Source organism: Micromonospora reichwaldensis (assembly GCF_031845925.1).
Classification (GTDB): domain Bacteria; phylum Actinomycetota; class Actinomycetes; order Mycobacteriales; family Micromonosporaceae; genus Micromonospora; species Micromonospora reichwaldensis.
This window is the reverse complement of the sequence record NZ_JAVRFL010000034.1, coordinates 1-56,664: the sequence shown is the minus strand read 5'-3', so window position 1 is coordinate 56,664 and position 56,664 is coordinate 1. Positions and strand designations below refer to the sequence as shown.

The 56,664-nt window shown below is 72.3% G+C and carries 57 protein-coding genes and 1 tRNA gene; 19 read left to right on the top strand and 39 right to left on the bottom strand.

The features are described from left to right. The first annotated feature begins 5 nt into the window (after positions 1-5). Positions 6-1,151, top strand: coding sequence for an IS110 family RNA-guided transposase (locus tag RM555_RS24455; RefSeq protein ID WP_311413926.1), 1,146 nt, complete (start codon positions 6-8; stop codon positions 1,149-1,151). 214 nt (positions 1,152-1,365) lie between these two features. On the opposite strand, the gene RM555_RS24450 is transcribed toward RM555_RS24455, so the two are convergent. Genes RM555_RS24450 through RM555_RS24430 form a run of 5 tightly spaced genes read right to left on the bottom strand, consistent with a single transcriptional unit; the run spans position 1,366 to position 5,270 of the window. After that, a complete protein-coding gene (locus RM555_RS24450; protein ID WP_311413925.1) occupies positions 1,366-2,598 on the bottom strand; it encodes an ArdC family protein in 1,233 nt (410 codons plus the stop codon). A gap of 1 nt (position 2,599) precedes the next feature. Further along, a complete protein-coding gene (locus RM555_RS24445; RefSeq protein WP_311413924.1) occupies positions 2,600-2,776 on the bottom strand; it encodes a hypothetical protein in 177 nt (58 codons plus the stop codon). Positions 2,777-2,832: 56 nt separating this feature from the next. Beyond that, positions 2,833-3,582 carry a hypothetical protein gene (locus RM555_RS24440; RefSeq protein ID WP_311413923.1) on the bottom strand — a complete coding sequence of 250 codons (750 nt, stop codon included), beginning with the start codon at positions 3,580-3,582 and terminating at the stop codon, positions 2,833-2,835. A gap of 27 nt (positions 3,583-3,609) precedes the next feature. After that, positions 3,610-4,680, bottom strand: a complete 1,071-nt coding sequence (locus RM555_RS24435; protein ID WP_311413922.1) for a M23 family metallopeptidase — start codon at positions 4,678-4,680, stop codon at positions 3,610-3,612. Beyond that, entirely contained in the window at positions 4,677-5,270 is a 594-nt protein-coding gene (locus RM555_RS24430) for a hypothetical protein (protein WP_311413921.1), read from the bottom strand. Before RM555_RS24430 ends, RM555_RS24435 begins: the two co-directional genes overlap by 4 nt. A gap of 172 nt (positions 5,271-5,442) precedes the next feature. Between RM555_RS24430 and RM555_RS24425 the strand changes: the two genes are divergently transcribed. The 8 genes from RM555_RS24425 (at position 5,443) to RM555_RS24390 (ending at position 14,432) form a co-directional block, all read left to right on the top strand. Next, positions 5,443-5,793 carry a hypothetical protein gene (locus tag RM555_RS24425; RefSeq protein WP_311413920.1) on the top strand — a complete coding sequence of 117 codons (351 nt, stop codon included), beginning with the start codon at positions 5,443-5,445 and terminating at the stop codon, positions 5,791-5,793. Continuing rightward, positions 5,793-6,536, top strand: a complete 744-nt coding sequence (locus RM555_RS24420) for a hypothetical protein (protein ID WP_311413919.1) — start codon at positions 5,793-5,795, stop codon at positions 6,534-6,536. Before RM555_RS24425 ends, RM555_RS24420 begins: the two co-directional genes overlap by 1 nt. Then, positions 6,533-7,864: a hypothetical protein gene (locus RM555_RS24415; RefSeq protein ID WP_311413918.1), complete on the top strand. Its 1,332-nt coding sequence runs from the start codon at positions 6,533-6,535 to the stop codon at positions 7,862-7,864. Before RM555_RS24420 ends, RM555_RS24415 begins: the two co-directional genes overlap by 4 nt. A gap of 5 nt (positions 7,865-7,869) precedes the next feature. Then, the gene (locus RM555_RS24410; RefSeq protein WP_311413917.1) at positions 7,870-9,354 is read left to right on the top strand and encodes an SCO6880 family protein; all 1,485 of its coding nucleotides are present in this window, start codon (positions 7,870-7,872) and stop codon (positions 9,352-9,354) included. A gap of 111 nt (positions 9,355-9,465) precedes the next feature. Then, positions 9,466-10,815, top strand: coding sequence for a hypothetical protein (locus RM555_RS24405; protein WP_311413916.1), 1,350 nt, complete (start codon positions 9,466-9,468; stop codon positions 10,813-10,815). Continuing rightward, entirely contained in the window at positions 10,812-12,629 is a 1,818-nt protein-coding gene (locus RM555_RS24400) for a type IV secretory system conjugative DNA transfer family protein (RefSeq protein ID WP_311413915.1), read from the top strand. The genes RM555_RS24405 and RM555_RS24400 overlap by 4 nt, the downstream gene beginning before the upstream one ends. Positions 12,630-12,712: 83 nt before the next feature. After that, positions 12,713-13,930, top strand: a complete 1,218-nt coding sequence (locus RM555_RS24395; RefSeq protein ID WP_311413914.1) for a toprim domain-containing protein — start codon at positions 12,713-12,715, stop codon at positions 13,928-13,930. 220 nt (positions 13,931-14,150) lie between these two features. Continuing rightward, positions 14,151-14,432: a hypothetical protein gene (locus tag RM555_RS24390; protein WP_311413913.1), complete on the top strand. Its 282-nt coding sequence runs from the start codon at positions 14,151-14,153 to the stop codon at positions 14,430-14,432. Positions 14,433-14,920: 488 nt separating this feature from the next. On the opposite strand, the gene RM555_RS24385 is transcribed toward RM555_RS24390, so the two are convergent. Then, a complete protein-coding gene (locus tag RM555_RS24385) occupies positions 14,921-15,595 on the bottom strand; it encodes a hypothetical protein (protein ID WP_311413912.1) in 675 nt (224 codons plus the stop codon). 139 nt (positions 15,596-15,734) lie between these two features. On the opposite strand from RM555_RS24385, the gene RM555_RS24380 reads away from it, so the two are divergent. Continuing rightward, a complete protein-coding gene (locus tag RM555_RS24380; RefSeq protein ID WP_311413911.1) occupies positions 15,735-16,367 on the top strand; it encodes a DUF7919 family protein in 633 nt (210 codons plus the stop codon). 573 nt (positions 16,368-16,940) lie between these two features. Here the strand turns inward: RM555_RS24380 and RM555_RS24375 are convergent. From RM555_RS24375 to RM555_RS24355, 5 genes are all read right to left on the bottom strand, one after another. Beyond that, the gene (locus RM555_RS24375) at positions 16,941-17,996 is read right to left on the bottom strand and encodes a cysteine hydrolase family protein (protein WP_311413910.1); all 1,056 of its coding nucleotides are present in this window, start codon (positions 17,994-17,996) and stop codon (positions 16,941-16,943) included. Positions 17,997-18,184: 188 nt separating this feature from the next. After that, a complete protein-coding gene (locus tag RM555_RS24370) occupies positions 18,185-18,697 on the bottom strand; it encodes a DUF4913 domain-containing protein (RefSeq protein WP_311413909.1) in 513 nt (170 codons plus the stop codon). Continuing rightward, complete coding sequence (locus tag RM555_RS24365; RefSeq protein WP_311413908.1) at positions 18,694-19,764, bottom strand: hypothetical protein; 1,071 nt, start codon at positions 19,762-19,764, stop codon at positions 18,694-18,696. The genes RM555_RS24370 and RM555_RS24365 overlap by 4 nt, the downstream gene beginning before the upstream one ends. Positions 19,765-19,778: 14 nt before the next feature. Continuing rightward, complete coding sequence (locus RM555_RS24360) at positions 19,779-21,221, bottom strand: relaxase/mobilization nuclease domain-containing protein (protein ID WP_311413907.1); 1,443 nt, start codon at positions 21,219-21,221, stop codon at positions 19,779-19,781. Next, the gene (locus RM555_RS24355; protein ID WP_311413906.1) at positions 21,218-21,637 is read right to left on the bottom strand and encodes a hypothetical protein; all 420 of its coding nucleotides are present in this window, start codon (positions 21,635-21,637) and stop codon (positions 21,218-21,220) included. The genes RM555_RS24360 and RM555_RS24355 overlap by 4 nt, the downstream gene beginning before the upstream one ends. Before the next feature lie 213 nt (positions 21,638-21,850). On the opposite strand from RM555_RS24355, the gene RM555_RS24350 reads away from it, so the two are divergent. Beyond that, positions 21,851-22,483, top strand: a complete 633-nt coding sequence (locus tag RM555_RS24350) for a DUF7002 family protein (RefSeq protein ID WP_311413905.1) — start codon at positions 21,851-21,853, stop codon at positions 22,481-22,483. 133 nt (positions 22,484-22,616) lie between these two features. On the opposite strand, the gene RM555_RS24345 is transcribed toward RM555_RS24350, so the two are convergent. Together RM555_RS24345 and RM555_RS24340 are read right to left on the bottom strand one after the other, a co-directional pair. Further along, positions 22,617-22,865, bottom strand: a complete 249-nt coding sequence (locus tag RM555_RS24345; RefSeq protein ID WP_311413904.1) for a hypothetical protein — start codon at positions 22,863-22,865, stop codon at positions 22,617-22,619. Further along, positions 22,865-23,113: a hypothetical protein gene (locus tag RM555_RS24340; RefSeq protein ID WP_311413903.1), complete on the bottom strand. Its 249-nt coding sequence runs from the start codon at positions 23,111-23,113 to the stop codon at positions 22,865-22,867. The genes RM555_RS24345 and RM555_RS24340 overlap by 1 nt, the downstream gene beginning before the upstream one ends. Before the next feature lie 120 nt (positions 23,114-23,233). Between RM555_RS24340 and RM555_RS24335 the strand changes: the two genes are divergently transcribed. The 5 genes from RM555_RS24335 (at position 23,234) to RM555_RS24315 (ending at position 26,063) form a co-directional block, all read left to right on the top strand. Beyond that, complete coding sequence (locus RM555_RS24335) at positions 23,234-23,812, top strand: class I SAM-dependent methyltransferase (protein ID WP_396888838.1); 579 nt, start codon at positions 23,234-23,236, stop codon at positions 23,810-23,812. Between the two features lie 309 nt (positions 23,813-24,121). After that, complete coding sequence (locus tag RM555_RS24330) at positions 24,122-24,436, top strand: hypothetical protein (protein ID WP_311413901.1); 315 nt, start codon at positions 24,122-24,124, stop codon at positions 24,434-24,436. A gap of 145 nt (positions 24,437-24,581) precedes the next feature. Beyond that, positions 24,582-24,752, top strand: a complete 171-nt coding sequence (locus tag RM555_RS24325; protein WP_311413900.1) for a hypothetical protein — start codon at positions 24,582-24,584, stop codon at positions 24,750-24,752. A gap of 307 nt (positions 24,753-25,059) precedes the next feature. Beyond that, entirely contained in the window at positions 25,060-25,410 is a 351-nt protein-coding gene (locus RM555_RS24320) for a hypothetical protein (RefSeq protein ID WP_151453107.1), read from the top strand. Continuing rightward, the gene (locus tag RM555_RS24315; RefSeq protein ID WP_311413899.1) at positions 25,410-26,063 is read left to right on the top strand and encodes a nucleotidyl transferase AbiEii/AbiGii toxin family protein; all 654 of its coding nucleotides are present in this window, start codon (positions 25,410-25,412) and stop codon (positions 26,061-26,063) included. The genes RM555_RS24320 and RM555_RS24315 overlap by 1 nt, the downstream gene beginning before the upstream one ends. Positions 26,064-26,258: 195 nt before the next feature. On the opposite strand, the gene RM555_RS24310 is transcribed toward RM555_RS24315, so the two are convergent. The 11 genes from RM555_RS24310 to ald form a co-directional block, all read right to left on the bottom strand. Then, positions 26,259-26,504, bottom strand: a complete 246-nt coding sequence (locus tag RM555_RS24310) for a helix-turn-helix domain-containing protein (protein ID WP_311413898.1) — start codon at positions 26,502-26,504, stop codon at positions 26,259-26,261. A gap of 240 nt (positions 26,505-26,744) precedes the next feature. Then, on the bottom strand, positions 26,745-27,893 hold the full coding sequence (locus RM555_RS24305; protein ID WP_311413897.1) for a tyrosine-type recombinase/integrase: 1,149 nt from the start codon (positions 27,891-27,893) through the stop codon (positions 26,745-26,747). Between the two features lie 119 nt (positions 27,894-28,012). After that, positions 28,013-28,086: transfer RNA gene (locus RM555_RS24300), tRNA-Pro, on the bottom strand. Positions 28,087-28,282: 196 nt separating this feature from the next. Continuing rightward, positions 28,283-29,686, bottom strand: coding sequence for a ribosome biogenesis GTPase Der (gene der, locus RM555_RS24295; protein ID WP_132234404.1), 1,404 nt, complete (start codon positions 29,684-29,686; stop codon positions 28,283-28,285). Beyond that, positions 29,683-30,363: a (d)CMP kinase gene (cmk, locus tag RM555_RS24290; RefSeq protein ID WP_311413896.1), complete on the bottom strand. Its 681-nt coding sequence runs from the start codon at positions 30,361-30,363 to the stop codon at positions 29,683-29,685. Before cmk ends, der begins: the two co-directional genes overlap by 4 nt. A gap of 157 nt (positions 30,364-30,520) precedes the next feature. After that, a complete protein-coding gene (locus RM555_RS24285; protein ID WP_121397673.1) occupies positions 30,521-31,291 on the bottom strand; it encodes a pseudouridine synthase in 771 nt (256 codons plus the stop codon). Beyond that, the gene (gene scpB / locus RM555_RS24280; RefSeq protein ID WP_311413895.1) at positions 31,278-32,249 is read right to left on the bottom strand and encodes an SMC-Scp complex subunit ScpB; all 972 of its coding nucleotides are present in this window, start codon (positions 32,247-32,249) and stop codon (positions 31,278-31,280) included. The genes RM555_RS24285 and scpB overlap by 14 nt, the downstream gene beginning before the upstream one ends. Continuing rightward, positions 32,246-33,379, bottom strand: coding sequence for a segregation and condensation protein A (locus RM555_RS24275; RefSeq protein WP_396888837.1), 1,134 nt, complete (start codon positions 33,377-33,379; stop codon positions 32,246-32,248). Before RM555_RS24275 ends, scpB begins: the two co-directional genes overlap by 4 nt. A 53-nt stretch (positions 33,380-33,432) precedes the next feature. Beyond that, positions 33,433-34,356, bottom strand: coding sequence for a ParA family protein (locus RM555_RS24270; RefSeq protein WP_121397670.1), 924 nt, complete (start codon positions 34,354-34,356; stop codon positions 33,433-33,435). A 424-nt stretch (positions 34,357-34,780) separates the two neighbouring features. Next, positions 34,781-35,773: a site-specific tyrosine recombinase XerD gene (locus tag RM555_RS24265; RefSeq protein ID WP_311413957.1), complete on the bottom strand. Its 993-nt coding sequence runs from the start codon at positions 35,771-35,773 to the stop codon at positions 34,781-34,783. A gap of 11 nt (positions 35,774-35,784) precedes the next feature. Next, positions 35,785-36,900, bottom strand: coding sequence for an alanine dehydrogenase (gene ald / locus RM555_RS24260; RefSeq protein ID WP_132234416.1), 1,116 nt, complete (start codon positions 36,898-36,900; stop codon positions 35,785-35,787). A 226-nt stretch (positions 36,901-37,126) separates the two neighbouring features. Between ald and RM555_RS24255 the strand changes: the two genes are divergently transcribed. After that, complete coding sequence (locus tag RM555_RS24255; protein ID WP_311413956.1) at positions 37,127-37,468, top strand: TM2 domain-containing protein; 342 nt, start codon at positions 37,127-37,129, stop codon at positions 37,466-37,468. A 64-nt stretch (positions 37,469-37,532) separates the two neighbouring features. Here the strand turns inward: RM555_RS24255 and RM555_RS24250 are convergent, their stop codons facing one another. The 13 genes from RM555_RS24250 to RM555_RS24190 all read right to left on the bottom strand — a co-directional run bounded on the left by RM555_RS24250 (position 37,533) and on the right by RM555_RS24190 (position 53,328). After that, the gene (locus RM555_RS24250; protein ID WP_311413955.1) at positions 37,533-38,138 is read right to left on the bottom strand and encodes an NUDIX hydrolase; all 606 of its coding nucleotides are present in this window, start codon (positions 38,136-38,138) and stop codon (positions 37,533-37,535) included. A gap of 109 nt (positions 38,139-38,247) precedes the next feature. Further along, entirely contained in the window at positions 38,248-39,999 is a 1,752-nt protein-coding gene (locus tag RM555_RS24245; protein ID WP_311413893.1) for a CTP synthase, read from the bottom strand. A 151-nt stretch (positions 40,000-40,150) separates the two neighbouring features. Beyond that, entirely contained in the window at positions 40,151-42,538 is a 2,388-nt protein-coding gene (locus tag RM555_RS24240) for a hypothetical protein (RefSeq protein WP_311413892.1), read from the bottom strand. Further along, positions 42,538-43,704 (bottom strand): glycosyltransferase family 4 protein, encoded by a 1,167-nt coding sequence (locus RM555_RS24235; RefSeq protein ID WP_311413891.1) that lies wholly within the window; start codon positions 43,702-43,704, stop codon positions 42,538-42,540. Before RM555_RS24235 ends, RM555_RS24240 begins: the two co-directional genes overlap by 1 nt. A 55-nt stretch (positions 43,705-43,759) precedes the next feature. Further along, positions 43,760-45,460, bottom strand: a complete 1,701-nt coding sequence (gene murJ, locus RM555_RS24230) for a murein biosynthesis integral membrane protein MurJ (protein WP_311413890.1) — start codon at positions 45,458-45,460, stop codon at positions 43,760-43,762. Between the two features lies 1 nt (position 45,461). Then, entirely contained in the window at positions 45,462-46,328 is an 867-nt protein-coding gene (locus tag RM555_RS24225) for a hypothetical protein (protein ID WP_311413889.1), read from the bottom strand. 61 nt (positions 46,329-46,389) lie between these two features. After that, a complete protein-coding gene (locus tag RM555_RS24220; protein ID WP_311413888.1) occupies positions 46,390-47,325 on the bottom strand; it encodes a copper transporter in 936 nt (311 codons plus the stop codon). A gap of 27 nt (positions 47,326-47,352) precedes the next feature. Next, a complete protein-coding gene (gene steA / locus RM555_RS24215) occupies positions 47,353-48,531 on the bottom strand; it encodes a putative cytokinetic ring protein SteA (protein ID WP_311413887.1) in 1,179 nt (392 codons plus the stop codon). Between the two features lie 119 nt (positions 48,532-48,650). Further along, positions 48,651-50,408 carry a DNA repair protein RecN gene (gene recN / locus RM555_RS24210; protein ID WP_311413886.1) on the bottom strand — a complete coding sequence of 586 codons (1,758 nt, stop codon included), beginning with the start codon at positions 50,406-50,408 and terminating at the stop codon, positions 48,651-48,653. A gap of 116 nt (positions 50,409-50,524) precedes the next feature. Continuing rightward, complete coding sequence (locus tag RM555_RS24205; protein ID WP_311413885.1) at positions 50,525-51,409, bottom strand: NAD kinase; 885 nt, start codon at positions 51,407-51,409, stop codon at positions 50,525-50,527. Positions 51,410-51,482: 73 nt separating this feature from the next. Then, positions 51,483-52,343: a TlyA family RNA methyltransferase gene (locus RM555_RS24200; protein WP_311413884.1), complete on the bottom strand. Its 861-nt coding sequence runs from the start codon at positions 52,341-52,343 to the stop codon at positions 51,483-51,485. A 21-nt stretch (positions 52,344-52,364) separates the two neighbouring features. Further along, positions 52,365-52,673 carry a hypothetical protein gene (locus RM555_RS24195; RefSeq protein WP_311413883.1) on the bottom strand — a complete coding sequence of 103 codons (309 nt, stop codon included), beginning with the start codon at positions 52,671-52,673 and terminating at the stop codon, positions 52,365-52,367. Between the two features lie 28 nt (positions 52,674-52,701). Beyond that, positions 52,702-53,328 (bottom strand): phasin family protein, encoded by a 627-nt coding sequence (locus RM555_RS24190; protein WP_311413882.1) that lies wholly within the window; start codon positions 53,326-53,328, stop codon positions 52,702-52,704. A gap of 114 nt (positions 53,329-53,442) precedes the next feature. Between RM555_RS24190 and RM555_RS24185 the strand changes: the two genes are divergently transcribed. Continuing rightward, on the top strand, positions 53,443-53,781 hold the full coding sequence (locus RM555_RS24185) for an SCP2 sterol-binding domain-containing protein (RefSeq protein WP_132234479.1): 339 nt from the start codon (positions 53,443-53,445) through the stop codon (positions 53,779-53,781). A 120-nt stretch (positions 53,782-53,901) separates the two neighbouring features. Here the strand turns inward: RM555_RS24185 and RM555_RS24180 are convergent, their stop codons facing one another. Next, positions 53,902-54,918: an HAD-IIA family hydrolase gene (locus RM555_RS24180; RefSeq protein WP_311413881.1), complete on the bottom strand. Its 1,017-nt coding sequence runs from the start codon at positions 54,916-54,918 to the stop codon at positions 53,902-53,904. Beyond that, positions 54,915-55,853: a tetratricopeptide repeat protein gene (locus RM555_RS24175; RefSeq protein WP_311413954.1), complete on the bottom strand. Its 939-nt coding sequence runs from the start codon at positions 55,851-55,853 to the stop codon at positions 54,915-54,917. Before RM555_RS24175 ends, RM555_RS24180 begins: the two co-directional genes overlap by 4 nt. A gap of 471 nt (positions 55,854-56,324) precedes the next feature. Here RM555_RS24175 and RM555_RS24170 point away from each other — a divergent pair. After that, on the top strand, positions 56,325-56,664 hold a 340-nt coding region (locus RM555_RS24170), incomplete at its 3' end, for a hypothetical protein (RefSeq protein WP_311413880.1).

Genomic DNA, 56,664 nt, shown 5'->3' with positions numbered 1-56,664 from the left:
TCGGGATGGACCCGCACAAGCGCTCGGCCACGATCGAGGTCATGGCCGGCGACGAGACCATCGTCGGCGGCGGCCGGTTCGACACCGACCGCGACGGCTACACGGCGATGAGGAAGTACGCCAGCCGATGGCCGAACCGGGTCTGGGCGATCGAGGGTTGCCAGGGCATCGGCCGGCACATCGCCAACCGGCTACTGGCCGACGGCGAGCAGGTCGTCGACGTCCCGCCGAAGCTGTCCGCCAGGGCGCGGGTGTTCGCCACCGGGCAGGGCCGCAAGACCGATGCCACCGACGCCCACTCCATCGCGCTGGTCGGCACCCGCATGGCCGGGCTGCGTCCAGTGGTCAACGATGAGCAGCTCGCCTTGCTGCGGATCTTGGTCGACCGTCGCCGGTCTTTGGGTGAGGACCACACCCGGATGGTGTCCCAGCTGTACCAACTGCTCCTCGAACTCATCCCGGGTGGGGCGAAGAAGAGCCTGTCCGCCGCACAAGCCAAAGCACTGCTGGCCACGGTCCGGCCCCGTGATGCGGTCGGCAAGGCCCGCCGGCGGGTTGCTGCGGAGCTGATCGCCGACCTCGAACGGATCTACCGACGCTCCAAGGAAGCCGACAAGGAGCTGAAGGAACTGGTCGCCTCCACCGGCACCACGTTGATGGACCTGCATGGCATCGGACCGTCCGGCGCCGCCCGGCTGCTGGTCGAAGTCAGCGACATCACCCGATTCCCGAACCGGGCCCACTTCGCCTCCTGGAACGGCACCGCCCGTATCGACGCCTCCTCCGGCGATCAGGTACGCCACCGGCTCTCCCGCGCCGGCAACCGGCAGATCAACCGGGTCCTGCACATCATGGCCACCGTCCAGCTTCGCAACCCCACCGAAGGCCGCGCCTACTTCGACCGCAAGAAGGCTGCCGGCAAGACATCGATGGAAGCGATGCGCGCCCTGAAACGACGCCTGTCCGACATCGTCTACCGATGCATGACCGACGACGCCACAGCCGCTACGGCGGCGGGCCCGGGAGGACAACGGGGAACGGCAACTGGCTCCAACGTGACCGGCTCTAATCCCCCAGCCGGCTCTTCGGAGAAGTCACTTCCCGGACCCGCCGAGACCCAGGATAGAACCCTCCTTCCGGCGGTGTCTTGACACAGAGGGGAGCCAGATCCGCGCATTGGCGTACAGCACACCAGCAGTCTTGACCCTTACGCACCGTTACTTGGCTCTCGGCGAGGCCTCCCGTGGTGGGTCCCTTTATGGCCGCCCCGGTGGAGCCCATCTCAGCCGTCATAGCCATGACGACGAATCGGTTGTGGGTCCTGAGCAAGGCGCGCACCGAGAAGTCCACCGTGGCGGAGTGGGCTCATGGTAGGCGCGTTCCTCTCCGGGCGGTGACGGCGTTGGCAGCGGCCGGGGTTGGAGCTAGGTCGTCGGCGTGCACCGTTCGGAAAAGCGGCGGAAACGCGCGCGCGGCTGCGACAAGCGGCTGGTCGATGCTGGCGGTCGCACGGCTGGCGGAGGCTTCGGCGGTGGCGCGCGCCGCTGAGGCGCGGCGTACACCGCTGGCAACTTGGGCGGCCAGCGCCGGTGCGACGGTGGCGCCGTCGGGGGTGCCGTTGATGTCGACGGCTTCGGTGATGCGGAACGCGGCGGAGACGATGCGCTGGCCGGCGGCCTGCACGATGCCCTCTGGGCTCTGGCCGGTCTGCTCGGCGGCGCGCTGTGCCCACAGCGCGACGTAGGCGAAGGTGTACGTCGAGGTGTCCAGCCCGTAGCGTTCGGCGACCAGGAACGCGACACTCTCCGCCTCGACCTCCCGCTCGCCCCGGCAGCCGCGGGTGGTGTCCCCACCGAAATCGCTCGGCGTGTGCAGGTCCACGTGACCAAGCTCGTGGATCATCGTCTTGACTGCCTGGGCGTCGTCCACGTCATCGCGGACCTTGATCAACCGGTTGGTGTAGTCGGTGAACCCGTTGGCGCCTCGGCAGTCGCCGCGCTCAACGGTGTATCCCCGTTCCTCGGCGAGCATGACCAACTGGTCGTACAACCCTGCGGGCGCCTGGCCCTCGAGGAGTTGGGGCATAACGTCAGCGAATGCAGGTCCGCCGGGCACATCGATGTCCGGACCTTCGGTCTGGCTGATGTCGAAGACGGCCACAGGCTTGAACGTGTGCAGGACTCGCGCCGACTGGGCGGCCTGCTCCGCCGCCGGCTGCTGAGGGTCCTGCTTCGTGGGCTCGCTGCGGTCCTCGGAGCTTTTCTGTGGATCGTCCGTCACGCGCTTCGTGACCGGGGCCAGGATGGCGATGCCCTTCTCACCCTTGCGCACGTGCCGACCAAATTCGGTCTTCCACCGCTTGTAGCCGGCCACCCACGTTGCGTCTGGGCGCTGCGCCATAATCAGCAGGACGTTGTTGAAGGAGTAGCCGTGGAACTTGGCGGCGAACTGAAGCCACCGGCGCCACTGATCGCTGTCCGTGATCTTGCCGACCTCCGCGACGACGCGCTCGTGGAGGTCGGCGAGCTTGGCCCGTCGTTCGGCGGCCCATTGTTCTCGCTGTTTGTCGCTTGGCGAAGTCCCTCGTCGGGTAGCCATGTCAGCGTCCCGCCGATCCGTCGTGGTGCAGGCCCATCCGGGTGGCAAGCTGGTTGATGAGCCTCTGCTGGGCGTCGAGCTGGCGCTGTTGCGCTTCGCAGGTCGCGGTGAGGTCGTCGATCTGGTCCTGCAGCGCGGTGATGGTGGCGTCTCGGTCGAGTTGCGGCTGAATACTCATCGCGGTCCCTTCAGTGGTGGTGCGTAGCGGGGCGGCGAGCCTGGGCTGGGAACTCATCAGCGGCTTCGCCGGGGCGATGCCGGTTGAGGAACGGAAGCCGCCGGACTCACGGTGGGGGCGGCGGTGTGGCTGGCCGGGAATGGCCGGAACGCGGCGGCCCCTGTGGAAGGGACCGGGAAAGATGGGAGCGTGGGTTCTTCGGGCGGGGCCTTGAGGACTCCGTCGATGACGTCGACGAGCCAGTCCACGGCGGGTCGTCCGTCGATCTGCGTCCTGCTGATCTGCTGCTCGCCGATTTTCTTGGCCAGGGCGGCGTAGATCGCTTGGCTGGTGGAGTGGCGGGCGTCCTGCCGCCCCTGCCTTTGGCCGTGGTTCCAGCCGGCGACGACGCCTGCGGCGATGGGACTCAGGTCGGGGTAGTCGGTGCGGGCGGCCAGGTGGGCGCTCTCGCGGGCACGGCCGAGGGTGTTCTGAGGGCTGGTCCGGCCGATGACGGTGGCGGCTTCTGCCACCGCCCACAGGAGGTTGCGGGCGTCGGGGTCGTCGATTCCGGTGCGAGTGAGTCGGGACATGGCGTCAAAGGCAGCGTTCTGGAAACCTTCCACGGCTCGCCGGTGGCCGGCTTCCGCGCCGCTCCGGTAGCCGGGCTTCCATGCGGCGTCGACGACGGCGCGTTCGGCGGCCGGTGACGTGGGCATCCGTCCGGTCAGTGCTTGGCTGATGGGTGCGGCCAGCTGATCCACGGACATCCCGGGCATGCGGGACTGCAGGTGGAACAGCATCGTCCAGGCTCTGATCTGGTCCATCGGGTCTCCAGTCACAGGAGGTAGGGGTCAGAAGCGGATGCCCGCGTCAGCCATGACGGCTGCCGGATCCTGGGCCGTCTGGTTGTTGATCGGCGGCGCGTTCCGGTGGATCTGGTAGTGCAGGTGTGGGCCGCTGGAGTGGCCGGTGGAACCGACGCGGCCGATCTCTTGGCCGACGGTGACGGCCTGCCCAGGGGCGACGCTCAGGGACACCAGGTGGCAGTAGGTGGTGCCCATCCCGCCGGCGTGCTGGATCTCGACGGTCAGCCCGCAGCCAGGCAGGTCGGGGTTGCCGGGGCGGTCGCAGTAGGCGCTGGTGCAATCGGCGGAGGTGACGGTGCCGGCGGCGGCTGCCAGGACCGGTGTGCCGGTGGGGGCGATCAGGTCGATCCCGCGGTGAGCGCGGTTCCCCCGGGGGGCGCCCCATCCGTCACCGACGCTGTAGCTGCCCTCGGGCAGGGGCACTCGCCACTCGCCGGTCGCGCCCCCACTGCAGCTGATGCCGAGCTGGCCGCGGACAAGCTGCACCAGGCGCTGGGCCTCGCTCTGCCACTTCGCGTACGCGTCCGGGTACCTGGAGACCTGCACCGCCTGCGCGGCCTCGGCCAGGGACATGTGCTCCCAGCCGTTGACCGTGACCAGAGCGTCGTAGAACTTCCCGGCGGCGTAGTCGGGGGTCATGCGCTGCACGACAGTGCCCCATCCGGGCCGCTGCTGGAACAGGCCCACGGAGTCGTGGTCGCGGCCGACGCCCTCGTGGGGATTGTCCAGGGACTCCGGCACCGTCGAGTTGGCAAGGTTCCGCAGTGTCGACTCCTGCATCGCCGTCGCTACGGCAACCGTCCACCCCTTCGACGGCACGTTCTTCTCGGCGCCGACCCGGACGATGGTGGCGGCGTGGCCGACCTGCGCCGGGTTCCAGGAGGCGTCCGCCGCGCTTCCGGCAGGGTTAGCTGATGGTGACGGCGGGACGACGGTGCACTGGTAGGGGGATGACGCCACCACCGCCACACCGCCGACCATGACCAGCGTGAGCGGTACGAGGAACGCGACGGCCAGGGCGGCGGCGCCCCACTTCCACGCCGTGCTGCCGTTCATTGCCGCACCGGCTGGACGTCGTAGTGCGCCACCCTCCATCCGGGCTGGCCGCTGTCTCGGGCGCGCAGGGTGCAGAACACGACGCTGTGCTCGGTCCAGCCGCGCCATCCGTCGTCGCCGACTGGTGTCGCGGTGAGTCGTATGGCCCGGTGTGCCTCGATGGTGCTGTCGTGTTGCGGGTGCATATGCGGCTGTGGACGCACGTGGACGTCGACGCGTACGCGGTGCGCGACCCACGTCTCCCATCGGCCATCGCGGTCAGCGGCAGCGCTCTGACCCGCCAGTGCCCCGGTGGCGTAGGCCGATGCGCGGGCGAAGGCGTCGCCCGGCCCGGCGTCCCGTGTGGTGTCGACCCGGTACAGGGCGGTGACGAACGCCTGGCAAACGTGCGCCGGATCGGCGTACTCGGCCTTCGAGTCACGTGGCGGCACCACGGGAGGCGCGACCGAGGGCGCGGCGGCGGTCGGCTGAGCGGCACTGTCCTGTCGGCTGGGGGCGGCGGGGCGGGTCGCACAACCAGCCACGGCTGCCACCAGCATCGCAGCGCCGAGCGCGCCGGCGGTCGGCGGCGTGATCTTCATCGAGAACATGGCGTGACGATGCCGCCCGGGTAGCGCCGTTACCGCTGCCATCGCAGGTCACGAGAGGTGGTAACGCTGCCGGCTACATCAGCGGCAACGGTCCCGTCAGCGCCACACGGCCAAGGTCATCGGCAGTCGCACCACCCGGTGCGACACCCCGACGAAGGCCTAGGAGACACCCGTGCTCGCTACCTTGCTCGCGTTCGCGGCCGACAACACCCAGGGAGCGGTCGACGTCCTGGCCGCGGCACCCTCTCCGACCGGCGCACCCAAGCCGGTCGACGTACCCAATCCGGCCCCGGTCGCACCCGAGGGCCTGCAGGCCTTCGGCGACATGTTCTTGGGCTGGATGAAGTGGGTCCTCATGATCGGCGGGGTCGCTGGCCTGTTCGCCTCCGGGATCATGATGACCGTCGGTCGGCGCAACCGGTCCTCGCTGGCCGCCGACGGCGCGGCCGGCATCCCGTGGGTCCTCGGTGGTCTCACCCTCGGCGCGATGGGCGCCCTGGTTGTCGGCGCGGTCCTGCGGTAATGACCTACGACGTCATTGACCGGGCCCGGCGTCGGACCCGGCGCTGGGTCACCGCCGTCACCCTCGCGGCCGCGACGGCGACTGCGCTCGGCGTCGCGGCCGTCGCCGGCCTGCGCGACGAACCCAACGCGGCTGCCCAGCAGGCGGGCGTCACCGCCGCCGCTCCTGTCCCCGACCCCGCTGCCCGCGCCGTGGCATTGCCCGCCGACCTCCGATGGACGCCGGTTGCCGGAATCTCCCTGCCCGTGTCCGGGCAGGCCGGTCCGCTCGACACCGGCGGCGGTGCAGCACGCCGCTTCAGCCACGACGAGGCTGGTGCGCTTCTCGCCGCGGTGCACATCACGGTGCGCTGCGCCCCGCAGCTCGGACCGGGCGTGTTCGACCAGACCCTACAGACGCAGGTCGTCGGCGCGGACGCCCCGGCGATGCGGTCGAAGGTCGGGCAGGACTACGACCACCTACGCGCCAACGCCAACGTCCCGTACGGGCAGCCGGTCGGCCGCCTGGAGGCGGTACTGCGCGGATACCAGCTGACCAGCTACAGCCCACAAGCGGCGTTGGTGCAGCTCCTCACCGAGGCCCGTGACGCGCAGGGCAACCCCCTGCTGGTCGCCACCACCGTGCAGGTGCGGTGGACCGGCACGGACTGGGCGCTCCTGGCCCCGGCCGGCGGTGACTTCAGCGCGGCGGTGTCGCGAGCGGGCAGCCCGGACGGCTTCCATCCCTTCATCCCTGGACGGTGATCATGTGCAATCCGTTCATGCCCGTGAGCTGCACGGGCGTCTTCGGTGCAAAGAGCAGCGTCAGCGAGAAGATCGGCGGCTCGGTCACCGACATGTTCCTCGGCGGGCTCGCGGGCTCGATGAACGACGCCATCAAGTGGGTCATCACCGTCATGGCGTCCTGGATCTTGGTGCCCTCCACGGATCTGTGCGCTGGCGACCCGAACGCGGCGGGCTGGCTCGCTGACTGCAACGCCGCCGGTGGGCCCGCTCAGCAGTTACGGGGCTTCCTCCTGCCGATCACGGTCCTGGTCATGGTCGGTGGCCTGATCTGGCAGGGCATCACCATGGTCATCACCCGCAAGGGCGAGCCGATGCTGCAAGCCGTACGCGGGGTGTGGACCAGCGCGCTGTGGGGCGCCATCGGCATCGGTGGAACCCACCTGGCACTCAAGGCCTCGGACTCGTACTCCCTGTGGATCCTGAACAAAGCGATCATCAACGGCTCCAACCGGCCACCCCTCGACGCGCTCAGCGCGGCACTGGGTTCCATGCTCCTACCAACTGCCGGCGTGACACCCCTGGTGACGATCTTCATCGGCGGCCTGGTCTTCTTCCTCTCCGCTGTCCAGGCCGTACTGATGATCTTCCGCGAGGGCTCGGTGGTGATCCTCGCCGGCACTCTGCAGCTGGCGGCCACCGGCTCGATCATGCGCGGCACCAGCCAGTGGCTGTCGAAGGTCACCGGCTGGGGAATCGCACTGATCGCGTTCAAGCCCGTCGCCATGACCGTGTATGCGACGGGCTACATCCTCACCGGCGGCAACGGGCGCAGCTTTCTCATGGGCCTCACGGTGCTGGTGCTCTCCGTGGTCGCGCTCCCGACGATGATGAAGTTCTTCAGCTGGACGACCGGCGCGATCGCCTCCGGCGGGGGCAGCGCCGGGATGGCCGCCGCCGGCGCTGCAGCGGGTTTGCACGCCGCGTCGTCGCTGCGCAGCGCCGGCGGGTCCAGCGCCGGCGAGCACGCCCGCTACCTCGACACGAGCCTGGGCGGTACGTCCAGCGGCAGACCGACCGGTGCCGTCCCCGTCACGCCGACGGCAATGCCCCGTGCTGGGGCGTCAAGCTCCGCCGGCGCCGCTCCCGTCAGCGGCGCCGCAGGTCGCACTGCCGCCGCAGGGCGCGCCGCCGGAGGTGGAGCGACAGCTGCCTCAGGAGTCGACGCAGCCGCGACAGGGCCGACCGCTCTCGTCGTCACGGGCGTCGCCACGGTCGCCGAAGCCGCTGGCAGCGCCGCCAAATCCGCTACCAACGCGGCCGCCTCCACTACCCAGGACAACAGGTGACCACCATGACCACTGACCAGCAGATCCGCACCTACGGTGGCTGGCGGCGCAGCCGCGGGATGGGTTTGCTCGGCCTCGGCCCGGCGCAGACCCTCAGCGTGTTCGTGGCGATCACCTCGCTGCTGATCGCCGCGTCGATCAGCATGACCGCATTGGCGTGGGTGGCCGCTCCCGCCGTCGCCACCATCGCCCTGTTACTACTGCGCTGGGACGGCGTACCGCTGGCCACCGGCATCATCCGGCGCGTCCGGTGGCTGATCGGCACCGCCCGCGGCTACACCTCCTATCGGTCCGGGGTGATGGCCTTCGGCGAGAGCGCCTGGCAGCTGCCCGGTGTCCTCGCTCCGACCACCGTGCTCATGGTCGCCGACGAGGCCGGCGGCAACTACGGCGTCGTCTACAACCGACGGCTGGGCAGCATGACGGTGACGTTGCGCTGCGCCGCCACCTCCACCTGGCTCGCCGACCCGGACGCCACCGCGTCGTGGGTCGCGAACTGGGGAGGCTGGCTTGCCAACCTCGGCTACCTACCCACGGTCCAGCACATCGCGGTGACCGTCGACACCGCACCCGACCCTGGCTCCCGGTTGTCCGACTACATCTCCGGCCGAATCGTGCCGCACGGTCCCGCCGCCGCGAGGCGGGTCCTGCAGCGCCTGGTGGAGGTGTCCCCCGCTGCCGCTGCCGACGTCGGAACCCGTGTCAGCATCACCTTCAGTCCGGCGGCGTCTCCGACAAAACCGAAGGGCGTCGAGGAGGCACTGGCGGAGATCAGCCGCTCCCTGACCGGGCTTGAGGACTCGTTGGGCACTTGCGGGCTGACGGTCCTCGGTCGGGCCACCGCCGACCAGGTCACCGCGATCGTGCGCACCGCCTACGATCCCGCCATCCGCGGTGACGTCGCTCGCCTGGGCGCGCGCGACGGCGATCTGACCCGGTGGTTGGACTGGGACTCCGCCGGCCCGGTCGCCGCCGAGGAACACGTCGACCGCTACGTCCACGACTCCGGCACATCGGTGACCTGGTCGATGCACGAGGCCCCGCGGCAGTCGGTCCACGCCGACGTCCTCGCGCGGCTGCTGGCGCCCGGCCCGTACCCGAAGCGGGTGAGCCTGATCTATCGGCCGCTGCCCGCTGGCGATGCGGCCCGTGTCGTGGAGGCGGAGGTCAACGCCGCGCAGTTCCGGCAGGCCTACCACCGGGCGCAGAAACGGGACGAGTCCGCCCGCGACCTCGCCGACCGGGAACGCGCCAACCAGACCGCCCGCGAGGAGGCGGTGGGCGCCGGGGTCGGGCTGATGTCGCTGTTCTGCACCGTCACCGTCCTCAACCCCGAGGACCTCGGCAAGGCCGTCGCCGACGTCGAGTCACGCGCCGACATCGCGAAGATCAGATTCCGTCGGATGTGGGCGAGCCAGGCGGCGGGTTTCGCCACCACGCTGCCGTGCGGTGTCTGTCCCCCGCAGCTCTCCCGCCACTGGCCCCGCTGACCACCGCCCCCACTGGAGGAAATCCCGATGGCACCGACCACCGCCGGTCTTGCCCCCGCTTGGGGAGTGCGCGCCCCGGGCGCTGGCCGCGCCAGCCACGTCGATCCCGGAATGGAATACCAGGGCACCACCGTGCAGATGGCCGGGCTGTACCCGTTCGTCGCCGGCTCAGGAGCACCGACCATCGGCACCCCGATCGGCCGACACATGCTGTGGGGCGAGGTCGTCTGCCTCGACCCCCTCGAATGGCTCCGCGCCGGCCTCATCACCAACCCCGGCATGTTCGTGCTCGGCCAGCCCGGCGTCGGCAAGAGCACCATCGTCAAGCGGCTGATCACCGGCATGACCGCCACCGGCACGCAGGCGCTCATCCTCGGCGACACCAAACCTGACTACACCCGCCTGGTCGAGCACCTCGGCGGGCAGGTCATTCGCATCGGCCGCGGTCTCGACCGCCTCAACCCCCTCGACTCCGGTCCCTTGGGTACGGCGATGAAGCGCATGGGCGCCGCGGAGACCCGGCAGCTGCGCCTGGAGATCCGCGGCCGCCGCATGTCGCTGCTGCTGGCTCTGTGCGCCCTCGTGCGGGGCAGGCAGATCGACAACCCGGAGGAGGTCGTCCTCGGGCGGGCGATCGACGTGCTCGCCGAACGGTCCGAAGCCGATCCGACCGTGCCTGACGTGCTTGCCCTCATCGAGGCCGGCAGTGACGAGCTGCGCACTGCGGCACGGGCCCGCAACGACGGGGAGTACCGCCGCCGCGTCGACGCGCTCGTGCCGACCCTCGCGCTGCTGTGCGAGGGCAGCCTCCGCGGCGTGTTCGACGGTCCCACCACCCGGCCCCTGGACCTGGACGCTCCGGCGGTCAGCGTCGACATCTCCCGTGTCGCCGCCGCCGGCGACCAGCTCGTGGCAGCCGCGATGCTGTGCGTGTGGGGCTACGGCTTCGGGATGGTGGATGCGGCCGCCGTGCTCGCCGAGCAGGCTCTCGCACCGCGCCGGCAGTACCTCGGGGTGATGGACGAGCTGTGGCGGGCCCTACGCGGCGCATCCGGGCTGGTCGAGCACGCCGACGCGCTGACCCGGCTGAACCGGCAGCGTGGCATGGCCTCGGTCATGGTCACTCACTCGCTGGCAGACCTCGATGCCCTGCCCAGCGAGGAGGACCGCGCCAAGGCGCAGGGCTTCATCGAACGGTCCGCCGTCAAGATCCTGGCCGGGTTGCCGCCCCGGGAGCTGGCCCGGGTCAACGAGGTCATCCGCCTGTCCGGGCCGGAGCGGGACCTGGTGTCGTCGTGGGCGGCGCCGGAGGCTTGGTTCGCCGGCAGCGTGCACCCGGGCCGCGGCAAGTATCTGGTCAAGACCGGTGAGCGGCCCGGCCTTCCGGTGGCGCTGTCGCTGGTCGGTGAGGAGTGGGAGCTCTACGACACCGACACCGCGATCCGGCAGGCGCAGCCGTGAGCACCCGGCCCGTCGAGCCGCGCGGCAACGCCGGTGGGCTACAGACCCCGTTCATGGTGCTCGGCCTGGCCTGGGGGGCCGTCGTCTTGGTATGGCTGTCTTGGCTCGCGGGGCGGATCGCCGCAACGGTTACCGGTAACGCGGCCGGGCCACGCTTCGGCGGCCCGTTCGTGCAGGCAGTGTTCGCTGCGGACTGGGCCACCGCGTTCCCCGGCGTGCCGCCGCCGCTGGTAGCGGTGATTTACACCGTCATCCTGGCGGTCACGGTGGCTGCGGTAACGGCAGGTTGGCTGTGGTGGCAGGGCCGCCGGCCGCCGGCGGGCGACCCGCTGCCGTCGCTGGCCTCCCCGTCGGAGGTGCGCCCGATGACGTTGCCGGAGGTCGCCCAGCGGGCGCGTCGGCTGCGACCCAGCCTCGCCCACGTGCCGGCGAAGGCGATCGAACCGGGCTCAGCGGGCCTGATGTTGGGCGGACACCGACGCCGTGGCAGCGGCGCGGCCCTGTATGCCTCCTGGGAGGACGTCCTGGTGGCGCTGATGGCGCCCCGGGCCGGCAAGACCACCGCGCTGGCGGTCCCGGCGGTGATCAACGCGCCAGGTCCGGTCATCGCTACCAGCAACAAGGCGGATCTGTGGGCAGTTACCGCCGCGCACCGCGCCGAGCACGGCAGGGTCTGGGTGTTCGACCCACAGGCCATCGCCCACGAACAGCAGAGCTGGTGGTGGAACCCGCTGGAAGCCATCGGCGGGATCGAGGACGCCCAACGACTGGCCGACCACTTCGTTCAACAGATCCGCAACGGCCGAGGCGGCGACGACTTCTGGGTCCTCGGCGCCTTGGACCTGCTGACCTCCCTGATCCTGGCGGCCGCGCTCGACGGGGGCACGCTCATATCAGTGCAACGGTGGCTTTCGGACTCCACTGCCCGGGAGCCCGGCGAGATCCTCCAGACCCACGGGTACGCGGCGTCCGCCCGTGCCTTGGCCGGCCGGCAGGCCGGCGCGCCGGAGACCCGCGAAGGCCTGTACGAGACGGCACGGACCGCAGCCGCGTGCTTGGCCAACCCACAGATCATGGCCTGGGTCACCCCGCCAAAGCATCGGGTGTTGCCGGTCCTCGACGTGCGGGCGTTCCCTGGCAGCGCAGACGCCATGTACCTGCTCAGCAAGGACGGCGCCGGTAACGCCGCCCCGCTCGTCGCAGGGCTGGCCGACCAACTGCTCCGTGAGGCGGTGCGCACCGCCGAGCTGCGCGGCGGCCGACTCGACCCGCCCCTGGTCGCGGTGCTGGACGAGGCCGCGAACATCTGCAAAATCCGCGACCTCCCTGACCTGTACTCGCACCTGGGCAGCCGGGGAGTGATCCCACTGACGATCCTGCAGTCCTACCGGCAGGGCGCCCGAGTCTGGGGCGACAAGGGCATGGACACCCTCTGGTCGGCGGCCACAGCGAAGCTCGTGGGCGCAGGCATCGACGACGCGAAATTCGCCGAGGACCTGTCCCGGCTCGTCGGCGACCATGACATCACCGTGGCCTCCCGCACCCGCGACGGTCGGGGCGGCACCTCCTGGCAGACGTCGGTACGGCGCCAGCGCATCCTCGACGCCGCCCAAATTCGCGCCATGCCCAAGGGCACCGCGCTACTGCTGGCCACCGGCATCCGGGCCGTCATGCTCGACTTGCGGCCCTGGTACACCGGGCCACTGGCCGCCGATCTCACCGCAGCGGCAACCGCCGCCGAGGCACGGATCACCGCCAACGCCAACCGGAACCACCACCCGATGACGCGTCCTGAGGAGGCGACGACATCGTGATGGCCTCCCCTGACCCAGTCCGAGCAGGAAACACCGGCCGGGAGCACGATCCCCGGCGACTCCTTGCCGCCAACGAAGCCGCGGTGGCCTGGTTCCGCGGCCAGCTCGCCGCCACCGAGGAGCCGCGCCGCTACCTGACCAGCCGCGCCCTGGGCATCCTGCTCGACAGGGAATGGCCCTGGCGGGTTGGCTACGCGCCACGGACCTGGTCTGCCTTGACCGATCACCTGAGGGGAATGGGTTTCGCTCCCGAGGACCTCGTAGTCGCGGGGCTGTCCAAGCCCACCCGCGACAACCCGGACCGGTTGATCGATGTGTTCCGGGATCGGATCGTCTTTCCTATCCGTGATCCCGACGGACACGTGGTGGCCTTTATCGGCCGTGCCAGCAACCGGTCCCTCGCCGCCGACCGGCAGCTGCCGAAGTACCTCAACACCCATGAGTCGCCCCTCTACCGCAAGGACAAGCTGCTCTTCGGCGTGGCCGAGCAGCAGGACCGCATCCGGGCCGGCTGGCGGCCCGTACTCGTCGAGGGCCCAGCGGACACGATCGCCATCTGGCTCTCGTACTCTCGCTCCGGCCTTCCCGGGGCGGTCGCGGTCGCACCGTGCGGCACGGCCTTCGGCGCAACCCAGGCCGCCATCCTCCGTTCGATGCCTGGAGGCCGCGACGCGATCGTGGTGGCCTTCGACGCCGACCCGGCCGGACGCAAGGCCGCCGACGCCGCGTTCGACCTGCTACGACAGCAGGGCGCGCAGGGCAGGCTGCTCGCCGCCGAGTTCGCGACCGGCGCCGACCCGGCCGACCTACTCATCCGGCCCAACGGTCGCGCCCAGCTGCGCGCCGCGCTGCGACACCAGACCCGGCCGCTGCTCTTCGCTGTCGTCGACCACCACCTCGACCGCCTGCTCAGCCGCAGCCCGCAGCTGCTCGACGACATCGGGGGCCGCTACGAGGCGGCGCGGATCCTCTCACCCCGAGTACTCGACGCGGCAGACCCTGGTGAGGCGTACCGGTTGGCGCAGCACATCGTCGAGATGACCCGGATCGCCGAGCGGTCCCACGAGGGTATCGGCACGGTGATGGCCTACGCCGCGGACGGTCTACTGCGCCGGATCGGTGATTTCCCCGCAGGACTCGACAGCGGTCCCGCCGACTCAAACGCTGGTCGCCCCCGCCCGAGCGCGATTCCACCGCTGCGATCCGTACCCACCGCTCCTCGGGCACCTGCCGAACCCTCTCAACCTGGGCCCGCCTATGCGAGTCAGCACGGCCCACGCCAGCAGCGCCGCCGAGCATGAATGAGGACGAGACGCGATTCAGCACGAGCGCTCTACATGCGCTGCATCCGCAGTTGCCGAACATGGCGCACCAGGACGCTCATAAGGGGCCCCACGGGGATCCGATCTCAACGAGCCGAGTCACGTCGCCTAACGGGAGGAGTGACGGGCGCCGACCGCCTGAATGCCCGCTCATGCCGATGAGCGTGCACCTCCTCGCGCTCCGCCTACAATCGCACGCATGTTCATCGAGGTCGTTGGTAACCATCAGTTGCCCGGCGACGTCGATCGCGATGACGTCGAAGACCTACTCGCAACTGCTCTACGAGCAGACGGCGAAGTGACCGGCGCGGGTAGCGGATCGGGGCGATGGCATCTCGACGTCGAGGTCTCGACCGATGCGGATCAGTTTCCACACGTGCTTCGCAGGCTGGCCACCGCGCTGGTCAACCAGGATCTTGGATGGGTGGTGCTCCGACCGGAGCACGAGGAGACGGGGAAGTCGTCTCGCGAGCTTGCCTGAGGCCGCTCATGACGTGCACCGGTCTGACACCAAGCGGTGCCACAGCAATGTATTGGAGAAGTCAGCAGCGCTCCGGCGCGGAGTCATGCGGTTCGGCCGTATCGGCCGCGCCCACATCGTCATGTTGCGTGCACTGTCATGAAGATCAGTGGCCGGTGTCCTGGTGGCGCGTGTTGCGAGCGCGGACGGCAGCCTCCAACCGTAGGCCAGTACCGACGAGGACGAGCAGCCCAGCGAGGATGAATGGACGGTTACTGGCGGTCCCGAGGGTAAGTACGGCGACGAGGAGTCCCACCGTGATGGCAGCGGTGCCGGCGTTTCGTAGCGTGATGGTGACCAACACGCCGCTGAGTGTGCCAGACACTTGTTCGTTCGTCGTCCGGCGACATCATCCGGATTTGCCGCAAGTTGCCCCGGTCTGTCCGACCGGCCGGAGAGCCGATGAGCGACCAGCGTTCTGCCGAGGAGGTCCAGGTGTGGGCTTGTCGTCACGCCGTCGCGATCGGATATCCGATCGTGGCGATGTCCTCGTGCAGCCCGACAACGGTTACTTCCGGGTTCAAGGCCTGCACAACGGCGTCAGTGAGCGGGCGGTGCGCGACGACGTGCTCGACCACCGTCGGGTCCACCTCGATCTCGTAGTAGTCCTCGGCGAACTTGACGTATCGGTCGACGATGTCGTCGAGCAGGATCTCGAGCAGGCCAGAGCCATCCGGGGCGTTGTCGTCGTATGGTCCGCGGAGCGGGGGGAACGTGATGCCTTCGCCAGCGTGCCAGCGGTCGTCACCGGAGAGCCGCCACAGTACAGCGGTGGCGACGAACTGGCCCTCCTCGTCGCCGAACGCTGGTTCCGCGATCTGCGGACGGAACACCGCCGGGATGCCGTCGAGCAGCCCGGGCCAGAGCTCGTGGTCCGGATCGCGGTAGGGCGTCATCGCCGACTCGTGGTCGAACGCGCGGATGAACGCGCCGTCGGCGGTGAACACGACCGCCCACTCGTCGCCGCTGCCGTTGTTCATCAACGCCGCCGCGTCGTCACCCCAGGAGCGGGTGTAGGCGTAGTAGGGCTCACCACCGTCGAGGATGCACTCCAGCACGGCGAGTGCCTTGCAGCGGTCCCGCAGCACGCCGATGGAAGGCAGCTTGGCGGCGATGTCGTACACAGTCACCTGGGGAACCTACGCGAGACAGCATCAACGTCGTCACGTACCTCCAGGCGTCCACGAGACCTCGGCGGCAATGCACGCTCACGGGCCGGCCGGGGATGTCGGCCCTGGTTTTTGCATGCCGGATGATCGTGGCGTGGAGTACCTCGACCTGTCGCCATACGACTACCTCGGCTTTCCGCTGCCGATGCGGACCGTCGGGTGGCTGGGGCGCCGTTACGGGGTGCAGTGCGCAAGCATGGCACCGATGGCCGGCGCCGAGCTGGAGCAGCTCAAGGCCATCTCCCGGCGGCTCGCCAGCCGCACACTCGGCTGGCACGACTGCGACTTCTGCGGAGCCTTTGAGGGTAACGGCGAGTATCACTACTACCTACCCGACGGGGAGATCTACGCCGCACCGATGATGATCCTGCATTACGTTGAAGAACACGGATACCGGCCACCCAGGGAACTGCGCGACGGCTTGCAGGCGGCCGGCCAACTGCGGTGGGACCGGCGCGCCGAGCGCTTGCACTCGGTGCTGCTGGACCAGTCGGAGGAACTGGAGTTCCGGTGCCATGCCGCGGTCGACCTCGCGAACTGGAACGACCCGCGCGCGTTGGACGCCTTGCGGCGCGCCGCGCACGATGAGGACCTGGTTGACGTTGCGGGAGACGAGATCGGCCGCTCGTTGGCAGCGTTCGTGGATCGTGGCCTCGCGAGGGATCTACTCGCCGAGGACTTGCACGACATGGTGCGGTACGGCATCGACGAAGCATCGAGCCGGTGACATCCACGGGCATCCGGATAGCCGCGATCCGCTCGTGCCGAGTTAAGTGCGCCGCTAGTTCGTCCGCCGATCACGGCTTGCGTGTCGGCCAAGATCCTCGCCGGACGAGGCGATCAAGGTAGTCGAGCAGCTTCACCTCGCTGCGAACCAGCCTCTCACGCTCGGGCGTCGGCAGATCGGCAAGCAGGTCCGGGAGACGTTCGTTCCGCGGTACGAACACCATGGCACCGGAGTAATCGCGGCAGATCGAGCACCACGCCAAGCCGACGCAGCGCTCGTAGAAGCTGTGGGAGGGCGCGTAGAAGCGGTACCTGTAGGAGTAGATCCCGCCAGCACACGCTGCGCCGTCCCCATCACGGACCCCGTGAATCGTGCTGACTTTCGACCATGCCCACCTGGCAGACCTCTGCCCCATGACCTCGATCTTCCCTGGCCGCGAGCCCCCGCCGCCATCCGGATCTGCCGCAAACTGCGCGCGTCGTGAAGCGCAGCCGGCTGACGGGTAGCGCCGCGCGGACGTGCTGGTGATAGTGAACGCGCCGGAGGAAAGGCCCTATCGCGACGACCAGTCGGTCAGAAGCTGTAGTAGGTGTAGCTATAGGGGCGGCCTCGGTCGTAGATGGCACGCAACCGTGGTTGCCTGACCTCGGGCAGTCGGGCCAGAACGCTGAGGAAGATCTGGCCGTCCGGCTCGAACCGGTGACCCGGGATCAGTGCCGGCAGGGCCTCCGGCGGGATCGGGACCGACCGCCCAACCGGCTTCGGGGTTCGATGAAACGCGAGGTACCGCCAGGCGTCCCAAGCCAGCGGGATTGGCTCCACCGGCGGGGCCACCGGCCAGAGTTCACCGGTCTGCGGATGCTCCGGGATGAGGGCAAAGTGGCCGTCGGCGTCCGGAATACCAGGCCCAGCCAGAACCAGGGTGCGCTCCGGCCTCATGTTGCCCGGGCCGACGAGACGGTTGAGAGTGGGCCGGAAGACCTCGGCGACCTGGCGATCCGGGATCACTACCGAGTCGCCGCCCGAGGCGGCCAGCAAGTGTGCCAGCGCCGATGCTGCGGCGGCCGCCCACAACGGGTGCCAGCCGCCGCCCGGTTCAGACGGTGGAATACCGGGCCGCTGGTCGATCAGGTCCACCCAGTCAAGCACCGGGTGCGGGCCGGGACCGTCCTCGAGCACGTGGGTGGCCAGCGGGTCCAGCCAGATAGCCTGCCGCAGGCCACAGTCGTCGATCCGGATGGCCACCGGCGTGCCGCAGGTGACGCAGACCATGTTGGGCTCGCCGCCATCGAGGCCACAACACGCGGAGTCGCCCACCAGCGCCGGGTCAATGACGGCACCGCGGGCATCCCCGGGGGGCAGCAACACCCGGCCGACCGGCCCGGCCGAGATGCTGAACCTCGGCGCGTACCAGCCGAGCGCCTCGGCTTCACCGGCTTCAAGTCCGGCCCACCGGCGCCATGGCGAACCGGAGGGCAGCGGATTCACCGCGAACGTGCCGGGCTCCAATGCCGAGGCGAGCGATTCCTGCCCGTTCCCGTACTTCTGGCCCGCATGGACGGGCAGCGCCACCCTCGACACCGGAACCGTCAGAGCGGTGTCGCAAATCCGGCAGCCGAAAACCGTCATGTATCCCTCGCGCGTCGACCTAAATCAATTACGAAGCGAGCTGGGCTTCGGCCATGGCGCTACCTCCGGAACGTGGACTGATCGACCATAGACGGCCGAAGACGTGCCCGGCGTCGACCGTTCGACCCCCAGTTCCGTGCCGCCAGGACGAGTGCCGAGGACCAGCGGGTAGAGGAAGGCCGCTGTGCCTACTTGGTATCCCACCAGTCCCACCACTGCTCCGGCGCTTGCTCGAAGGCAGCAACGATAGGCGCCTTGTGTCGGGCAGCGCTGCCGTCAATACCGGGGGCGCAGGAGCGGAATGGCCCGTCGGGGCCGAGCAGCACCGGCAGGTGGTGGTCCAGTTCGCGCAGCCAGCCGAGCATGCCGGTCATCTCGAGCCGGGCGTGTTCCCAGCCGTACCACAAGGCGGTCAGCCGGGTCACGGCTTCGTCGTGGCGCCACCACTGCTCGCACCAGCGCCACCGCACCAGCCCAACCTCGCCGACCGGCCGGGGAAATCCCGGCAGGAGGTAGTCGCGGACCCACTCCTCAACGGTCGCGTACACCGGTGGCTGCCCCTCCCCGCCGCTGCCCGCGCGGTCGGCGACAACCTGCTGAAGTTCGGCGACCTGCCTGGTCAACAGCGCCACTTGGGCTGCGAGGTCCTCTGTCGTCCCGTCCACCTCGCCAAAGGGACTTGAGGTTTCCACGCTGGTCATCGCGTCACCGCCCGGACCCGCTCCGGTACCACGGTCGCCGGCCGCTTGGCAGCCACGAGGGAATCCACCTTTCCGCCGACGACCAGCGGAGCGAACGTACTGCCGAGGCGGCGCTGCTGGGCCACGGCCTCGTCGTGGCTGGCCGATCCGAAATGCCCCGTGGCCACAACGAGCCCCTCGGTATGCTCGTCGACTGCGGTGCGCGGGTGATCCGGCGTCCCGGCAACGGCGCGGGCCCGCGCCCGCTCCTCGTCCGCGCTTGCCAGCAAGTCGTGTTCGGTGGCATTGGCGACCACCGGCGTCAGTGCACCTACGCCTCGGGCCTGACCCACGTACTGACGTGCCAGTCCGAGACCATCCGCCGCCGGCGCCCGGCCGCTGGCGCGCAGGTCACGCTGTAGTCGATCCAGCGCCTCAGGGCTGACATCGGCGAGCAGCCGGCCTGCTTCAGCGCGTACGGCGGCGTCCAGGTCGTTGAGCGCCTCTCCACCAGCGGGTAGCGCCTTCCCGTTCGCGCCGGCGCGCAGCTTCAGGCCCTCGCGGCCACCGTGCGGTCGCGCCGCCCTGCCGCTGGCGCCGGCTCTCATTGCCTCGGTCTCCCAGACCTCGTGCGCCGCGGCGCGGGCGGCGTCGGGAGCAGACCTTCCAGCCGCTCGCTGCCGGTCGTACGCGGCCCGCCACTGCGGGTGCAGCTCGCCCAAGCGGTCCAGTGCGAGCCCCGCGAGCTTCTGCGCGACAGGGTCACCGGCGGCGGCGTGCACCGTCGCGGTACGCCATACCTGGGCCACCTCGGTGAGGGTGGCGTCCTTCAGCCACGCGCCGTCGACCCGGCGGGCGAGTCGCTCCCGGTCGGCACGGACGGAGTCGCCGAGCCGGTCGGCGGCGCGGCTGGCCGCCTCGGCGGCCCGCTCCCGGCCGGCGGCGCGTTCCTCCTCGGCGGCCTTGCGTTGGATGCCCACTGCGGCGTAGCGGGCGACGGCTTCGCTGAGGGTGGAAACGACGCTGAAGAACTGCATCGCCTTCTGTCTGGCCTCGCCGACCGGGTCTTCGTGCTGCGGTTGCATCATTCTGGCTCCTTCCGTTACCGGGCCCGCGGTGTGCGGCGGGCACTGTCCACTGTCGGGCTGGGCGTTGCCGCCACGGTGAGCGGCGTCGTTACCGGCCGCTGCCCGCCGGCGGCGAGGGCCCGGAGTTGCTGGGCTGCGTCCCGGGCTGCCTTCGCTTGGTGCAGTCGCTGCTGAGCGGTGCGGAGGTGCTCCAGCGCGTCGGCAAGCCGGGCCATGTCGAGCACCAGCGCCATCGCGGCGACCGAGTCCTCGTCTCCGGCGATGCGGCCCATGAGCGCTACCAGCCGCGACATCGCTCGAAGCTCGTACGACAGGGACGTCGTGCGTGCGGTCCGTGCGTACATGTCGCGTGCGGCGCGGTCGAACACCTCCGCCGCCCGGTGCAACGGCCCACGCAGGCTGCCTTCCCTCGCGTACGCCAGGCTGGTGAGCACGTCGGCTGCGGCGGTAGCGGCGGCCTGGGCCGTCGCGGGATCCCCGCGGGCGCTGCGGCGGATCTCTTCCGCCGCGACCTGGGTGACGCTGGCGGCGTCGCGTAGAGCTCGGGCGCGGGCCGTGACCCGACCTCCCGACGGCAGGCCGGCGGCCGGCGGCGGGTCGCCCCACCGGCGGCGCAGCTTCGGCAGGGTCAGATCGGCGGCGAGGCGCCCACCGGAGAACCACACTGGTTGCCCGTCACCGGTGCCCGCGCCAGGCAGGGCGACGGCGTAGCCGGTGATCTCATCGGCGTTGACGGTGCTGCGACGCACTCTGATCAGCACCCCTGCCTCCGCCAGCCGGTCGAGGAACTCCAGCTCGCTGCCGGCTGCGGCGACGGCGGTGCGGACCCGCCGTCGCAACTCGTCGCGAGGGGTGTCGCTCCAGCCCTTGCGGCGGGCCTTGTTGACCTCCACCGGGTGGGGCCTTCGGTGTGCGGTGCGGTCTGCCGGGGGTACCTGCCTGCGCAGGCCGTAGCGGCGGGCGACGTTGTAGGTGGCCTTCACGCACTTGGGGTAGTCGTTGCGGGCCCAGTTTGTGCGGCCGTCTTCGCGCACGAGGGTCGCGACGATGTGGACGTGGTCGTCGTTGTGCCGCACCACGACCCACCGCAGGCCCGGGTCGTCCGCTTGCGTGGCGAGTCCCGCTTCGGTGAGCATCTCCCGGGCCATGCGCCCCCAGGTGCCGTCGGTGAGGACCCCGTCGCGGTCCTCCGGCGCCAGGCGCATCGAGCAATGCCACACCGGCTTTGCCGGCGGCCTCTTCCCGGCTCGTACCGGCTCCTCCAGGAGAGTGGTCAGCCTCCGGAAGTCCCGCTTACCCGAGGCGGTGATCTCCGGCTCCAGATCGGCCAGCTCCCCGGCACCGTCCCACGCCGCGACCAACCGCGGGTCGACGTGCTCCTCCTGCTTCCCCGGCCCGTACAGGTAGCGCAGCAACCCACCAACGCGGGCGCCGCGACGGTGGACACGCGCGATCACCGCAGCCGCCGATCGATCAGTGCCGTCACCTGGTCGAGGCGGGCGACGGCGTACGCGCACAACTGCACCGCCTCGACGGCCCAGCCGGGCAGCTGCCCGGTCGAGTTCGCGGCCGCAGCAGCCTGATTGACGTTGGAGCCGAACATGTTCACTGCGCGGCGGGCGGCGAACAGTTCCCGCTGCAACTCCCGCAGGTCACCGGTCAGGCCCGTGGCCGGCTTTCCTGCGCGCGCTGCGCCAACCACCACCCGCGCCGTGTATCCCGCTGGCGTGAGACCCGCTCGCCGGGCCGCCTCAACGACCAGCGCCTTCTCCTCGTCCGAAAGCCGAGGATAGATCCGGTGGGGCCGGCCGGGGCTGAGGTGCTCACGATGCCGAGCCTGGTCAGAGGGGCTGACATTGCCTTCGGTGCTCACGGCAACGAGCGTTACGCCTGGCCGTTAACGCCCCTGTGAGCGCAACCGTTACCAGCGCCGGCCAACGGCTGGACGCTGGGACCCGGGCGACTGGGTGGCTGCAGCATCCGCTGGCGATGGCCGATCGGCGCCAGGTCCCTTCCACCGATGAAACGGCCGGTTGGGTCGCGCCCTGAAGGCCCGTAGTCGCGGACGTCCGGCATGATGACCGTCATGGACGTCGAGGAACTGATCGCGTGCCATCCGCAGGTCTTCCACACGATGTCGGCGACCGCGTGGCCATCGGTGCAACGACACGGCCTCCTGTCCACGCAGCAACTGATCGATTTGTTCGACCTCGACGCCGCCGAGCGTGACCGACTCCTGAGCGCCCCTCGCAAGCAATCCACCGTCCTGCGCGCACCCGGCCTGCCGCCTGCCGTGATCCGCGATCAGAAGCCAATGAAATTCGTTGCGGAGAAGATTGATCCAAATTCCTCGCTGACCGAGTACCTCGCGGCTATCAACTCCCGGGTCTTCTTCTGGGCCAGCGCTGAGCGGTTGGACCGGCTGCGTCAAGCGAAGGAGTACCGCACCGAGGACCAGGTGGTCCTGCATGTCGACACCCGCGCCCTCGTCGAGCGACACGGCCCACGAATCGAACTCTGCCGGCTCAACTCCGGGGCCGTGACGCAGAAGAACCACCCCATGCGGGGGCATCGATCCTGGCTGCCGATCGCCGACTACCCCTACGCTGAGTACCGCCGCCGATACGGCCGCGATGGAGCATTGGTCGAGGTCACCGTGTTGAACGCCGTCCCTGACATCCTCGACCTGACCGACAAAATCGAAGGCACCATCGACTGAGACCCACACCCATCACGGTCACAGGACTGCATTGCGCTCCACCCGGCAGGCAGGCGCTCGTATACCTGCTCGGGATCAGCAGTCCTCGACCGATCTTGACATCCGGTCATGCCGCGAGTCGCGCGGATGGCGATCAGCCCTGCCGATGACCGATTACCATGCGATGCGCCTGGTCGCTCCCCGCCACGGCGAACGCCGCGGCGTCACGCGGCTTGATCCGGTCGACTGGTCGGCAGTCCACCACCAGGCCCCGCCCGTCGGCCAGCCGGGCGAAGTAGTCCGGCGCGTGCGAACGGCGCCGGCCGGAAGCCTCGTCGTCCCAGAACAGCCAGAACGGCTGCGACGCGATCCCGGCCACCGCCGGGTCGAAGTCGAGCAGCATCAGGTGATCGCGCTCCAGCCACGACTCGTACCCCCGACGTGAGCGCCGGTCGTCGAAGACCACCACAAGCCCGGGGAGTTGCGCTGCCGCTTGTACGACGGCAAGCCGCGTACCGGCTTGACCAGCTCGAACAGCACCCCCGCCGAGTCGATCAAGGAGGTGCGGACCTCCGATCCCTCGGCGCCGACGTAGCCGACCTCGAACTCAGCCGTCAGCGGCCCACCCAGGCCCGGCACCGCGCGCAGCACCCCGGCACCGTACCGGACGTGCCACCTCAACCCGGACGCGTACTGGGTTCGGGGCGGAACGCGGGCAGACTTTAGAGTGGCGCCGTGAGCAACCGGCCGGTCCGCGACGCCTACTCGCACATGTCCGAGCAGTACATCGCCCTGTTCGATGGTGACTGGCAGGCCCACGTGGATGACACGGCCCTTGTCCGAGACCACCTCGTCGGCTTGGACGGCGCCGTGCTCGATCTCGGTTGCGGCCCCGGGCATTGGAGCGCCTACCTGCATTCGCTCGGCGCCAACGTGACCGGCGTCGACTTGGTACCTGAGTTCATCGGCTACGCCCGGACCCACTTTCCCGGGCCGACGTTCCAGCTCGGATCAATGACGGAGCTGGACCTTCCCGACCACTCGGTGGCCGGCATCCTCTCCTGGTACTCGACCATCCACCTACCGCCATCGGAGCTGGATGCGGTACTCGCCGAGTTCCGCCGGATGCTGCCTCCTTCCGGGAACCTGGTGATCGGCTTCTTCGACAGCGACGACGATGTGGCCGCGTTCGACCACAAGGTCCACACGGCATACCGCTGGCCCGTAGACACATTCTCTGCCCGCCTGGCAAAGGCTGGTTTCACCGAACTTCAGCGCTTGCAGCAGCAGTCCCCGGACCGCCCGGACCGCAAGTACGCGGCCATTGCCGCAACAGTCGCCGCGCCGTAGTGCCCGATCGGCACACAGCTGACTGCCGGTCGAGACCAAGTACACGCACACTCATCGGGAAGCCTGTCAACTCGCCGAGAACCCGCTAACCTCGCTGAGACCGGACAGCACCGTACCGGACGTGCCACCTCAACCCGGACAGTGCCAACCTCGTGCCAAGTCATACCGGACGGTGCCAACTCAACGCGGACGGGACATGTGGGTCCGCAGCGGCCGGCGAACCGGAATGGCCCGCGACAGGGAGCAAGATATGGCCATTGGCCGCCAATCTCGACCGGGCGCGGTCGAGGGCACCCGGCGGGGTGGTGGTTGGCCCACGCGGAGCTGGACGCGGTACGCGCCATCAAGCGCAGCGGCGAGGTCGAGGACACCGTCGAGCCGTCCGTCGCTGGCGCCGGGGACGCACAGCCGATACGCGAGGTGGGGGTCGAGCCGTTCCTGATCGCCCGGCACCCGCTGACAGTGGCGCAGGTCCGGTATTGGCTGCCCGAGCACGAGGACCCGTACGCCCAGGCGGACACTTGCACGGCGCGGCTCGAAGACGACCTGCTCAAGCTGTTGCCGTTCCGGCTGCCCAGCGAGGCGCAGTGGGATACGAGGCTCGGGCCGGTACCACCACGCTGACCTTCCGCGGTGACGGGAACCCGGCGAGGACTATCTGCTCGACGACTTTGGCGACGAGACGCGGACGGCCGCCGGGGAGAACGCGTTCGGGCTGGCGGCGGTGGGATCGGCGAACGAGCTCTGCGCCGACGTGTGGATCCGCGGGTTGGCAGACGCGCGGCCACGGACCGGTGACGGGCCCCGGACCGTACGTGGCGGAGCCGCCAACGTCTACCCATGGCAGGGCTGCGACGAGTGGCTGCTGCTCTCCGCCACCCGGTACGAGCACGCCCAGTTCACGACGGTTGGTCCGGTCGCACCGCTGCCACTCGGTTGAAAGCCGTCTCAACACGGATCCGGGGGTGCTCAAGGATCAGTTCTTCCTGTTCACCGCCGCCCGCAGGCTCCGTGGCGTCGACGGGCAGCGCTGAGGGTTGATCGTGCCACGACAGCAGCGCGGCTGACCGGCCCCTCGCTGTCCCTATGGCAGAGGCTGCGCGGCCATGATTAGCGAGTCGGTGCCGTGGCGGCGGTCACGATGCCGACGAGCCGAGGCGGAGCCAATGACCGACCGCCGTTGACGGCGTTCCGGTTGGCATTGGCAGCATCACGCCTTTACCCGTTCGAGGCGCTACCCTCGACGCATGGGCGCCACTTCGACTCGTTCGGCCCGGCGGTATCTGGCCCGGCCGGGCCGTTCCGCCGTGGTCGTAGACGATCTTGCCGCCCTGCACGGACCGACCAGCGGTGTCGTGGAGCTGCCACACCGGCTGCTCTGGCGGCCAGACCGCAGCGTCAACCTGGACCAGGAATGGGCGCGCAACGCCCTGTACGAGGTCGTGCTGACCGAAGCGGTGCGGGTTGATGAACTCTGCGCCTGGCTCGACGGTCCGACCCTGATCCGGGTATGGAACGACCTCTACCTGCCGCGGGGTGTGCGCCACGCGTGGGAGGACCGGCATGCGGTGCTGCGCCAGATCTCGGCCGCAGCCTGATGCCTCACCCTGACCCAGAGCACGTCGAGGTCGCGCGGGTCGCGCTCTCCGTAGCCAAGCAGCACGGACTTGCCCTCGGCGGTGGACTGGCCTTGCTCCTGCACGGAGTCGTCGACCGGCCGACCGAGGACGTCGACGCCTTCACCGACCGCGCCGACGGAGTCGCCCCAGCGACCGAGGCCGTGGAGACGGCACTGCTCGAAGCTGGTTTCCAGGTAACACGGGTCGCCGACGACAGCGAGCTGTCGGCAATGATCTATGGCATTGACGACCACATGACGGAATGGGAGATCCAACGGGGCAACAAGGTGGTCCGGCTGAGCCTGTCCTGTCAGGCGCGACTCCATGCTCCGGTGGTGATGGATGTCGGCCCGGTCATGGACCTGGCCGACCTGCTCGCCTGGAAAGTCACCGCGCTCGTGGGACGCGCCCGCGAGCGTGACTACGTCGATGTGGCCGCAGTGCTTAACCAGTACACACCGGCCCAGCTGCTGGCCATGGCCCGCCGCGTTGACCCCGGACTTGAGGCAGAGGACGTTCCAGTGGTGGGTCGGCGCCTGGACAGGATGCCCGACGAGGCATTCGTGCCGTACCAGCTCACTCGCGCCGACGTGGTACAGCTACGGCGACGCTTTGCAGCCTGGCCCCGCTGATCGATCGGCGCACCGAGCTGCAGGAGTTCATTGGCGCTGTCCCAGCGCTCTGGACCGTAACGACTCACACGGCTGACCGACGGCGCGCCGGCTCACACCGTGCGCGCCGTCGGTCCTTTTGTTTGTCGGCGCACCAGCCCGGTCGGTCCCGGGATTCCCTGTCTCAGGCTCTGAGCCTGGCTGGCGGCAGGGCGGCTACTCGATGGCAAGCAGCTTGAGGATCGCCGGTACGGGCACGAGGTACCGCCGGCCGACGCGCAGAAGGCGTACCGGGAATTCGTTGGTCTTGGCCAGCTCGTAGGCCTTGGTACGCCCGATTCCCAGGATCGCTCCAGCGGTCTCCACGTCGGTGGTGACGCCGAGCTCCCGCACCGCCGCGATCGTCCAGACCTGGTCCAGCGCCTGGCTCGGCTTGCGTCCGCCAGTTGTGGTCGTTGACATCGTCCGCCGCCCTCCCCTGAGGTCGTGAGCACGCCGATACCGGCGTCAGCCCTCACGATGCGATCATCCGGTTACTCGGCGCGTTGCCGAGTGAGAGCAACCGCCACGGGTAACGGCAACGGCCACAGCCGCTGGCTACCGTGCCGATGCCCGAGCTGACGGTCTGGACATCGGGCTCCCTCACCGGAAACCTCGGCAGCCAGAAGTACTGCCAGTCGGGCGTGACCCAGCGTCTTCGGTCTAGCTATTCCGCGGCGACCAGGTCGCTGCGTCGCCGAGTACTGCCTCCATGAGCTCCGCGGCCTTGCGCTCGCTCTCCGGCAGCACGTGGGTGTAGACCTCACGCGTCGTCCGGCTGTCAGCGTGACCAAGCCGCCGCTGCATCACGTGCTCGGGAACACCGGCGTCAGCGCCGGTGGTAGCGGAGGTGTGCCGCGCATCGTGCAACGCGATCACGGGCACCCCCGCATCCGCGCACGCCTTCGCCCACTGGTCGGTGAAGTACTTCGGGTAGTACGGCTCCCCGTCCTCGCGGCAGAACAGGTAACCACCGTCGTGGTACAGGACGCCAGCGTCTGCCTTCTCCAGGACCTGGCGCTCCCGGTGGGCACGCAGTTCCGCAACCAGGGCCGGCCCGAGCGCTACCGCCCGCTTGCTCTTGCCCTTGGGTGCCTTCTCCACCACTCCGTTGCTGGTCGTGGTGCGTTGCCAGTGCAGCAGCAGCACTCCCCGGTCGAGATCGACGCGCGGCCACTTGAGACCAGCCAGCTCCCCACGCCTGGCACCGACGACGATCGCCAGCACCCACGCGGCACGCAGTCGGTGGTCGGCGTGGTGCTTGAGGAACTTCGCCGACTGCGCCGGCGTCCAGACGCCCTTGCGCCCCATCGTCTCCCGCTCGGCCTGCCGAGGCTGCCGTACACCCTCGACGTTGACTCCGAGGTCGCCCAGCGCCTTGCTCAGGATCCGGTGCACGATGCGGACAGTGGTCGGCGACAGCGGCCCACCATTCTTGCCGCCACTCTTCAGCAGCTTCTTGTAGAGGTCGTGGATCACCCGCTTATCGAGGGCGTAGAGCTGCCGCCCACCGATATGCGGAACCACGTAGCAGCGGATGACGTCCCGGTAGTTGCTGAGCGTCGTCTCCTGGACGTCCAGCTCGCGCTCGTTGAGCCAGCTCTCCAGCTCCGCGGCGACGCTGCCGTCCGCGCCGAGGTCTGCTCCGCCGTAGGCGGCGCGTGCCTCGTCCTCCGCCTTCAGGGCAGCGGCCTGATTGGGGAAGCCTTGCCGCTTGTGCTGCCGGCGCCGGCCGTTTGCATCCGGCGGGAGGTCGATGATGAAGAACCAGCGGGTCTGGCCGTTGGCGAGGCGGTAGCTGTAGACAGCCACGGGGCTGCACCTCCGCGGTAACGAGATCGGGGGATGCAACCCACGTTAAGCGATCTCCGTTACCGTCAGCGTTACCGCAAGATCACACATGATCTTCTATATCCGCTGGTGAATACCAGTCGGGACGGCCGGATTCGAACCGACGACCCCTTGACCCCCAGTCAAGTGCGCTACCAAGCTGCGCCACGTCCCGATGCTCTCGCGCGGATCTCCCCGCGACAGCCGGTTCAGCTTAGCGCAGGATCTTCGCGCCGTCCGCACTGGCCCCTCCCGTGCCGGAACGCGTCGTCCCGCACACATCCCCTACGCGTCCTAGGAGGATAGGGAAGTTGATGGCAGCGAAAGAGCCGGGTGGGAGCATGCTCCCACCCGGCTTCAGATCGGACGGGTCAGCCGTGCGCCTTGCCCCGGCCGCCGGGGCCGAGCTTCTTGCGGGGGCGTACGGAGATCTCGATCGGGCTGCCCTCGTAGCCGAACTCCTCGCGCAGCTTGCGCTCGACGAACCGCTGGTAGCCGGCGTCCAGCGGAGCCGTGGTGAACAGCACGAAGCGCGGCGGCGCCACGCCCGCCTGGGTGGCGAAGAGGATCTTCGGCGCCCGACCGCCCCGCACCGGGTGCGGGGTCGCCTGCACCAGCGCGGTCAGCCACGAGTTGAGCTGCGCGGTCGGTACGCGGGTCTCCCAGCTGGCCAGGGCCTTGCGCAGCGCCGGCGCGAGCTTGTCGACCGCCCGGCCGGTCTGCGCCGACAGGTTGAGCCGGATCGCCCACGGGATGCGGCGCAGCTCGCGCTCGATCTCCTTGTCCAGGTAGTACCGGCGGTCGGCGTCGACCAGGTCCCACTTGTTGAAGGCGATCACCAGCGCCCGGCCGGCCTCGGTGACCATGGACAGGATCCGCTGGTCCTGCTCGCTGATGGGCTCGCTGGAGTCCAGCAGCACCACGGCGACCTCGGCGGCCTCGATCGCCCCGGCGGTCCGCAGGCTGGCGTAGTACTCGGTGCCGCTGGCCTTGCCGACCCGCTTGCGCAGGCCCGCCGTGTCGACGAGCTGCCAGGTCTCCCCGCCGATCTCGACCAGGCTGTCGACCGGGTCCACGGTGGTGCCGGCGACCGAGTCGACGACCGCCCGCTCCTCGCCCGAGAAGCGGTTCAGCAGGCTGGACTTGCCGACGTTCGGCCGGCCGACGAGGGCCACCCGGCGCGGGCCGCGCGGGCGGTTCTCGACGATCTTCGGGGCCTCCGGCAGCGCGGCCATGATGGCGTCGAGCAGGTCGCCGGAACCACGTCCGTGCAGCGCCGACACCGGGTACGGCTCACCCAGGCCCAGCGACCACAGCGACGTGGCCTCCATCTCGATGGCGGTGTTGTCGGCCTTGTTCGCGACCAGGATCACCGGCTTGGCGCTGCGGCGCAGCATCCGTACGGCCGCCTCGTCCACGTCCGTCGAGCCGACCATCGCGTCGACCACGAACAGCACCACGTCGGCCGTGACGACCGCCGTCTCGGCCTGCGCCGCGATCGCGGCGGCCCGGTCCTTGGCGTCGGGCTCCCAGCCGCCGGTGTCCACCACGGTGAACTGCCGGCCGGCCCACTGCGCGTCGTACGGCACCCGGTCCCGGGTGACCCCGGGGACGTCCTCGACGACCGCCTGACGGCGGCCGATGATCCGGTTGACCAGGGTCGACTTGCCCACGTTGGGGCGGCCGACCACGGCCACGACCGGCTGCGGACCGGTCGGCTCCTCGGTGTCGACGTCCGGTTCCCGCAGCTCGATCCAGCCGTCGGTGTCGGTCATGCCACTCCCCGATCGGTCAGCAGGCCGCGCAGGCGCCCGACGACCTCGTCGATGCCCAACTCGGTGGTGTCCAGCACCACGGCGTCGGCGGCCTGGGTCAGCGGGTCGGCCTTGCGCGTCGAGTCGAGCCGGTCCCGGCGGGCCAGGTCGGCCGCCGTCGCCGCCACGTCGGTGGCGTCCTCGGCGCTGCGTCGGGCGGCCCGGGCCGCCTCGGAGGCGGTGAGGTAGACCTTCAGGTCGGCGTCCGGGGCCACCACGGACCCGATGTCGCGGCCCTCGACCACGATCCGGCCGGCATTGGTGATCATCTCCTGCTGCCGGGTGACCAGCAGCGCGCGCACCGCCGGCACGGCGGCCACGGCGGAGACCGCCCCGGTCACCTCCGGCCCGCGGATCTCGGCGTCGACGTTCACGCCGTCGGCGGTCACGCCGTACCCCTGCGGGTCGGTGCCGATGCGCAGGTCCACCTCGCCGGCGACCTTGGCCACCGACTCGGCGTCGGTCAGGTCGACCCCCGAGCGCAGCACCGCCCAGGTGATGGCGCGGTACATGGCGCCGGTGTCGAGATAGCGGGCACCGAGGCCGACGGCGAGCCGCCGGGAGACGGTGGACTTACCCGAACCGGACGGTCCGTCCACAGCGACCACACATCGCCCGGCCCGTTCGTTTTCCTCCACCGTCGTCCTCCTCAGCCCGTACCTCACGAAACACCGGATGTGTCGCGAGCGGTTGTCCAAACGTTCTCAATGATGCCCGGCGTCGCGCCGCCCGGTGGGCGCCGCCCGCGCCGGGCCGCCAGGGAGCCTACCGGCAGCCGTACCCCGAACTCGGGGGTCAGTCACCCACGGCCTTGAACAGGGCGGCGACCTCCGCGTTGGTCAGCCGCCGCGTCCGCCCGGCGCGCAGGTCGCCCAACCGGATCGGCCCGATCGCGGTACGCACCAGCCGGCTCACCGGATGGCCCGCCTCACCGAGCAGGCGGCGGACGATGTGCTTGCGTCCCTCGTGCAGGCTCAGCTCCACCTGGGCGGTCCGTCCCAGCGTGTCCACCACCCGGAAGGAGTCGACCTTCGCCGGCCCGTCCTCGAGCTCCACGCCGGCCATCAGCCGCTTGCCGAGGTTGCGCGGGATCGGCCCGGACACCTCGCACAGGTACGTCTTCTGCACCCCGTACGACGGGTGCATCAGCTTGTGCGCGAGCGTCCCGTCGTTGGTGAGCAGCAGCAGGCCCTCGCTGTCGGCGTCGAGCCGCCCGACGTGGTAGACCCGCTGCTCCACCCGGTTGCCGAGGAAGTCGGCGAGCGCCGTGCGGCCCTTCTCGTCGGCCATCGTGGAGACGACCCCGCGGGGCTTGTTCATGGCCAGGTAGACCAGTCGGGTGTCGGCGACGAGGCGCTCGCCGTCGACGTGGATCACGGCGGTGGCGGGGTCGACCTTGTCGCCGAGTTGGGCGACCCGGCCGTCGACGGTGACCCGGCGACGGAAGATCAGGTCCTCGCAGGCGCGCCGGGAACCCACGCCGGCGGCGGCCAGCACCTTCTGCAGGCGCTCGGCCCCCTCGAAGGCGGGCGCGTCGGGGCGGGGCGTGCGGTCATCGCGTGGCATCGGCAAGCTCTTCTACGTCGTCGGGAAGGAACGGGGCCAGCGGCGGGAGGTCGTCGACGCTGTTCAGCCCGAGCTTCTCCAGGAACATCGTGGTGGTCCGGTAGAGGAACGCCCCGCTGTCCGGTTCGGTGCCGCACTCCTCGACCAACCCGCGGGAGACCAGGGTACGGATCACCCCGTCGCAGTTGACACCCCGGATGGCGGAGATCCGCGACCGGGTCACGGGCTGCTTGTAGGCGACCACGGCCAGTGTCTCCAGCGCGGCCTGGGTCAGCCGCACGGACTGCCCGTCCAGTACGAACCGTTCCACGTAGGTGGCGTATTCCGGGCGGGTGTAGAGACGCCAGCCACCCGCGGCCCGGCGCAGCTCGAAGCCGTGTCCGGCGGCCGTGTAGCCCGCGGCGATCTCGTCCAGCACCGGCCCGATCCGCTCGGCGGGCTGCTCCAGCACCTGGGCGAGGACCAGCTCGCTGACCGGCTCGTCCACCACCAGCAGGATCGCCTCCAGCGCCCCACGCAGCTCCGCGTCGTCGAGTTCCGGCGCTGGCTCGGGCACTGCCCGCCGCCGCCCCGCCGGCCCCTTCGCGGGTACGCCCCCCGCCGGCCCCCTTCCCACCGGCCCGACCGCAGCCCCGCTCTCCCCCGCCGACCCGACCGCCGATGCCGGCTCTTCAGGCCCTGCCGGCTCCCTGGGCTGATCCCCGTTGGCGGTCGCCGCGCCGGAGCCCACCTCCGCTCCGGGCGCGGCGTCGGAATCCTCGAAGCCCGCCCCCGCACCCGCCTCCCGCGCGGCGTCGGAGTCCTCGGAGATCTTGGTAGGTTCGGGCCCCTCAGGGGGCGCGGAAGTACCAGGATCTCCGGTTTCGGGGGCCGCGGCGGGGGCCGTGGGGCGCTGCCAGGGCGGCACCCAGGCGGCGGCCTGGTCGGCCAGGGAGTCCCGACGCTCGTCGTTGCTCATCCCGCTCGCTCCTCCGGTGTCGCCGCCCCGCTCCCGTCCGCCGCCACACCCGGCGACGTCCCGCCCTCCACCGCCGCCGCACCCGGCGTCGATCCGCTGTCAGCCTCTGCCGATCCGGCCTCGGCCACCGAACCGGCGTCCGCGCCTGAGTCGGTCTCGTCCGCCGTGCCGTCCGAGGCCGGCCGCCGCTCGCCCGACGCGGCCGGCAGCGGGCCGGAGCCCGCCGACTCGGGCGGGGTGCCGCCGTATTCGTCGACGTGCAGGTCTGGGCCGCCGTCGGCGGGACCGGTCCAGCGTACGGTCAGCTCCTCCAGGGCCTGCTCCTGGACGAAGGCGACCAGGCCCTCCCGGTAGAGCTCCAGCAGGGCCAGGAACCGGGCCACCACCTCCAGGGTGGCCTCGCAGTCGGCGCAGAGCAGCGAGAAGGTGGCCGTGCCGGCCCGGCGCAGCCGCTCGGTGAGGATGCCCGCGTGCTCCCGGACGCTGACCCGGACCATGTGCACGTGGGCGATGGAGACCTCGGGCACCGGCTTCGGCGTCATCGCCCTGATCGCCAGCTTCAGCAGCCGCTCCGGGCCGATGCCGAGCACCAGGTCGGGCAGCGCGTCCGCGTACCGGGCCTCAAGGGTGACCGCGCGCGGGTAGCGCCGGCCGCCGACCTCCTCCAGCGCGGCGATGTGCGCCGCCGCCTCCTTGTACGCCTTGTACTGCAACAGCCGGGCGAAGAGCAGGTCCCGCGCCTCCAGCAGGGCGAGGTCCTCCTCGTCCTCGACCTCGGCGGCGGGCAGCAGCCGGGCCGCCTTCAGGTCGAGCAGCGTCGCGGCGATGAGCAGGAACTCGCTGGCCTCGTCCAGGTCCCACTGGTCGCCCATCGCGCGGATGTACGCGATGAACTCGTCGGTGACCCGGTGCAGCGCCACCTCGGTCACGTCGAGCTTGTGCTTGCCGATCAACTGGAGCAGCAGGTCGAACGGGCCGGTGAAGTTCGCCAGCCGGACGGTGAACCCGCCGCTCTCCGCCGCCGCCCCCGGCACGCCGGCCGGATCCGTCGGCACCTCGGCGACGGCCTCGGCGGCCCGTACGGGCGGCTGCTCCGGCGTCGTCGGAGGGTCGAGGGGTGGCGCGGTCACCGGAAGACCGTAGTCCACGCCCCGGCCGGCTCGGCGCGAAGGTGCACGCCAGCCTACCGCTCGGCCTGGGCGGCGATCACCTCGCGGGCCAGTTGGCGGTAGTTGCGGGCGCCGGACGAGGCCGGGTCGAGCGTGGTGATCGGGGCGCCGGCGACGGTGGACTCGGGGAACTTGACGGTCTTGGTGATCACCGTCTGGTAGACCTTGTCGCCGAAGGCCTCCACCACCCGCTGGAGCACCTGCCGGCAGTGGGTGGTGCGGCTGTCGTACATGGTGGCGAGGATGCCCTCGAGCTCCAGGTCGAAGTTGAGCCGCTCGCGCACCTTGTCGATGGTGTCCAGCAGCAGGGCCACCCCGCGCAGGCTGAAGAACTCGCACTCCAGCGGGATGAGCACGCCGTGCGCCACGGTCAGCGCGTTGATCGCCAGCAGGCCCAGCGAGGGCTGGCAGTCGATCAGGATGTAGTCGTACTCCTTGCGGACCGACCGGAGCACGCGGGCCAGGGCCATCTCCCGGGCGACCTCGTTGACCAGCTGGATCTCGGCCGCGGAGAGGTCGATGTTGGCCGGCAGCAGGTGCAGCCCCGCGACGTCGGTCTTGATCAGGACGTCCTCGGCGGTGACGTCGTCCTGCATGAGCAGGTTGTAGACCGACAGGTCGAGGTTGTGCGGGTTGACCCCCAGCCCGACCGAGAGGGCGCCCTGCGGGTCGAAGTCGACAAGCAGCACCTTGCGGCCGTACTCGGCCAGTGCGGCGCCCAGGTTGATGGTCGTGGTGGTCTTGCCCACACCACCCTTCTGGTTGGCCATCGCGATGATCCGGGCCGGGCCGTGCCGGTCGGTCGGCATCGGCTCGGGAATCGGCTTACGCATCGTGTATGCCGCCGGATCCGCCGGACCGAGATCCGCCCCGAGCGTGGCCTGCTGCTCGCGGAGCTCCGACGTCCAGGTCTCGGCACGGTCACCGTTGCCAGCCATGTGCTCGTTGCCCCCTCCCGACGACCACCCGGCGTCGGAGCCGTCCGACGTCATTCGCGGCGCCGCTGCGCACCCCGGGCTGCATCACCATCGCCCCAGGAGGTCCGCGCCGATGCCGACTGTACGCCACCGCCCGGCGGCCCGGTCGCACCCGCTCGGCGTGTCGCCGCCCCGCCGACCAGGCCAGCCACCGGCGGCGTCCTGCGCGCGCCGCCCCGGACACCGTCGCGCCGCACCTGCCGGCCGGCGGCGATCACCCCTGGCGGCCGCCCGGCGGTCGGTCCCGCGCCTGGGCCGGGGCCGAGCGGCGGCCGGAGCCGGGGCCGAGGGCCGAGCCGGGGGCCGGAGCCGGGCGGGGCCGGGGCCAGAGCCGGGCGGGGCCGGGGCCAGAGCCGGGCGGGGCCGGGGCCAGAGCCGGGCGGGGTCAGCCCCGCGCCCGGGGATGGGCGGTGGCGTACACCTCGCGCAGCCGCTCGACCGTGACCAGGGTGTAGACCTGGGTGGTGGTCACCGAGGCGTGGCCGAGCAGCTCCTGCACCACCCGTACGTCCGCGCCGCCGTCGAGCAGATGGGTGGCGTAGGAGTGGCGCAGGGTGTGCGGGGAGACCGCCTCCGGGCCGTCCACCGGCAGCCCGGCCCGCTGGGCGGCGCGACGCAGGATGGTCCACGCGCCCTGCCGGGTCAACGCGCCGCCGCGGGCGTTGAGGAAGACCGCCGGGGTGCCCCGGCCGGCGGCGGCGAGCCCGGGACGGGCCCGCACCAGCCAGGCCCGCACCGCCTCGACGGCGTACCCCCCGACCGGGACGAGCCGGGTGCGGCCGCCCTTGCCGCGCAGCAGCACGGTGCCCTCGTCCACGTCCAGGTCGTCCACGGCGGCGCCGACCGCCTCGGAGATCCGCGCCCCGGTGCCGTACAGGAACTCCAGCAGCGCCCGGTCGCGCAGCGCGAGCGGCGCCTGGTCGCCGGCGGCGGTCAGCGACCCGGCGGTCTCCAGCAGCCGCACCACGGCGTCGGCCGGCAGCGCGCGGGGCAGCCGGCGCGGCGGCGTGGGCGGGCGGACGTCCCGGCTCGGGTCGGCCCCGGCCAGTCCCTCGCGCAGCGCGAAGCGGTGCAGCCCGCGTACCGCGCTGGCCGCCCGCGCGGCCGAGGCCACCGCGAGCGGCGGATGCTCCCCGTCGCCGGCGCGCAGCCGGGCCAGGTGCGCCTCGACCTGCCCCGGGCCGACGGCGGCCAGGTCCGGCACGCCGGCCGCCGCCAGGGTGGCCAGGTAGCGCTCCAGGTCCCGCCGGTACGACGTGAGCGTGTTCGCCGACAGTCCCCGTTCGACGGTGAGGTGGTCGAGGTAGCCGCGGACGGCACGACGCAGGGCCGGCGCGGGCTCCACGCCCGCGCCGGCCCCGTCCGGTGTGCCGGTCAGCCCGCCACCTCTCAGGCCAGCGCGTCGGCCAGCGCGAGGGGCGCCATGCCGTGGGCCTCGGCGACCGGGCCGTAGGTGACCTGCCCGTCGTGGGTGTTCAGGCCCAGCGCCAGCGCCGGGTCGCGACGCAGCGCCTCGCGCCAGCCGTGGTTGGCCAGCTCCAGCGCGTACGGCAGGGTGACGTTGGTCAGCGCGTAGGTGCTGGTGTGCGGCACCGCGCCCGGCATGTTCGCCACGCAGTAGAAGATCGAGTCGTGCACCTGGTAGGTCGGCTCGGCGTGGGTGGTGGGACGCGAGTCCTCGAAGCAGCCACCCTGGTCGATGGAGATGTCGACGAGCACGCTGCCCGGCTTCATCCGGGAGACCAGCTCGTTGGAGATCAGGGTCGGGGCCTTCGCGCCGGGCACCAGCACCGCGCCGATGACGAGGTCCGCGTCCAGCACGGCGCGCTCGATCTCGTACGCGTTGGAGGCGACCGTCTGCAGGTGGCCCCGGTAGATGGCGTCGGCCTGGCGCAGCCGGGCGACGTTCTTGTCGAGCAGCAGCACCTCGGCCTGCAGGCCGAGCGCGATCGCGGCGGCGTTCATGCCGGAGACGCCGGCGCCGATGACCACCGTCTTCGCGGCGTACACGCCGGAGACGCCGCCCATCAGGATGCCGCGCCCGCCGCCCTGCCGCTGGAGGTGGTAGGCGCCCACCTGCGGGGCGAGGCGACCGGCCACCTCGGACATCGGGGCGAGCAGCGGCAGCGACCGGTCGGGCAGCTCGACGGTCTCGTACGCGATGCCGGTGACCTTGCGGTCGACCAGCGCGTCGGTGCACGCCTTCGAGGCGGCCAGGTGCAGGTAGGTGAAGAGCACCTGCCCCTCGCGCATCCGGTGGTACTCCTCGGCGATCGGCTCCTTGACCTTGAGCACCAGCTCGGCGGTCTCCCACACCTCGTCGGCGGTGGCCAGGATCTTGGCACCGGCGGCGGCGAACTCGTCGTCGCCGATGCTGGACCCGACGCCGGCGCCGGACTCGACGAAGACCTGGTGACCGCTGCGGACGAACTCGTTGACGCCCGCCGGCGTGATCGCCACGCGGTACTCGTGGTTCTTGACCTCGCGTGGGATTCCGACCTTCACGATGCAGACACCTCTCTTCGGGGCTGCGCTCCCCCGACTGCGCGGTGCCACGACGGCCCCTTTGCCGCCGCGGTCCACCGGTCCCGCCGGCGGCAGTCTAGGCGCGTCGCCGCCCCCGATGAGGCAGCACAGTGACATCCGGTGCCCGCACCCGCTGACGATGTGTCAGGCGTGAACCGGGCCGGCGGTGGGACCCGCACCTCAGCCGTCAGGACAGTGTTCATCCATTATCGTCCCACTCTTCGGGTGCCGCTGCGGACAGGAGACCAGTGGATCACTAGGGTGTCGCCTCATGACCACACCTCCTTACCAGCCCGGCTTCCCCAACCAGCCCGGGTACCCGTCGGGTGTCTCCGACAAGAGCAAGGTCGTCGCGGGCGTCCTGCAGATCGTGCTGGGCACCTTCGGCGTCGGCCGCTTCTACATGGGCGACACCAAGACCGGCGTCATCCAGCTCATCGTGTCCCTCGTGACGTGCGGCATCGGCGGCATCTGGGGCCTCGTCGACGGCGTCCTGATCCTGATCAACGGTGGCGTCGACGGGCAGGGCCGGCCGCTGCGCGACTGACGACCCGGAACGACGAAAGGGGCCGTGCGGACGTACCGCACGGCCCCTTCACGTTATTCCCGACTCAGCCCGGCAGGGGCGCGTCGGCCCGGCGCAGCGCCGACCAGCCGGTGTCGCGGGCCCGGGCGGCGGCGAGCAGCCCGGTCACGCAGGAGGCGTTGGTGATCTCGCCCGCGAGGACCATGCGGACCGCCTCGTCCAGGTCGATGCGGACGACCTGGAGGTCGGCCTCCTCCTCGCGGCGCTCGTGCCGCTGCTCCGCCGGCACGTCGGCCAGGTCCCGGGCCAGGAAGACCCGGACCAGCTCGTTGGTGAAGCCCGGCGAGCTGTGCAGGTCCACCAGGACGTCGATCCGCCCGGCGGTGAGGTCGACCTCCTCGGCGAGCTCCCGGACCGCGGCGGCGGCCAGGTCCTCGCCGGAGACGTCGGTCAGCCCGGCCGGCAACTCCCACAGGTGCCGCCCCACCGGGTGCCGGTACTGGCGGATCAGCACCACCTGGCCGGCGGAGTCGAGCGCCACCACGGCGACCGCGCCGACGTGCCGGACGAAGTCGCGCACGCCCGTCCCGCCGCCCGGCATGGTCACCTCCTCGCTGACCACGTCGAAGATCCGGCCCCGGTAGCGCTCGGTGCGGGAGCGCACCTCGTAGCGGTGCTCGACGGCGCTCACGCCGCTGTCGTGCCCGGTGCCCCGCTCGCTCACGCCGCCGCCCCGCTTCGCGTGCCAGCGGCGCGAGGCGCCGTGCCGCGGTGCCCGATGGTTCGCTCGCTACGCTCGCTCACGAGGCCGACGTCGCCTTCGCGGCGGCGCCACCGTTGCGGGTGGCGTTCTTCGCCGCCGCGCTCTCGGCGGCGTCCAGGTCGACCGGGAGCTGGTCGGCCTCCGAGTAGGACACCGCCGCCTTCACGAAGGAGGCGAACAGCGGGTGCGGCCGGGTCGGCCGGCTCTTCAGCTCCGGGTGCGCCTGGGTGGCCACGAAGAACGGGTGCAGGTCGCGGTCCAGCTCGATGAACTCGACCAGCCGCCCGTCGGGCGAGGTGCCGGAGATGTGCAGGCCCGCCTTGGCCAGCGCGTCGCGGTAGGCGTTGTTCACCTCGTACCGGTGCCGGTGCCGCTCGCTGACCTCGGTGCTGCCGTACGCCTCGGCGACGAGCGAGCCCTCGGCGAGCGCCGCCGGGTACGCGCCCAGCCGCATGGTGCCGCCCAGGTCGCCCCTGCCGGCCACGATGTCCTCCTGGTCGGCCATGGTGGCGATGACCGGGTGCGCGGCCTCCTCGTCGAACTCCAGCGAGTTGGCGCCCTCCAGGCCGGCCAGGTGCCGGGCCACGTCGATGGTCATGCACTGCAGGCCGAGGCAGAGGCCGAGCAGCGGGATGCCGTTCTCCCGGGCGTACCGGGCGGTGCCGATCTTGCCCTCGATGCCGCGCACCCCGAAGCCGCCGGGGATGACGATGCCGTCGACGCCGGCCAGGGCGGCCGCCGCGCCGGACGGGGTGACGCACTCGTCGCTGGGCACCCAGCGCAGCTGCACCCGGGACCGGTGGCCGAAGCCGGCGGCCCGGATCGCCTCGCTGACCGACAGGTACGCGTCGGGCAGGTCGACGTACTTGCCGACCACGGCGACGGTGACGGTGTGCCGGGGCTGGTGCACCCGGTCCAGCAGGTCGTCCCAGCTGGTCCAGTCGACGTCGCGGAAGGAGAGGCCGAGCCGGCGCACCACGTACGCGTCGAGGCCCTCGCGGTGCAGCACCTTCGGGATGTCGTAGATGCTCGGCGCGTCCGGGGCGGCGGTGACGGCCTCGCGGTCGACGTCGCAGTAGAGCGACAGCTTCTGCTTGACCTTGTCGGGGATCTCCCGGTCGCAGCGCAGCACCAGCGCGTCGGGCTGGATGCCGATGCTGCGCAGTTGGGCCACCGAGTGCTGGGTCGGCTTCGTCTTCAGCTCGCCCGACGGCGCCAGGTACGGCACCAGTGAGACGTGCAGATAGAAGCAGTTGTCCCGGCCCAGGTCGTGGCGGACCTGGCGGATCGACTCCAGGAACGGCAGCGACTCGATGTCGCCGACGGTGCCGCCGACCTCGGTGATCACCACGTCCGGCACCTGACCGTCGTCGTCCGGGTCGGCCATCGCCAGGATCCGCGACTTGATCTCGTTGGTGATGTGCGGGATGACCTGGACGGTGTCGCCCAGGTACTCGCCGCGCCGCTCCTTGGCGATCACCTCCGAGTAGATCTGGCCGGTGGTGACGTTCGCCTTGCCGGAGAGCGCCCGGTCCAGGAACCGCTCGTAGTGCCCGACGTCGAGATCGGTCTCGGCGCCGTCCTCGGTGACGAAGACCTCACCGTGCTGGAACGGGTTCATCGTCCCCGGGTCGACGTTGAGGTAGGGGTCGAGCTTCTGCATGACCACGCGCAGGCCGCGCGCGGTGAGCAGGTTGCCGAGGCTGGAGGCGGTGAGGCCCTTACCCAGCGAGGAGGCGACTCCCCCGGTGACGAAAATGTGCCTGGTCGTCCGTGCTGAAGGGGCCAAGGCCTGCTCCCGTGTCGTCCGTCGCGGTCGTGCAGACCGCCGTGCCGATCAGCCAAGTGATCACGCGATCCACGGGATTCCACGGTAACACCTCTCCCGGCCCACCCGCCGGGCGCACCCGGAGCGGGCTGCGGGACGTCCCGCCCGCGCCTCAGCCGGCGGTGACCTCGGTCGATGTCAGGCCGGCCGGCGCGCGCTCCCCCACGCCGTTTCCCGCCGTCGGCCCGGCCGCCCCGGTCGCCGGGCCCGGGGCCCGCGGAGCCGGGGGCGCCGCCGCCGTGGCCGGTCCCGCACCCGGATCCGGGGTACGGGCGGCGCCCGGCCCCGCGCCGGTCGGTGCCGGGCGGTCCGGGCCGGCGCCGTCCGGTCCCCCGCCGGTGTCATCGCCCGAGCCGTCGCCCGTGCCGCCGGGCCCCTCGTCGCGCGGGCGGCCCGCGTCGGGCAGCGTGCGGTCGGTGGAGTGGTCGAGCACCCGCAGCGCGGCCAGCGCCGCCATCGGCACCACCAGGGCGGCGGCAGCGCCGGCCACGTCCAGGGCGTCGCCGCCCAGCACCCCACCGGTCACCGCGGCGACGGCGGTGCCGGCCATCGCCGCCCGTATCGCCGGGTAGATGCCGAACAGTCGCATCAGCCCACCCCACGGCTGGAGCAGGGCGAACCAGACCAGCAGGGCGCCGGCCAGGGCCAGCACCGTCAGCGGGCTGTTGACCAGGGTCTCGAAGTTGGCCGTGCTGGAGCGGTGCACGGTGAGCCCGGCGGTGCCGTCACCGACGGCGGCCAGGAACCGGCCGAGGCTGCCCCGCTCGGCGGCGGGCCGGCGCAGGTCGAGCACCGCGAAGCCGATCGTCAGCGCGAGCCCGGCCATGGTGGCCCAGGCCAGCCTGCTGATCGTCAGCCAGCCGCCGGCGCTGATCGCCGCGGCGACGCTCAGCCCGGCGGTCAGCGCGATCGCGCCGATCGGGTCGGCCCCCAGGTACGGGCTGCCGACGACCAGCACGGCGGCGCCGCCGACGGCCACCATCACGGGCGGCCGCCAGGACCGGCGGACCCGCTGGGCCAGCCACCCCGCGCTCAGCAGGGAGCCGGCCAGGAACACCCCGAGCCCGACGGTGCCGAGCCCGGCGTACCGGCCGCCCTCCAGGGCGGAGTAGCCGACCACCCCGTTGAGCTGGAGGCGGGCGCCGGTGAGCACGTCCAGCCCCACGGCCAGCGTGGTCAGGCCGGCCACCGCACCGAGCGGACCGAGCGTGCTCGCGTGCCCGGGGGCGAGCCGCACCACGGCGGTCGCGGCGACCAGCAGCAGCACGGTCACCCCGGCGAAATAGACGCCCGCGTGGTCCCCGCGCCACCAGGGCACGGCGTCAGCCAGCAGCGCGGCCGGGACGGCGAGGGCCGCCGCGACCAGCAGCAGCTCCACGACCGCCACCACCCGCCGCGAGACCGGCTCCGGGCCGTACGGGCCGGCGTGCCGGCGGGCCCGGCGCAGCAGCGGCAGCACCGCCACGGCCAGCAGCACCTGGGCGCCGGCCAGCAGGGTGAAGAACCAGTCGGCCACCCGGCGCTGGGCGGCCGCCTCCCGGTCGGCGTCCGCCGGCGCGGCGATCGCGGCGGCGAGGTCGGCCGGCCGCCCGCCGACCGACTCGGCGGGTCGGCCGAGGAAGAGCCGTTCGGGCATCGGCCGGCCCAGCGCGGTGAGCGCGGTCGGCGCGAGGTCGACCAGTTGCAGGTAGCCCTCGCGGCCGGTGCTGGCCGAGGTGAGCCACCCGCCTTCCCAGCCCGGCCCGTCGGCGACGACGACGTGCAGCCGGGACGGGGCGTCGGTGTCGGAGACCCCGGCGACGAGCACCAGCGAGCGCGGCGGCCGGGCGGCCAGCACCCGGGCCAGGCGGGCGTCCGCCTCCCTCGCGACCGCGGCCCGGGCCGCCGGGTCCTCGCCGGTGACCGTGCCGAGGTCGACGATGCTCAGCACGCAGGAGCCGAGCAGGCCCGCCGGGTCCTCCGGGAGCGCCGGCGCGTACCGGTCGACGCGGCCGAACGGTCGGGCGGCGGCCACGGCCGCGCCGGGCCCGACCGCCACCGAGCAGCGCACCGACTCCGCCAGCGCGCCCGGCACCGTGCCCCAGGGCAGCCGCTCCTGGTTGTGCAGGACGACGCTCTCCTGGTCGGGCAGGTTCGCGCCGATGCCGTCGGGCTGCTCGACCGTCACCTGGGCCGGTGGACAGCCCTCGGCCTGACGGCTGCCGTTCCAGGCGGCGTAGCTGCCGGCGCCGAGGGTCAGCCAACCGTCCACCGGGCAGGTCGGGCGGTGCGCGGAACGGACCGACAGGGAGCCGATCGAGCCGTCCTGGGCCATCCGCCACAGCGTCGGCGTGGTCTGCGGGTCGACGTCCTCCCAGCGCAGCCCGGCGACCCCGACCAGCACCACGAAGTCGGCGGTGCGCCCGGGCGACGTCGCCCGTTCGGGGCGGGCGGTCAGCGCGGTGATGCCCAGCGCCACCACGACCAGGGTCAGCAGGATCGGGGCGATTCTGCGCCGCATCACCGGCGTCCCGTCGACGGGGCGTCGGCGTCGGGAGCGGCCGGTCCGGCGCCGTGCGGGGCCAGCTCGGCGTAGAGCGCCGCCAGCTGGGCCAGGGTGTCCGCCTCGGTGGGCCAGGAGGCGGCCCGGGCGGCGCCGCGCCGCGCCAGCTCGGCCCGCCCGGCCTCGTCGTCGAGCAGGGCGCGCACGGCCGCGTCGACGGCGTCCACGTCCGCCGGCGGCACCAGCACCGCGGCGTCGCCGACCAGCTCCGGCAGGCCGCCGACCGCCGTCGCCACCAGCGGTACGCCGGCCCGCATCGCCTCCTGCGCGAAGAGCTGACGGGCCTCCCAGTCGCTGGTCACCAGCGCCAGGTCGGCCCCGGCCAGCAGGTCGGCCACGTCGGTGCGGTGCCCGAGCAGGGTCACCGGGGCCCGGGCGGCGGAGATCCGGGCGGCCAGCGGCAGGTAGGCGGGGCCGCTGCCAGCGATCACCACGACCGGCGCCGGTGTCCGGGTACGCCACCGGGCGGCGGCGTCGATCAGCACGTCGTACCGCTTCTGCGGGTGCAGCCGGCCCACGGAGAGGATCAGCGGCCGGTCCTGGCCGACGCCGAACTCGGCGCGGACGGCGGCCCGGCGGCGGCGCGGCGCGGGCAGTGCCGGCGCGGCGACCGGGGCGAGCCGGGCGTCCGCCGCGCCCAGCGCGGCGGCCCGCTCGACCAGGTCGGTGGAGGCGCCGAGCGCCACCCGGGCGCCCCGGGCGACGACCCGCTCGACGAGGCGCGACACGCCTCCGCGCAGGCCGCCGGCGAGCACCGCGTTGTGCCAGGTGACCACGACCGGGGCGGCGGACCGGGCGAGCACGGCGACGAGCCCGGCGCGCAGGCCGTGGGCGTGCAGCACGTCGACCGGTTCGGCCGCGAGGGCCCGACGCAGCGCGGTGACCGCGCGGGCGTCGGCCGGGGTCGGGCTGGCCGGGATCTCCACCGGCAGGAACCGGGCGCCGACGCCCGTGAAGTCGAACTGCTCCTGCGTCGCGGCGGGGCCGCAGACCAGTACGGAGGCGCCCGCGGCGGTCAGCCCCTCGGCCAGCGAGCGGACGTGCTGCCCGACGCCGCCGGTGCTGGAGGCGAGCAGCAGGGCCACCGTGCCGCGCCAGCCGGGAAACGGTGCCGGCTGCGTCACCGCGACCACCCCCGTTCGTCGGTAGTCGTCGGCCGGTCACCCGTCCTGCACCCGCTCACCGGGACACCGTCTCCTTCCCGCCACCCCGTTCCGGGGGGATGTCGCCCTCGCCCGTCCCATCGGCGGGGGCCGCCGGCCCACGCCGGCCCGCCCTGCCCAGCCGCCGGAGCACCCCGGCGAGCAGCGGCGTCACGTCCCGCCGGTCGACCAGCCAGACGACGGCGAGGAACACCACGCCGACCAGGGCTCCGGACAGCATGCCCTGCACGAGTGCGCCCGGTGTCGTCGGGGTGCCGCCGGCGGCGGCGTCGAGCCAGCGGGCGAGGGCCGTTCCGGCGAGCGCGGCCAGGGCGCCGGCGAGCAGTCCGGCGGCGCCGGCCCGACCCGCTCCGGCGAGCGCGGGGCGCCCGGCCGAGCGCCACACCGCGACGAGCAGCAGCCCGCCGAGCAGCACCATCCCGGCCGAGTTGGCCAGGGCGACCGCGAGCACCCGGTCCGTCACCGGCAGGAGGACCGCCAGCGGCACCGCCACCACCGGCACGGCCAGCCAGCCGGCGGTGATCGCGAAGGTCGCCGGGCGGGTGTCGCCCCGTGCGTAGAGGGCGCGGGAGAGCACCGCGAAGAGGCCGTAGCCGAGCAGCCCGGGGGCGAAGCCGACGATGGCCGCGGCGGTGGAAGCCGGGTCGCCCGGGTAGAAGAACGCGGCGACCGGCGCGGCCGTGCCGACCAGTGCCGCCGCGCCGAGGCAGCTGAACAGCAGCACCCCACGCACGGTCGAGGAGAGCGTACGCCGGTACTCCTCGTCCCGCCCCGCCGTGGCGGCGGTCGCCAGCGTCGGGTACGCGGCCACCGCGAGGGGGACCGCCAGCACCGCCCAGGGCAGCAGGTACATGGTCTGGGCCAGGTTGAACACCTGCGGCGAACCGGTCGGGCCGCCGGAGACGCGGTTGAGCAGCACCAGCAGCGCGAGCTGCTGCGCGGTGACGGTGACGGCCCCGGCCATCGCCAGCCCGCCCACCCGCGCCCGGGCGTCGGGCGGGAACGCGTACCCGGGGCGTGGCCGCAGGCGCAACCGCCGCAGCGGGATCAGCAGGGACAGTGACAGCACCACGACGCCGAGCGTGGTGCCGGCCGACAGGAGCAGCTCGCCTCCACCGCTGACCTGCGCCACGCCGACGCTTCGTCCCTCGGTCCCGGCGAAGGCGAGGTACACCACGATCACGGTGAGGCTGGACAGCAGCGGCGCGATCACCGGCCAGGCGAAGCGGCGGTGTGCCTGGAGCACCCCGGTGAGCACGATGCCGACGCCGTAGAGCGGCAGCTGCGGGGCGAAGACCCGCAGCATCCGCGCCCCGGCCGCCAACTCCGCCTCGGAGCGCCCCTCGCTGAGTAGCGACACGATCGGGCCGGCCGCCACCGCGACCAGGACGGCCAGCGGCACCAGCAGGGTGACCGTCCAGGTGAGCAGGGCCCCGGTGGTGGCGGACACCGCGCGCCGGTCACCGGCCGCGACCGGCGCGGCCAGCAGCGGTACGACCAGGCTCGCCAACGCGCCACCGGCCACGATCTCGAAGATGATGTTCGGCGCGGTGTTGGCGATGACGTACATGCCGCCGAGGTCGCTCTTCTGCACGACCCAGGTGAAGACGGCGGTACGGCCGAAGCCGGCGAGCCGGCTGAGGACGGTGAGTACGGCGATGAGCGCGGCCGCTCCGGCGACACGGCCGGCGCCGGCGAGGGGTGCCGGGGTCGTCACGTCAGTCGGCGCGCCGGCCCAGTGCGTCGAGCTCGCGCAGCCCGGGGGTGCGCTGGATGACCTGGGTGAAGCTGACCTTCTCGCTGGCCGCCGTGAGGCCGGCGAGCACGGCGAGTAGCCCGGCCCGCCCGACGGGCCCGGTACGCGCGGCCAGCGCCACGCCGAGCAGCGCGCCGAGCGCGTTCGCGCCGCTGTCGCCGAGCATCACGTCCTCGCCGAGGTCGGCGGGGAGCAGCCCGGCGGCGGCGCCGACGGCACCGGCGGCGATCCCGCCGTGCGGGCCACCGGCCAGCGGGGCGCCGAGCAGGAGGCCGGACTTCAGCGCCCGGCCGGGACGCAGGTCCAGCAGATTGAGCAGGTTCGCGGTGCCGGCGATGACACCGGCGCCGAGCAGCACGTCGACGCCCCGGCCCAGCGCGCCCTGCCGCTGGCGACGCCGGTGCCCGGCGACCCGGGGGTCGGCGGCGAGCAGCGCGGCGGCGCCGAGGCCGGCGGCCCCCACCCCCACGACCTTGACCATTCCCGCGGTGACCCGGCCCTCGCGCAATGCGGCCAGGTGCCCGGCGAACCCCTTGGCCGCCTTCTGCTCCGGCCGGGTGCCGACCACGTCGTCGTACAGCCCGACCGCCCCGGCTCCCACCCCGGCGACCAGGGCGGCGGCTCCCGACGGGCCGCTGGAGGCGCCGAACGCGCCCGTCGCGGCGGCGCCTGCGGCGAGGGCGGGGCCGGCGGCCAGGCTCACCGTGCGGCCGCGGAAGTTGGTGCGCTCCAGTGCGGGCCCGGCCGGCGAGGTGCGCACCTCGCGCAGCGCGTAGCGGGCGGCGGCGGCGCCCGCGCCGGCGATCAGCAGTCGACCGAGCAGACTCACGCCTCTCCCTCCCGCCGTGTGTCGGCGAGGCTGGATCCGGACACCGGGGTACGTCGTTGCGTCACTGGGGCAGTCTAGGCAGCAGGGTGGCGTTGTCGGCGACGCCGTACTGCCCGGCCTTCTTCTCGGTGACCTGCTGCACCAGCGCGAGGGCGGTGACCAGCTGGCCCTGGACGGTGTTGGCGTTGTCGACGGTGGAGATGGTCTGCACCAGCACGGGGTCGCTGCGCACGGCGGCCACCAGGTTGCCCCCGGCCGAGCCGTTGCCGCCCACGACGAGCGTCCCGGCCTGGTCGAACTGCTCGGCGACCTTCAGCACCGACTCGTCCTTCTTCGCCGAGTCCTTGTCCACGTACGGCTGCCCGCTGACCAGGATGACGGCCTCCGCCGACGCGGTGACCGGCTCCTCGGTGGTCAGGTAGTTGGCGTTGATGTAGGCGGCGAGCACCGCCCGCCGGTCGGCCTCGGTGACGGGGGTGGCGCCGGCCGCCCGGTCGAGCAGGACGCTGGCCAGCAGCGCGCTGGACGTCTCGACACCGTTGCTGTTGCTCGGCAGGTCGGCGGTCGGCGCGCTGGTGGGGCGCGCGGCGGTGACCGCCAGCTCCAGCAGGTTGTTGTTGTTGTCCGGGTTGATGAACTTGTCCTGGAGGTCGAGGCGGCTCACCTTGGCCCCGGCGAGCTGGAGCATCTTGAGCACGCCCTCGGTGTGGTCGCGCCCGGTGGGCAGGCCGACGACCAGCACCCGCTTGTCGGTCAGCTTGCCGGGCAACAACAACTCCGCTGTCTGGGCCGCGAACTCCTCCTCGAGTTCCAGCTCCTTCTCCATGCTCTGGACCGCCTGGCGCATCTGCTGATTGTCCTTGCGCAGCGCGTTGACGTTCTCCTTGAGCGAGTCGGCCACCGGGCCGTTCAGGGCGGCGGTGCCGACCACCAGGCCGATCGCCAACGCGAGGAAGACCGCGGTCAGGGACACCACGTGGTACCGGAAATTGATCACACCTGCAGCCTCTTGATCGGTGGGACGCTAGAAAAGCTGTTCGAGCTGGAACACGAAATTGTTCCACCACTCGGAGACCACGCCCAAATACGCCTTGCCGACGGTGGAGACCGCCACCGCCGAGGCCATCGCCGCGATCGCGGAGAGCACCAGCAACAGCAGCGACGACCCGGAGATGCTCTGCCGGTAGAGCCGGCTCACGCCCTTGGCGTCGACCAGCTTGCCGCCCACCTTGAGCCGGGTCAGGAACGTGGAGGCCATCCCGCCGCGACCCTTGTCGAGGAACTCGACGAGCGTGGCGTGGGTGCCGACCGCGACCAGCAGCGAGGCGCCCTTCTCGTCGGCCAGCAGCATGGCCAGGTCCTCGCTGGTCGCCGCCGCCGGGAAGGTCACCGCCGGCACGCCGAGGCCGTTGACCCGGGCCAGGCCGGGCGCCCGGCCGTCCGGGTAGGCGTGCACGATCACCTCGGCGCCGCAGCGCAGCACGTCGTCGGTGACCGAGTCCATGTCGCCGATGATCATGTCCGGCGTGTAGCCGGCCTCCACCAGCGCGTCCGCGCCGCCGTCGACGCCGATCAGCACCGGCTTGAACTCGCGGATGTAGGGGCGCAGCACGTCCAGGTCGGCCTTGTAGTCGTAGCCGCGCACCACGATCAGGCAGTGCCGCCCCTGCATCTCGGTCTGGATCTCCGGCACGCCGACCCCGTCGAGGAGCAGGTCGCGCTCCTGGCGGAGGTAGTCCATCGTGTTGGCGGCGAACGCCTCCAACTGCACCGAGAGCCCCTCGCGGGCGTCGGCCATCGCCTTGGCCACCGTCTCGGCGTCCTGGAGGCTGCCGTGCGCCACCGGCTCGTCGCCGACGAAGACGGTGTTGCCCTCGATCCGGACGGTGTCGCCCTCGCGGATCCGCTCGAAGACCCCCTCCCCCAGGTCGTCCAGGAGCGGGATGCCGGCGGCGACCAGCACCTCGGGCCCCAGGTTGGGGTAGCGGCCGGAGACCGACGGCTTCGCGTTGAGCACGGCGCCGACACCGACGGCGACGAGCGAGTCGGCGGCGACACGGTCGAGATCGACGTGGTCGATGACCGCGATGTCGCCGGGGCGGAGCCGGCCGACCAGGCGTTTTGTCCGGCGGTCGAGGCGTGCGGTGCCGAGGATCCTGCCCGGTTCCGCGTTCCGGGTCCGGCGCAACGTGGGTAGACGCATCGTGACCATCCTGGCATGTGAGGCAGGCAAATCTGTCGCGACATGCCTGAGCAGGGCCGCCTACCCAGGGAAGCACACTAACGCGCAGGCCGGTGTGCCTGTGCTCACAATCGCCGACCTCACGGGCGCCTTTCCCGGGCCGCCACGGCGAGAAGCTCCTCGGCGTGCGCGATACCCAGGTCCGAGTCGGGCAGACCCGCGAGCATCCGGGCCAGTTCCCGGGCGCGCTCGGTGTCCTCCACCACCCGGACCCCGCTCGTGGTGACCGCCCCGCCCGTGTCCTTCGCCACCACCAGGTGCCGGTCGGCGAACGCGGCCACCTGCGGCAGGTGGGTGACGACAAGCACCTGGTGGCTGCGGGCCAGCCGGGCCAGCCGCCGGCCGATCTCGACCGCGGCCTGCCCGCCGACCCCGGCGTCGACCTCGTCGAAGACCAGCGTGGGTGGCCCGCCCGAGCCGGCGAAGACCACCTCGATGGCGAGCATCACCCGGGACAGCTCACCACCGGAGGCGCCGCGCTGCAACGGCAGCGAGGGCGCGCCCGGGTGGGCGAGCAGCCGCAGCTCGACCTCGTCGCCGCCGTCCGGGCCGACGCCGACCTCGGTGCCGTTGACGGTGAGGGCCGGCTCGGTGCGGCCGGCCGCGCGGGGCAGCACCGCCACCTCGATCCGGGCGTGCGGCATGGCCAACCCGGCCAGCTCGACGGTGACCTGCTCGGCGAAGCGGGTCGCCGCCTCCTGCCGCGACGTCGACACCCGGCCGGCCAGGTCGGTCACCTCGCCGGCCAGCCGGGAGGCCTCCCGGTCCAGCTCGTCCAGGAGGTCGTCGGAGGTGTCCAGGTCGGACAGCCGGGTGCGGGCACGCTCGGCCCAGGCGATCACCCCGTCGACGTCGTCGGCGTACTTGCGGGTGAGCGCGCGAAGCGCCGCCCGCCGCTCGTAGACGGTCTGCAACCGGGCCGGGTCGGCGTCCAGCGCGGCGAGGTAGGCCGACAGCTCGGCGGAGACATCCGTGACGAGGGTCGCCGCCTCCTCCAGCCGCCCCGCCAGCTCACCCAGCGCCGGGTCCGTGCCGGCCTGCGCCTCCAGGGTGCGGCGGGCGGTGCCGAGCAACGCCGCCGCGTCCGGCGTCTCGTCGGTCGCCTCCACGCCGCCGGCCACGCACTGGTGGGCCACCTGCGCCGCGGTGCGCAGCCCCTCGGCGTGCTCCAGCCGCTGCGCCTCCGCCTTCAGCTCGTCGTCCTCGCCGGGCTGCGGGTCGACCCGGGTGATCTCGTCGAGGCCGAGCCGCAGCAGGTCCGCCTCCTGGTTGCGCTCGCGGGCGTTGCGCCGCCGGTCGGACAGGTCGTCGACCACCGCGCGCCAGCGGGCGTACGCCTCACGCAGCGCGTCGAGCAGCTTCTCGTGCTCCGGGCCGGCGAAGCGGTCCAGCGCGGCCCGCTGCTCGGCCGGCCGCAGCAGCCGCAGCTGGTCGGACTGGCCGTGCACGGCCACCGCCTGCTCGCCCACCTCGCCGAGCATCGACACCGGCATGCTCCGCCCGCCCAGGTGCGCCCGGGAGCGGCCCTCCACCGTGACGGTGCGGCTCAGCAGCACCGAGCCGTCCTCGTCGGGCTCGCCGCCCGCGTCGGTGATCCGCGCGTGCACGGTGGCGGCGACGCGGCCCGCGAGCCGCAGCCGGCCCTCGACCACCGCCCGGCCCGGCTGGGCGCGCACCCGCCCGGCGTCGGCCCGCCCGCCGAAGAGCAGGCCGAGGCCGGTGACCACCATGGTCTTGCCCGCCCCGGTCTCGCCGGTGATGACGTTCATGCCGCCGGTCAGCGGCAGCGTGGTGTCCTCGATGACGCCCAGTCCGGTGATGCGCAGCTCTTCCAGCACAGCAACCGACAGTAGACGCGGCCCCCGACACTTGACCAGCCGGCGTGCGCGCGCCGGTGCGTCCGCCCGCCGACACCCCACCGGGTGGTCCCGGTCGGCGCCGGCCGGACCCTCGGTCAGCGGCGGTTGCCGCGCCAGCCGTGCACGGGCAGGTCGAACTTCGCCACCAGCCGGTCGGTGAACGGGCGGTCCCGCAGCCGCACGACGCGCACCGGCAGCGCGCCGCGCCGCACGGTGACCCGCGCCCCGGGCGGCAGGTCGTAGACGCGTCGGCCGTCGCAGGACATCACGGCGAGGGTGGTGAACGGGTCGACGGTGATGACGAACGTGGAGGTGGGCGCGGTGACCAGCGGCCGGCTGAACAGCGCGTGCGCGCTGATCGGCACCAGCAGCAGGGCCTCCACCTCCGGCCAGACCACCGGCCCGCCGCCGGAGAACGCGTACGCCGTCGAGCCGGTGGGGGTCGCGCAGACCACGCCGTCGCAGCCGTACCGCGACAGCGGGCGGCCGTCCACGTCGACCATCAGCTCCAGCATCTGGGCGCGCTCGCCCTTCTCGACGCTGATCTCGTTGAGCGCCCAGGACTCGATGGTCGGCCCGCCGTCGAACTCGGCGGTCACGTCGAGGGTGAGCCGCTCGTCGACGGTGTAGTTGCGCTCGACCACGTCGCGTACCGCGCTGTCCAGGTCGTCGATCTCGGCCTCGGCGAGGAAGCCGACCTTGCCGAGGTTGATGCCGATCAGCGGCACCTTCTCCGGGCGGGCCAGCTCCGCCGCGCGCAGGAAGGTGCCGTCCCCGCCGAGCGCGAAGACGATCTCCGCGCCCTCGGCCGCCTCGAGGCCGGTCACCGGGACCACTCCGGGCAGGTCGAGGTCGTCGGCCTCCTCGGCCACGACCCGCACCTCGAAGCCGGCCGAGATCAGGTCGGCGGCGACGGCGCGGGCGTGCTCGGTGCTGCGCCGGCGACCGGTGTGCGTCACCAGCAGCGCCGTGCGGCTCACCGGGACGGCCGTCCCGTCGCGCCCGCGCGGCGTCCGCGCGGCACGCCCGCGACCGCGGGGCTCGCCAGTCCACTCACCCGGCCACCTCCTCCGTCGCCGCGTCCGGCTGGTCGCCGGACGGCACCGGGCCACCCGGCCCGGCGGTCACCACCGCGCGCACCCGCTCCGGGTCGGCCGGCGGTGCGTCCCGGCGTAACCATACGAAGAACTCGACGTTGCCGCTCGGCCCGGGCAGCGGACTCGCGGCCACGTCGGCCAGGCCGAGGTCGAGCCGGGCCGCCGCGGCGGCCACGTCGAGCACGGCCTCCGCGCGCAGCGACGGGTCCCGGACCACCCCGCCGGCGCCCACCCGCTCCTTGCCGACCTCGAACTGCGGCTTCACCATGAGCGCCAGGTCACCGTCGGGCCGGGTGCAGCCGGCCAGCGCCGGCAGCACCAGCCGCAGGGAGATGAACGACAGGTCGGCGACCGTGAGGTCGACCGGGCCGTCGATGACCTCCGGCGTCAGCGTACGGACGTTGGTGCGCTCGAGGACCCGCACCCGGGGATCGTTGCGCAGCGGCCAGGCGAGCTGCCCGTAGCCGACGTCGACCGCGACCACCTCCGCCGCGTCGGCGCGCAGCAGCACGTCGGTGAAGCCGCCGGTGGAGGCGCCCGCGTCCAGGCACCGCCGGCCGGCCACCGTCAGCCCGCCAGGGGCGAAGGCGGCCAGCGCGCCGGCCAGCTTGTGCCCGCCCCGGGAGACGTACTCCGAGCCGGGGTCCTCGCCGGTGACCAGGAGCGGATCGGCGGGATCGACCATCGCGGCGGGCTTGCGGGCCGGTACGCCGCGCAACTGGACCCGGCCGGCCTCCACCAGCGCGGCGGCCTGTTCCCGGGACCGGGCCAGCCCGCGGCGGACGAGTTCGGCGTCCAGCCGGTTACGACGTGCCATGCGTGGTTCTTCTCCGGTCGGTCAGGTCTGGTCGATGGTGGCGAGGGTCTCCCGCAGCGTCTCGTACGCCGCCTCGTACTGCGCGATCTGGTCGGCCGGGGCGAGCGTCGCGGCGTTGGCCATGGCCCGTACGGCGGCGTCCACGGCGGGATGCCGGTCGTCGCCGAGGTCGTCGGCGGACTCCGGCGGGGACGACGGGGCGGGGCGCGGGCCCGGCCGGGCGCCGGGCGGCGGGCCGGGGCGGAACGGGCCGGTCGCCGAGCCGTGGCCGGCACCCGGCGGGCCGGGGCGGGCGCCGGGCGGCGGGCCGGGCCGGAAGGGGCCGCTCACGACCCGCTCCCGGTCGGGGCCGGGCGCGTCACGCCTCGTCCTCCGGCGGCCGCTTGCGGGCCGGTGCCTTCTTCGCCGGCCGGACCGGCTCCGCGGCGCCCTCGGTCGGGGCCAGGGCCGACGGCGTCCGCTTGGCCACCGCCTTCTTCGCCACGGCCTTCTTGGCCAGTGCCTTCTTCGCGACGGCCGGCCTCGCCACCGGGGCGGGGGCCGCCGACGTCGGTACGGCCGGCTCGGCCGCGCCCGGGGCGGGCGACGGCCCGGCGGCGGGCACCGGGTGCGCCGAGGCCCCGGTGCCGGCGGGCACCGGCGCCCCTGGACCGGCCGGCGCCGGCGGCGGGGCGCCAAGGGTCGCCTTGGCGTCCCGGAGCTGGCGCTCGAGTTCGTGCACCCGGCGGGTCAGCTCGGCGACCTCGTCGGCGGTGGCGAGCCCCACCGCGCCGAGGGCCCGGTCCACTTCGAACCGCACCAGCTTGGTCAGCGACTCCCGGTTGGCCGCGCCCGTGGAGACCAGCTCCTCGGCGAGGGTCTGCAGCTGGGCGGCGGTCGCCCCGCCCGAGCCGACGACCCGGCGAACCGCGTCCTGGGCCTTCTTCCGGGGCGCCTCCGTCAGGCCCATGGCCAGCTCGAGGTAGGCGCGCCACGCGTCCTGCATGCCTGTTTCCTTCCGCGGGGCGGGGGTGTGCAGGTGCCACGCTACCGGGCACCCCGCGACGCCCTGTGCGGTACGGTGCCGGGGACGGCGTGGCGAGCGGTGAGGGGGGCGATGGTGGCCAGCGTGGACGAATGCCGGCAGGCGTTGCGGGATCTGGCGGCCCGGCTGGACCGCAACGCGGAGACGGTGCGGGAGAAGGTCGACTTCGACCGGACGCTGGCCTGCCGGATCACCGACCTGGAGACCGCCTTTCACGGCCGGCTCTCCGGCGGCCGCCTGGTCGACCTGGCCGACGGCGACGACCCGAAGGCCAAGATCGCGCTGAGCACCGGCAGCGACGACCTGCTCGCACTGGTCCGCGGCGAACTCGACATCACCCGCGCGGTCACGTCCCGGCGGGTGTCGATCAAGGCCAACCCGCTCGACCTGATGAAGCTGCGCAAGCTGCTCTGAGTCAACCCGCGCGGGCTCGACCCGGAAACGCGGGCGGCCGTCAGCGGGACGGAGTTCGTCGGCGGCCGTCAGCCGGATCGAGTTCGGCGTCGGCGGGACGGAGTTTGGCGTCGGCGGGCGTCAGGCGGACAGGCCGAGTTCGGCCAGTGCCTTCTCCGCCTCGGCCGAGCCGGGACGGATCCGCGCCGGCCGCGTCGACCAGACGGTCGCGCAGAGCGCCGCCAGGGCGTCCAGCGCGCGGCCCGACCCGGCCAGCTCCAGCGCGTCGTCCCGCGCGGCCACCGACCATCCGCCGGCGTCCGCCGGGCCCGGGACCCGCACCACGGCCGCCGGGTCGAAGAGCCCCGCCAGGTCCATCGAGACGTACGTCGGCCTGCGGTGCGGCGGGGCGGCGAGCAGCTCGGCCGCGTCGCTCACGCCGGTGAGCACCAGCAGACTGTCCAGGCCGGCCCGCCGGGCACCCTCGATGTCGGTGTCCAGCCGGTCGCCGACCAGCAGCGTCCGGCCCTCGCCGGCACGTCGGGCCGCCGTGGTGAACAGGGCCGGCTCGGGCTTGCCGACGACGACGTCGGGATCCCGGCGCAGCGCGGTGCGCAGCACGGCGACCAGGGCACCGTTGCCCGGCAGTGGTCCACGATCGCTGGGCAGGGCCGGGTCGGTGTTGGTGGCGACCCAGGTCGCGCCGCCGCGTACGGCCACCGACGCCTCGGCCAGGTCCGCCCAGCAGACCTGCGGGCCGAACCCCTGCACCACCGCGACCGGCGACTCGTCGGCCCGGGACACCGGGGTCAGCCCGACCGCGCGCAGCTCGGCCCGCAGAGCCTCGGTGCCGACGACCAGCACCGCGGCACCGGCGGGAAGCTGGTCGCGAAGCAGCTCCGCGGCGGCCGCCGCCGAGGTGAGCACCTCCTCGGGCCGGGCGGGCACGCCCATCCCGGTGAGCAGGTCGGCCACCTCGCTGGAGCGGCGCGAGGCGTTGTTGGTCGCGTACGCCACCGACCGGCCCTCGGCGTGCAGCCGGCCGACCGCCTCGACCGCGCCGGGGACCGGCCGGTCGATCAGGTAGATCACGCCATCCAGGTCGAAGACGACCAGGGCGTACCCGTCGACCAGCCGTTCCCCGGCACCCGTCGTCATCGCTGCGCGGTGTCCGACTCGCCGGAGGCGGTGGGCTCGCCACCGCCGGTGGCGGTGCCGCTGTCGTCGCCGCGCGTACCGGCGGCGACGTTGCCCGCCTCGTCGTCGGTCAGCTCGTCGTCGGTCAGGTCGTCCGACGGCACCGCCGCGACTGCGGCCTCGTCCTGCTCGTCGTCCTCGTCGTCTTCGCCTTCGTCCTCGTCGGCGTCGGCGTCGGTCGACTCCGTGTCGCCGGCGAGGTCGGCGTCCGGCCGGGCCGGTACCGCACCCGGGGCGCCGGGGCCGGAGGCGATCGCCTCGGCGGACTCCTCGTTCTCCTCGTCGCCCTCGATCACCACACCGTCGAGCTCCAGCAGCCGCTCGGCGGCGTCGGTCTCGCCCTCGGTGTCGACGTCGGCGGCCCGGGAGAACCACTCGCGGGCCTCGTCACGACGACCGACCGCGAGCAGCGCATCGGCGTACGCGTACCGCAGCCGGGCCGTCCACGGCTCGGCCGTCTCGCTCGTCAGTTCGGGAACCTGGAGCATGGCCACGGCGGCGTCCTTCTGGCCCAGGTCGCCGCGCGCTCCGGCCGCCACGATCAGCAGCTCGGTCGCCACGGCCTGGTCCAGCTTCTCCCGGTCCGCGCCACGGAACAGGTCGATCGCCCGCTCGGGCCGGCCCAGCGCCCGCTCGCAGTCCGCGAGCACCGCCAGGTGGCTCTGCAACCCGCTCATCCGGTGGTACGTACGCAGCTCCGCGATCGCGGTCTGCCACTCTCCCGCGTGGTACGCGGCCAGGCCGACCGCCTCGCGGACGGCCGCGATCCGGGACGCCAGCCGACGGGCCGCCAGCGCGTGCGCCAGCGCCTCGGCCGGGTCCTCGTCGATCAGCTGACCCGTCGCCACCAGGTGCCGGGCGACCGTCTCGGCGACCGGCTTCGCCAACGAGAGCAGCTCGGCCCGGACGTCCTTGTCGAGGTCGGTCGCGACGATCTCGTCGGGCAGCACGGGGGCCGCCGTACGCTCCCCCTCCGCCTCCGGACGCTCCCGCCGCTCGTCGCGACGCTCGCCGCCCCGGAAGCCGCCCTCACGACGGTCACCCTGGCGTTCTCCGCCCCGGTAGCCACCCTCGCGGTCGCCGCCCCGGTAACCACCCGGACGGTCGCCGCCCTCACGACGGTCGCCGCCCCGGTAGCCACCCTCGCGGTCTCCGCCCCGGTAACCGCCCGGACGGTCGCCACCCTCACGACGGAACCCGCCCTCGCGATCGCCGCCCCGGAAACCACCCGGACGGTCGCCACCCTCACGACGGAACCCGCCCTCGCGGTCACCGCCACGGAAACCGCTCGGACGGTCGCCGCCCTCGCGACGGAAGCCACCCTCACGCGGCGGACCCGAACGGTAGCCACCTTCGCGGTCACCGCCATGGAAGCCGCCACCCGGACGGTCGCCGCCCTCACGACGGTCCCCACCACGGAAACCACCCTCGCGATCGCCGCCACGGAAACCGCCCGGACGGTCGCCGCCCTCACGACGGTCCCCACCGCGGAAACCACCCTCGCGGTCACCGCCACGGAAACCGCCCGGACGGTCGCCGCCCTCACGACGGTCGCCACCACGGAAGCCACCCTCACGCGGCGGACCCGAACGGAAACCACCCTCACGACGGTCACCGCCACGGAAGCCGCCACCCGGACGGTCGCCGCCCTCACGACGGTCGCCACCGCGGAAACCACCCTCGCGATCACCGCCACGGAAACCGCCC

What these genes read in the sequence shown, in the direction of transcription:
- RM555_RS24285 (WP_121397673.1), bottom strand. Translation starts at nt 31,291, where the DNA reads ATGCCACGCGATGACCGCACGCCCCGCCCCGACGCGCCCGCCTTCGAG.
- steA (WP_311413887.1), bottom strand. Translation starts at nt 48,531, where the DNA reads ATGCGTCTACCCACGTTGCGCCGGACCCGGAACGCGGAACCGGGCAGG.
- RM555_RS24445 (WP_311413924.1), bottom strand. Translation starts at nt 2,776, where the DNA reads ATGAGTATTCAGCCGCAACTCGACCGAGACGCCACCATCACCGCGCTG.
- RM555_RS24375 (WP_311413910.1), bottom strand. Translation starts at nt 17,996, where the DNA reads ATGACGGTTTTCGGCTGCCGGATTTGCGACACCGCTCTGACGGTTCCG.
- RM555_RS24365 (WP_311413908.1), bottom strand. Translation starts at nt 19,764, where the DNA reads ATGATGCAACCGCAGCACGAAGACCCGGTCGGCGAGGCCAGACAGAAG.
- RM555_RS24435 (WP_311413922.1), bottom strand. Translation starts at nt 4,680, where the DNA reads ATGAACGGCAGCACGGCGTGGAAGTGGGGCGCCGCCGCCCTGGCCGTC.
- RM555_RS24405 (WP_311413916.1), top strand. Translation starts at nt 9,466, where the DNA reads ATGGAATACCAGGGCACCACCGTGCAGATGGCCGGGCTGTACCCGTTC.
- scpB (WP_311413895.1), bottom strand. Translation starts at nt 32,249, where the DNA reads ATGAGCAACGACGAGCGTCGGGACTCCCTGGCCGACCAGGCCGCCGCC.
- RM555_RS24335 (WP_396888838.1), top strand. Translation starts at nt 23,234, where the DNA reads ATGTCCGAGCAGTACATCGCCCTGTTCGATGGTGACTGGCAGGCCCAC.
- RM555_RS24240 (WP_311413892.1), bottom strand. Translation starts at nt 42,538, where the DNA reads ATGCGGCGCAGAATCGCCCCGATCCTGCTGACCCTGGTCGTGGTGGCG.
- RM555_RS24430 (WP_311413921.1), bottom strand. Translation starts at nt 5,270, where the DNA reads ATGTTCTCGATGAAGATCACGCCGCCGACCGCCGGCGCGCTCGGCGCT.
- RM555_RS24310 (WP_311413898.1), bottom strand. Translation starts at nt 26,504, where the DNA reads ATGTCAACGACCACAACTGGCGGACGCAAGCCGAGCCAGGCGCTGGAC.
- RM555_RS24410 (WP_311413917.1), top strand. Translation starts at nt 7,870, where the DNA reads ATGACCACTGACCAGCAGATCCGCACCTACGGTGGCTGGCGGCGCAGC.
- RM555_RS24455 (WP_311413926.1), top strand. Translation starts at nt 6, where the DNA reads ATGGACCCGCACAAGCGCTCGGCCACGATCGAGGTCATGGCCGGCGAC.
- RM555_RS24200 (WP_311413884.1), bottom strand. Translation starts at nt 52,343, where the DNA reads ATGGCACGTCGTAACCGGCTGGACGCCGAACTCGTCCGCCGCGGGCTG.
- der (WP_132234404.1), bottom strand. Translation starts at nt 29,686, where the DNA reads ATGACCGACACCGACGGCTGGATCGAGCTGCGGGAACCGGACGTCGAC.
- RM555_RS24420 (WP_311413919.1), top strand. Translation starts at nt 5,793, where the DNA reads ATGACCTACGACGTCATTGACCGGGCCCGGCGTCGGACCCGGCGCTGG.
- RM555_RS24345 (WP_311413904.1), bottom strand. Translation starts at nt 22,865, where the DNA reads ATGCTGCTCGACTTCGACCCGGCGGTGGCCGGGATCGCGTCGCAGCCG.
- RM555_RS24390 (WP_311413913.1), top strand. Translation starts at nt 14,151, where the DNA reads ATGTTCATCGAGGTCGTTGGTAACCATCAGTTGCCCGGCGACGTCGAT.
- RM555_RS24450 (WP_311413925.1), bottom strand. Translation starts at nt 2,598, where the DNA reads ATGGCTACCCGACGAGGGACTTCGCCAAGCGACAAACAGCGAGAACAA.
- RM555_RS24270 (WP_121397670.1), bottom strand. Translation starts at nt 34,356, where the DNA reads ATGGCTGGCAACGGTGACCGTGCCGAGACCTGGACGTCGGAGCTCCGC.
- RM555_RS24350 (WP_311413905.1), top strand. Translation starts at nt 21,851, where the DNA reads ATGGACGTCGAGGAACTGATCGCGTGCCATCCGCAGGTCTTCCACACG.
- RM555_RS24180 (WP_311413881.1), bottom strand. Translation starts at nt 54,918, where the DNA reads ATGACGACGGGTGCCGGGGAACGGCTGGTCGACGGGTACGCCCTGGTC.
- RM555_RS24440 (WP_311413923.1), bottom strand. Translation starts at nt 3,582, where the DNA reads ATGGACCAGATCAGAGCCTGGACGATGCTGTTCCACCTGCAGTCCCGC.
- RM555_RS24315 (WP_311413899.1), top strand. Translation starts at nt 25,410, where the DNA reads ATGCCTCACCCTGACCCAGAGCACGTCGAGGTCGCGCGGGTCGCGCTC.
- RM555_RS24190 (WP_311413882.1), bottom strand. Translation starts at nt 53,328, where the DNA reads ATGCAGGACGCGTGGCGCGCCTACCTCGAGCTGGCCATGGGCCTGACG.
- RM555_RS24320 (WP_151453107.1), top strand. Translation starts at nt 25,060, where the DNA reads ATGGGCGCCACTTCGACTCGTTCGGCCCGGCGGTATCTGGCCCGGCCG.
- RM555_RS24370 (WP_311413909.1), bottom strand. Translation starts at nt 18,697, where the DNA reads ATGACCAGCGTGGAAACCTCAAGTCCCTTTGGCGAGGTGGACGGGACG.